The sequence below is a fragment of the Bradyrhizobium sp. UFLA06-24 genome (assembly GCF_054967145.1).
This window is the reverse complement of sequence record NZ_JADFUE010000013.1, coordinates 1-57,671: the sequence shown is the minus strand read 5'-3', so window position 1 is coordinate 57,671 and position 57,671 is coordinate 1. Positions and strand designations below refer to the sequence as shown.

Genomic DNA, 57,671 nt, shown 5'->3' with positions numbered 1-57,671 from the left:
GGCAGGCCAGGTGCCGAATGTGGTGGCGAATGCGGCGCTGCTGCAGAGCCGGCGCAACTACCAGCCGACGGAAGTCTTGCGCCAGCCGATCTTCTGGCTGATGTACTTCATGTTCGTGATCGTCGGTGCCGGCGGCTTGATGGTGACGGCGAATCTGAAGCCGATCGCAGTCGACTGGAAAGTCGACGCCATACCGGTCACGCTCATCGGCATGACCATGACCGCGGTGACGTTCGCTGCGACCATCGACCGCGTGCTCAATGGCCTGACGCGTCCGTTCTTCGGCTGGATCTCCGACATGATCGGCCGCGAGAACACGATGTTCATCGCTTTCGGCATGGAAGGCGTCGGCATCTGGATGCTCTATCTCTGGGGCCACGATCCGATCTGGTTCGTGATCCTGTCGGGCTTCGTGTTCTTCGCCTGGGGCGAGATCTACTCGCTGTTCCCCTCGACCTGCACCGACACGTTCGGCGCGAAGTTCGCAACCACCAATGCCGGCCTGCTCTACACCGCCAAGGGCACCGCCGCACTGCTGGTGCCGCTCGCCAACTACGTGCAGCAGACGTCAGGCCATTGGGACAACGTGTTCATCATGGCGGCCGGCGCCAACATCCTGGCCTCGCTGCTGGCGATCATGGTGCTCAAGCCCTGGCGCAAGACGGTGGTCGCGCAATCGACCATCTGATACGCCTCACCAGCGCCACCTCGCTCACGACGCCCGGCCTCGCGCCGGGCGTTTTCGTTTTGCCGAAAACGCCGCATCGGAAACCCGGAAGGAACCAATCATTTTGCTGCGTCGCGTCAGAAGATAGGACTTGCATTCTGGAATATGGTATACCAAGCTGCCCGCCACGCTTGCGACGATAAGCCACAATATTTGCGACACTCCGTCATATTGGCCGAGCCTGCCGCGACCAGACAAGCGCTTGGGAGGTTGTTGATGATTTCCAGCACGGATGGCGCCGTCACGGCCGCGCCTCTTCGCACAAGTTTCCGTTGGCTCCAGCTCGTGATGGGCATCGTCTGCATGGCGATGATCGCCAACCTGCAATACGGCTGGACGCTGTTCGTCGATCCGATTGATCACGCCCATCATTGGGGTCGCGCCGCGATCCAGCTCGCTTTCACCATCTTCGTCGTCACCGAGACCTGGCTGGTGCCGGTTGAGGCGTGGTTCGTCGACAAATACGGCCCGCGCATCGTCATCATGTTCGGCGCCGTGATGATCACGCTGTCCTGGGTGCTGAATTCCTACGCTGACTCGCTTCCCCTGCTCTACACGGCGGCCGTCCTGGGCGGCATGGGCGCGGGCGCGGTGTACGGCACCTGCGTCGGCAATGCACTGAAATGGTTTCCCGATCGCCGCGGCCTCGCCGCCGGCGCGACGGCCGCGGGCTTCGGCGCGGGCGCAGCCCTCACCGTGGTGCCGATCGCGAAGATGATCGCGACATCAGGCTATCAGAGCGCATTCTTTACGTTCGGAATCGGCCAGGGCCTGATCGTGCTCCTGCTCGCCTTCTTCATCCAGCCGCCGCGGATCTCCATCCCGCCGAAGAAGAAGCGGCTCAATCTGCCGCAGACCCACATCGACTTCACCCCGCCGCAAGTGCTGCGCGCCCCGATCTTCTGGGTGATGTACGTGGTGTTCGTCATGGTCGCCTCCGGCGGCCTGATGACCGCGGCGCAGATCGCCCCGATCGCGCACGACTTCAAGATCGCGGACACGCCGGTCTCTCTCGCCGGCTTCCAGATGGCGGCGCTGACGTTTGCGATCTCGCTCGACCGCATCTTCGACGGCTTCGGACGTCCGTTCTTCGGCTTCGTGTCCGACACGATCGGCCGTGAGAACACCATGTTCATCGCCTTCGGCACCGCGGCGCTCATGCTGTTGACGCTGTCGACCTATGGCCACGTCCCGCTCGTGTTCGTGCTGGCAACCGCGGTTTACTTCGGCGTGTTCGGCGAGATCTACTCGCTGTTCCCCGCGACCTGCGGCGACACCTTCGGCTCGAAGTTCGCGACCACCAACAACGGCATGCTCTACACCGCGAAGGGCACCGCCTCGCTGCTGGTCCCGCTCGCCAGCGTGATCTCGGCCGCCTATGGCTGGAAGGCCGTGTTCGTGGTGGCCGTGGCCCTGAACGCGACGGCCGCGCTGATGGCGCTGTTCGTGATCAAGCCGATGCGCCGCTCCTTCATCCTCGGCAACGAGGCCGAGAGCGCCAGCACCGCACCTGCACCTGCCGAGACCCGCGCCAAGACCGGGACGGCCTGAGCTGCCACAGACCGACAGAACGAACGAAAGGGGCGAGGGGCGCAGCGATGCGCCCCTTTTTCTTTGTCTGCTTTCCTTGCGCGCTTTCCGTGCTTCGCGATGACAAACGTCAGCACTACTGCCGCAAGATTTTTCGGATCAGCCAAATCCAGCGCTTGACGATTGGCATTATGTATACCACACTTGCCTCAACGTTCACCCAGGGAGGTTGCAATGCTGGTCGGAGACATTCTGCGCAAGAAGACGCCGCGCGTTGTCACGGTGCGTATGAACGAAACGGTAGGGATCGCCGCCAAGCTGATGCGGGCCAACAACATCAGCGCGCTGGTGGTCAAGGACGTGGTCCGCTCCGAAGGCAACACGGCCGTCGGCATGTTCACCGAGCGCGACGTGGTGCGCGCGGTCGCCGAGCACGGCGCGGGCGCCGTCAACGTCAAGGTCTCGCAGCTCGTCTCGGTGCAGCAGCTCGTCTCCTGCACCTCCGCCGATACGATCGAGCACGTCCGGCATCTGATGAACCGCAATCACATCCGGCACCTGCCCGTGATCGACGACTACAGCCTCGTCTCCGTCATCAGCATGCGCGACATCGCAGCTGCCGTCGACGAGGCGGCCAACTCGACGCCGCAAGCGGCCTGATCACCTAAAGCGGCAGCTCCTCTTCCCCCCGCGACGACCGGCCCCGGCTCGGACTTGATCCGAGCCGGACCGGATCATTCGTCCCAAATTCCGCTACCCCCCGCGAGGATTTCATGAAGATCTGCATCTACGGCGCCGGCGCGATCGGCGGATATCTCGGTGTGCAGCTGGCGCGCGCAGGCGCTGACGTCAGCCTGGTCGCGCGTGGCGCCCACCTCGCCGCGATGCGCGAGCGCGGCCTGACGCTGCTCGCAGGCGAGGAGACGCACACCGTCCATCCCCGCTGCACCGACGATGCGACCGAGCTCGGCGTGCAGGACTACGTCGTCGTCACGCTGAAGGCGCATTCGATCACCGGCGTGATCGAGAAGATGCAGCCGCTGCTCGGGCCGCATACCCGCATCGTCACCGCCGTCAACGGCATCCCCTATTGGTACTTCTACAAGCACGGCGGCGCGTACGAGAATTCGACGCTGGAGAGCATCGATCCCGGCGGAAGGCAATGGCGCGAGTTAGGCGCCGAACGCGCCATCGGCTGCATCGTCTATCCCGCCACCGAGATCGAGGCGCCCGGCGTGATCCGCCACGTCTACGGCAACAATTTCCCGCTCGGCGAGCCCTCCGGCGAGATCACCGCCGACGTGCAGCGTCTCGCCGACCTGTTCGTCGCGGCCGGGCTGAAGGCGCCCGTGCTCGACCGCATCCGCGACGAAATCTGGCTCAAGCTGTGGGGCAATGTCTGCTTCAACCCGATCAGCGCCCTCACCCATGCCACGCTCGACGTGATCTGCACCGATCCGTCCACGCGGGCGCTGTCGCGCGCGATCATGATGGAGACGCAGGCGATCGCCGAAAGCTTCGGCGTCAAATTCCGCGTCGACGTCGAGCGCCGCATCGAGGGCGCCCGCAAGGTCGGCGCGCACAAGACCTCGATGCTGCAGGATCTGGAGCGTGGCCGCCCGATGGAGATCGACCCGCTCGTCACCGTGGTGCAGGAGATGGGTCGCCTGACCAAGATCCCGACGCCGGCGCTCGACTCGGTGCTGGCGATGGTCACCCAGCGCGCCCGCGTCGCCGGCCTCTATGACGGCGTCTCCACGCCATCGGATCCTCGCGCACTGGCGGTGGCGTGATGGCGAGCGAGATGAAACGGTGGCTCCGCTTCCGCCACGCCGGCACCACGGGCTTCGGCACGCTGGAATCTTCAGGCATCAGTGTGCACGAAGGCGAGATGTTCGGACGCAATGCGGCCAGCGGCAAGACACTGGCGCTGTCGGAGGTCGAGCTGCTCGCGCCCTGTGCGCCCAGCAAGATCGTCGCGCTGTGGAATAATTTTCACGCGCTGGCGGCCAAACTCAATCAGCCCGAGCCGCCGGAGCCGCTTTATCTGCTCAAGGCCACCACCACAATCACGAGGCCGGGCGCCGTGATCCGTCGTCCGTCCTACTACGACGGCAAGACGACCTATGAAGGCGAGCTCGGTATCGTCATCGGCAAGACTTGCGCGCGCGTCTCGCCTGATGAGGCCGACGGCTTCATCTTCGGCTACACCTGCGTCAACGACATCACCGCCAACGACATCCTGACCAGCGATCCCACCTTCCCGCAATGGGCCCGCGCCAAGGGCATCGACGATTACGGCCCGTTCGGCCCCGTCATCGCGACCGGCCTCGACCCGGCCAAGCTCACCGTCCGCACCATTCTCAACGGCGCGGAGCGGCAGAACTATCCGATCTCCGACATGATTTTTTCCGCGCAAGCCCTGGTGAGCAAGATCTCCCACGACATGACGCTGCTCCCCGGCGACCTCATCGCCGTCGGCACCTCGGTCGGCGTCGGCGTCATGAAGGAGCCGGTGAACACCGTGACCGTGGCGATCGACGGTATCGGCGAGCTCACGAACGAGTTTCGACTGTAATTCCAGTCGTTCCAGGGCGCGCGGAGCGCGCCGCGCCGAAATGACGGCCAAGGTGTTGGCGCCACCGCCGGCCGAAGCGCCCAGCTGTGGATCACCAACCCGGCGCGACGCCCGCCGCTTGATCTGGGTTCCGCTCTCCAATAGCAATCATGGCGAAAATGTGCGCCGGCCGAGGACGTCACGATGTGGCTGTTTTTCCTGGTTGCCTGGTTTGTCCTGCTCGCCGCCATCGCGTTTCTCGCTCCGCAGGCGTTTGGTTACGACGTCGTCCATTTGCCCGCCCTGTTCGCGAGTCTGGCGATGCCGCAGCGCATCGCAACCGGCGCGATCCTGGTGCTCGCTCTGGCGCTGATCGGGGGCTCGGCCTGGCGGCTCTCGCGCCAGGACCGACGGCTCGACAGCTTGCGCGACCGCTTGAGGAAGACCCGCGAAGACGTCGTCGTCGCCCACGCCCTGCAAAACCACCTCGACACCACCGTCCAGCACCTGATCGAGAGCGATCCCCGCGAGGCCGTCTCGGCGCTGCACGACAAGCTGGGCGAGACCGAGCAGCGCGCACTCCTGCAGCAGAGCCGCAACCAGTCCACCGACATGCACGACCAGCTCGCCGAGATCCGCCGCCGCCAGCAGGCCTTGCGCGAGATGGTCGGCAAGGTCGCCGATCAGCGCCGCGCGGTCGAACCCGTCTTCACCGAGGTCCGCGACCGCCAGAACCAGCTCGAACGCGCGCTGCTCGACCTCGAAACCGACGACCGCAAGAACAATCTCGCCGACCGGTTGAAGGACATCGGCCGCGACGTGTCGGCGCTGCTCGGCCGGGTGGGCGCGGTGCAGGCCACGTACGCGACGCTCAATCAATACAAGGACGATCTGGCGAAATCCCATGCCGAGCTGGCTCCGCTGCGCTCATCCGATGCCGGCATCAACGCCCTGATCGGCGAGCTCAGCCTCAGCCATAACAGCCTCGCCAAGACCATCGACGAGCTCGAGACCGGCGGCGAAGCCCCGCTCAGCGCACGCGTGGAGACGCTGTCGAAGAACAGGAACGAGATCGAGCAGCGCCTCGCCCGGATCGACGACAGCGCCAACATCCTCAAAAGCATCCGGCTCGATTTCGAGGAGCTCGCCCAGCGCCAGGCCCAGCTCGACCGCTCGCTCGCCGAGGTCGAGAACGATCCCGGCGGCAAGACGCTCACTGAGCGCCAGAACGCGCTGAACGATTTCATTCTCCAGTCGCGCCAGCGCCTCGGCGCCCTGCAGGAAACGCTGGCAACGCTGAACGCCTTCAAGGCGGAGCTGTCGAAATCGCAGGCCGACCTCGTGCCGCTGAAGGCACCGGTGTTCGGCATCGAGGCCATGATCGCCGATGTCAGCGCCACCCGCGATCTTCTCGCCAGGACCGTCGGCGAGATCGAGGCCAGTGGCGACGTCACGCTCGCCTCGCGCGTCGATGCACTGAGCAAGAGCAAGCGCGAGGTCGAAGACCGCCTCGCCCGCATCTTCGACAATTTCAACGCGCTCGACGCCTTGCGTAAGGACATCGGCGGCATTTTCTCGACCATCCGCAACAGCCTGAACCGGATCGGGTAGATTCGAACCGCCGGCCATCTGGGCGCGACCAACAGCCCATGCGCTTCATCCTCGGCTTCCTCTCCGGTCTGCTCGGCGCGCTCGCCGGCTGGGCGGGCCTTGCCGCGCTGATCGTCCTGCTGGCTGGCTCGGACCGCGACGGCGGCATCGCGATGGGCGCCTTCTTCGACATCGGGCCGGTCGGCGGCGTGATCGGCCTGATCGCCGGCGTCTGGCTGTTCGTGCGCTTCGGCCTGGTCCGGGCCGAGCTGCCTGCGGAAACCTCCGATGCCGCGCCTCAACACGCTCCGCGGCTGTCCTTCCCTTTCGCCGCCACCGTTGCGCTCATCGTCGCCATCCTGGGCTGGTGGGGATGGTACGAATTCATCCGCTCGCCCAATCTCAGTCACGGCTTCATGACGCTCCAGGTCGAGTTTCGGCTTCCTGCCGGCATGAGCCTGCCGGACAAGGAAGAGGACGTGCGGATCGAGATCGAGGAAGCGTCGGGCTATGCCAACGCGATGTTGCCTCCCAACTGGCGCGCGCATGACGGCGAGCGCCGGGCGATCATCGCCACGGCCTTGCTGATGTACAAGACACGCCACCGCGCCGTCAGCCTGACGCTGCCTGATGTGCCCACGCAGCGCTGGCTGATCGACCTTCCCTCCGATCCCGATCCCACGCCCGGCTTTTCCCCCTGGCGCGTCGCGAACGAGCCGTCGCAAGCAAAGATCGAGATGCATTTCCGGCTCAGCGCGGACCGCTGAACCGCGCCTGGCACACCCAAGACATTCCGACACAACATCACATCTGCGCGCGCCCATTCAATTGCCGCCAACATGTCCCGCGGGTGCCGCACTGTGGTCGCATTCCGTCGTCCTTTTGGAGGGCGTGTCTGGGGGCACGGCTCGGCCGTGTTTGGACCAAACCTGCTAGGGGTATGACTGTGAAGAAGATTGTCTTTGTTCTGGGTGCGACGCTTGCTCTGGTGACGGCTGCGAACGCCGCGGACCTGCCGCGCCGCCAGCCCGTGCCGGTGTATCCGGCCGAACAGGCCCCCATCGGCAAGATGCCGATCGGCAAGAGCCCGGTTGGCAAGGCTCCGATCGGCAAGGCGCCCGGCCCGGTCGCCGCGCGCTACTGAGGCGCCGGCGGACGCCACGCAAGAATTTGCGTCAACGGCCGACAGTCGAGGGGCACACGTGACGAACAGACCTGATCGATCGGGATCCTGCATCCTTGCAGGGCTCGCGCTTGCGACCATGCTCGCATGCCTGATGTCCTCCGCCTCGGCTTTCGAGTCGAACAAGCGCCTGGCTGACGCCAGTGCGCTTGCCTCCGAAGCAGCACCGCGCTCCGCGCCGCAAGTGATGCGGCGCGGATTAGCGCGGACGGAGAAAGGTCCCTATTACGTCGACTTCCGCGCCCGCACGGCGGCGAGCTGGGGCCATGCCTTCGTCTGGTACGGCAAGACCAGTGAAAAAGCCGTCGAGGTCGCCGGCCTCACGCCCGCCGGCGACACCTGGACCTACGTGCTCGGCTACTTCACCTGGGTGCCGTCCGAGACCGGTGCAAGCTATGGCGATCTCGATCCGGACTATCTGACCGCGAACTATCGCGTCTATCTCAACGAGGCCGACGCCAAGCGCGTGTTCGCCTACATCAAGAAGCTGCAGGCGAGCTCACCGGTCTGGAACGCCGAGACCACCAACTGCACAGGCTTCATCGGCGACATCGCCGAGTACATGGGGCTGAAAGTCCCCAACCGCTGGCAACGCCCGGAAAACTTCGTCAACAGCCTGAAAGAGATGAACGGCGGCCGGCAGGTGGTGCGGCTGTCGGCGGAGTAGCCTCTCCATCCGGGCGACGGAGCCGCCTCGACAACGCCTCGCGAATTATCCGTCGCACGGAATCCCCTCGCCTCCTGCATGATCACCCCGCCCGGCGGCGCAATAGACATTTCCCGCCCCCGGCGGCATCCTCCTGATATCGACGACAACAAAGCCTGCAGGCCGCCAGGGGGAAACATCATGTTGCAGACACGCTTCACCAAACTCGTCGGTGTCGAGCACCCGATCGTCCAGGGCGGCATGCAATGGGTCGGACGGGCCGAGCTGGTCGCGGCCGTCGCCAACGCCGGCGCGCTCGGTTTCATCACGGCGCTGACCCAGCCGACGCCGGAGGACCTCACCAAGGAGATCGCACGCTGCCGCGACCTCACCGACAAGCCGTTCGGCGTCAACCTCACCATCCTGCCGGCGATCAAGCCGCCGCCTTATGCCGAGTACCGCGCCGCCATCATCGAAGCCGGCATCAAGGTGGTCGAGACCGCCGGCAACAAGCCGCAGGAGCATGTCGACGAGTTCAAAAAGCACGGTGTCAAAGTCGTGCACAAATGCACCAGCGTCCGCCACGCGCTCTCCGCCGAGCGGATGGGCGTCGACGCCATCTCCATCGACGGCTTCGAATGCGCCGGCCATCCCGGCGAGGACGACACGCCCGGCCTGATCCTGATCCCGGCCGCCGCCAACAAGGTCAAGATCCCGATGATCGCCTCCGGCGGCTTTGCCGACGCCCGCGGCCTCGTCGCGGCGCTGGCGCTCGGGGCCGAGGGCATCAACATGGGCACCCGCTTCATGGCGACCAAGGAGAGCCCGATCCACCAGCTCATCAAGGAGAAGATCGTCGCCAATGACGAACGCGAGACCGAGCTGATCTTCCGCACCATGCGCAACACCTCCCGCGTCGCCAGGAACGCGGTCTCGACCAAGGTCGTCGCAATGGAGAAGGAGGGCGCCAAGTTCGAGGACATCCGCGAGCTCGTCGCGGGGGCGCGCGGCAAGATGGTCTACGCCACAGGCAACTCCGACGAGGGCATCTGGTCCGCCGGCCAGGTGCAGGGCCTGATCCAGGACATCCCGAGCTGCGGCGAGCTGATCTCGCGAATCGTACGTGAAGCCGAGGCGATCATTCGCAGCCGGCTCGAAGGCATGATCGTTCAACCAACCGCGCAAGCCGCGGAATAGTCACTGCAAGAAGCGAGAGCAATTCATGAAGGCTTACGTCTACGGCCCTGAAGGCGCTCGGATTTCCGACGTCGCTCAACCAAAGCCTAAAGGCACGCAAGTGCTGGTGCGCGTCCGCGCTTGCGGTCTCAATCGCGCCGACACCGGGATGCGCAAAGGCCACGCTCATGGCGCGGCCGGCGGCGTCGGCACCGTGCTCGGGATGGAGTGGGCCGGCGAAGTTGCCGAGCTTGGACCGGATGCGAAGGGGGTCAAAGTTGGCGATCGCATCATGGGCTCGGGCAGCGCGGCCTTCGCCGAGTACACGCTCGCCGACCACGGCCGGCTGTTCCGTGCGCCTTCGAACATGAACTTCGAGGAGGCCGCCACCCTCCCCGTCGCGCTTGCGACCATGCACAATGCCGTCGTTACCATTGGCGGCGTGCAGCCGGGGCAAGCCGTGCTGATCCAGGGCGCGAGCTCCGGCGTCGGCCTGATGGCGATGCAAATTGCAAGGCTCAAGGGCGCCAAGCTCGTGATCGGCTCCTCGACCGATGCCTATCGGCGCGGCCGGCTGAAGGAATATGGCGCGGACCTTGCGGTCGACTCCTCCGATCCCAAATGGGTCGACGAGGTGCTGAAGGCAACGAACGGCGAAGGCGTCGATCTCATCGTCGACCAGGTCTCCGGCAAGGTCGCCAACCAGAACCTCGCCGCCACCAAGGTTTTGGGCCGCATCGTCAATGTCGGCCGGCTCGGCGGCACCCATGCGGACTTCAACTTCGACCTGCATGCTGCCCGCCGCATCAGCTATATCGGCGTCACCTTCCGCACCCGCACGATCGAGGAAGTCCGCGCAATCTTCGAGGAGGTCAGGAAGGACATCTGGGGCGCCGTGGAATCGCGCAAGCTGCAACTGCCGATCGACAAGGTTTATCCGTTCGATCAGATCGACCAGGCGTTCGAGCACATGGAAGCGAACAAGCACCTGGGGAAGATCGTGGTGACGGTGCCGTAACCGCCGTTCCGATCCCGGTCTCGTTGGGTGGGCAAAGCGAAGCGTGCCCACGGTTCGTATCCATCTCGGAACAATGGTGGGCAAGGCGCCCTGCGCGTTTGCCCACCCTACGAAACCGAGCAAGACGTAGACTGCTCCTGCGACTCACTCGCGACTACGCCTGTGGATCGTCGCTTGATGTTCACCGCCGCCCTGCTAAATCCCCGGCCATGAGCGGACAACACGACAAGACATCGGTCGCGGCGATCTCGATCCTGGCCAGCGGCGGCATGGCGGCGGCCAAATTCGTGGTCGGCATCGCGATCGGCTCGCTGGCGCTGATCTCCGAAGCCCTGCACTCCTCGATCGACCTGGTCGCGACCATCATCACCTGGGCCGTGGTGCGGGTCTCGGACAAGCCGGCCGACGACGAGCATCATTACGGCCACGGCAAGCTGGAGAGCATCTCCGCGCTCGGCGTCACCGCGCTGCTTTATGTGCTGGCCGGCGGCATCCTGGTCGAATCCTACAGCCGGCTGCGCGAGGGAACCCCGCCCCCGACCATCTCGGCCGTGCCGTTCGTGGTGCTGGTGCTCGACATCGCCGTCAACCTCTGGCGCGCCCGTGCCCTGCACCGGGCCGCACGCGAGACCCACAGCCAGGCGCTCGCCGCCGACGCGCTGCATTTTGCATCCGACGTCATGGGCTCTTTCGCCGTCATCATCGGACTGATCCTGGCGGCCCTCGGCTTCTGGTGGGGCGATGCCGCAGCGGCCGCTGCGGTCGCCGTGATGATCGCGGCTCTCGGCCTGCGCATGGCGGGCTCGACGGTGCAGACGCTGGTCGACCGCGCCCCGGAAGGCGCACAGGAAAAGGCCAGCGCCGCGATCTGCAGCGTGCCCGGCGTGATCGATGTCGAGCGGCTGCGCGTGCGCATGGTCGGGGCGACCACGTTCATCGACAGCATCGTCAAGGTGCCCAGGACCTACCCGATCGATCGCGTCGAGAGCATCAAGCGGAACGCCGAGGCTGCCGTGATCAAGGCGTTCGGCGATGCCGACCTCTCGTTCACAGCCGTCCCCGTCGCCCGCGACAACGAGACCGTGCGCGACCGCATCATGGTGATCGCGCGCAATTCGGGCCTCGCCATCCACCATGTCACCGTGCATGACCTGGGCCCGGCGCAGAACTCAGGCACGCGGCTGATCGTCAGCATCGACCTCGAGGTCGACGCCCATATGCCGCTCGAGGCGGCTCATGACATCGCCAACACGCTGGAGCGGAACATCAAGGAAGAGTTCGGCGAGGACGTCGAGGTCGACGTCCATATCGAGCCGCTGGAACCGGAACTGCCGTTCGGCGTCGATGCGACACCGGAGCGGGTTCAGACCATCGCGGCGGCGCTGGCGGAATATGCCGACGGCAGCGAGATCCACGACATCCATAACGTGCGTGTCCGCAACACCGATGCAGGCGAGATCGTCAATTTCCATTGCCGCGCCACGCCATCGATGAGCGTGATCAAGGTGCACGATCATGTCGATGCGATCGAGCGGGCGCTGCGCCGCGCGTTCCCCAACGTGAAGCGCGTCATCAGCCACGCCGAGCCGCCGCGCGCGTGACGCGGAATACGTCTGGAGTCCTGCGTTCTCGTTTCGGACTCATTGCACACGTGAGTTTGCGGGATCAGAGCGCGCGAACTCTCCCTTGGATAAGAATTATTTCACGTTAACGTTTCGTTGACTCTCGACAGCCTGCGCAAACTGGATTCAAATCGCTGTGATTCGAAAGCGATGTGGGGCTGCTTTCGAAACGAGTAGCAAGCAGGTTTTCAGGGGGCCGAAGGCATGGCGCGTGCAGACGCCGCGAACGCATGCGTCCAATCCGATTCGATCAAGGGATTGGCGCAATCGATCGCGAAACCTGCCTATCATCGGCTCCTGGTCGCGGAGCCCGCGCTTCGTCGCGCCGTACCGACGCTCATCATCGCCTTCCTCGTCACGATCTGCCTTGGCGCCTTCGTCCAGGTCGTCGACCAGACGCGCCAGAAGCGCCTGGTGATCCAGAACGACATCTCGATGCTGGCCGAACTGCTCGCCGAGCGCATCGACCGCGTCACCTCCGTGCGCGCGGAGCGGCTGAGGAACATCGAAAACCTGTCGACGCTGCTGCCCGACATGATCCCGACCAAGGCCAGGGTCTCGGGCCGCCACGTCGTCGTCACCTCGGCCGGCGTCGACCGCCGCATCCTCGCCCGCATTCCGATCGACAGCGATCCAGCCGGCAACGACCGCCTGCTCGATGCGATCACCACCGCACAGCTGCTTGCCGCGCCTCCGCGCGACAATGACGTCACCAGCATGACTCTTCCTGATGGTAACGCTGCGCTGGCGACGTCACGGCCGATCAAGTCGCTGCCCGGCCTCGTCACCGTGATCCAGGAGCGCAACGAGCCGATCTGGGGCTCGGACGCAGCGCTGTCGGTGACTCTGTCGGCGACCACGGGCTTCGTCGTCCTGATCCTCGGCTTCGCCTTCCACTGGCAGTCGACCCGCGCCCGCGAAGGCGACCTCATCAACGACGCGGTGCGCGGCCGGATCGACACCGCCCTTAACCGCGGCCGCTGCGGCCTGTGGGACTGGGACTTGTCGCGCGGCCGGATCTTCTGGTCGCAATCGATGTTCTCGATGCTGGGCCTCGACGGCCGCAACGAGCTCCTCACCTTCGGCGAGGTCAACGCGCTGGTGAAGTCCGACGACATCGACCTGTTCGCGATCGCCGACCAGCTCATCTCCGAGAAGATCGACCACATCGACCAGACCTTCCGCATGCAGCACGTCGACGGCCATTGGATCTGGCTGCGCGTGCGCTGCGAGCGGACCCGGGGCGCCAGCGATTCAGGCATGCACCTGATCGGGATCGCGGTCGACATCACCGAGCAGAAGAGCCTCGCCGAGCGCACCGTCGAAGCCGACCTTCGGCTGCGCGACGCGATCGAGACCATTCCTGAAGCCTTCGTGCTCTGGGACGCCAGTGACCGCCTGGTGCTCTGCAACTCGCACTTCCAGCGCCTGCACAAGCTGCCCGATACGGCGGTGATCCCCGGCACCTCCTACGAGACCGTGCTGGAAGTCGGCCGCATGCCGGAGGTGCGCACCCGCCACAACGAGACCGCGGCCCAAGGCCCGGGCGCCCGCACCTTCGAGGCCCAGCTCGACGACGGCAGCTGGCTGCACATCAGCGAGCGCCGCACCAAGGACGGCGGCTACGTCTCGGTCGGCACCGACATCACCCGGATCAAGGAACACGAGCAGAAGCTCGTCGACAACGATCTGCGCCTGCGCGCCACCGTCATCGACCTCAAGCGCTCGCAGGCGGCGCTGGAACGCCAGACCATCGAGCTCGCCGACCTCGCCGAGAAGTACCAGCGCGAGAAGACGCGGGCCGAGGAGGCCAACCAGACCAAGTCGAAATTCCTCGCCAATATGAGCCACGAGCTGCGCACGCCGCTCAACGCCATCATCGGCTTCTCCGAGATCATGGGCTCGGGCATGTTCGGCGAGCTCGGCAGCGAGAAGTACCAGGAATATTGCCACGACATCCTGACCAGCGGCCATTATCTGCTCGAGGTCATCAACGACATCCTCGACATGTCCAAGATCGAGGCCGGCCGCATGAAGCTCGACATGGAAGAGCTCGACCTGTCGCGGACGCTCGCCGAATCGCTGCGCGTCGTCTCAGGCCGGGCCCAGGACAAGCACCTGACGCTCGACGCCGACATCGAGAAATCGATCTCCGTCGTCGCCGACCGCCGCGCCACCAAGCAGATCGTCGTCAATTTGCTGTCCAACGCGGTGAAGTTCACGCCGGACGGCGGCCGCATCGTGGTGCGCAGCCGGCAGCTCGAGGACAGGATCGTGCTGATGATCGCCGACACCGGCATCGGCATCGCGCCGCACTCGCTGGCGCGGCTCGGGCGCCCCTTCGAGCAGGTCGAGAGCCAGCTCACCAAGACCTATCACGGCTCCGGCCTCGGCCTTGCGATCGCCCGCTCGCTGGCGCAGCTCCATGGCGGCTCGATGCGGCTGCGCTCCAGGCTCGAAGTCGGCACCGTCGTCCGCGTGACGCTGCCGCGCGACGCCATCAAGGCCGCGTCGGGGATTTCCGCGGCGGCCTAGAGCCGAATGAGCGTTTGCGAGCCGCAGGCGCACCTCTCCCCGATGGGGAGAGGTTATCCGAGCTCGTGGCTCGTACCGACTCAAACGAACAGCTTCGGATCTACGCTTGCAGCGTCGGCGCCACTTCGCGGGCGACATTGACCAGCGCCGCGATCAGCGGCGTCATCGGATCACGCTGCGGGATCACGAGGCCGATGCTGTAATTGACTTCCGGCTCGACGATCGGAATCGAGCGGACCTTGTCGGACGACAGCCCGAGCGTCTCGGCGAGCTTGGCCGGCATCACACTGGCCCAGCGCCCAGTCTTGACGTGGGTGAACAGCACCAGCAGCGAGTTCGATGTGAGTGTCGGCGTCGCCTCGGCGCCGACCGAACGCAGCGCACGGTCGATGATCCGCCGGTTCTGCATGTCGGGAGTCAGCAGGCACAGCGGCACCTGCCCGACTTCCTTCCATGTCACCGTTTCGCGGTCTCCGAACATCCCGTCGGGCGCGGTCAGCAGACGATAGCTCTCGTTGTAGAGCGGAATGGTGCGCACCTTCCCAATCGGCTCGTTCTCGATATAGGTCAGGCCCGCATCGACTTCGAGATTTTCAAGCAAACCCAACACCTCCGACGAGGTCGTCGAGCGGATGCTGAAACGCACCTCGGGATGGCGGGCGCGGAACGGCGTCGTCAGCGAGGCGACCATGCCGAGCGCGGTCGGAATTGCCGCGATGCGAATCTCGCCGGAGAGCTGATGCTTCAGTCCGTTGATCTCGTCGCGCATCGCGCGGGCATCGCCGACGATGCGTCGCGCCCAATCGAGTGCCCGTTCGCCCTCGGGGGTAAAGCCCTGGAATCGCGACCCGCGCTGGACCAGCATCACGCCGAGGATCTCCTCGAGCTGCTTCAGCCCGGTCGACATGGTCGGCTGGGTGACGCCACATGCCTCTGCCGCCCGTCCAAAATGCCGCTCCTTGGCCAGCGCCAGCAATAATTCAAGTTTGTCGATCAACCGGTCGTCCCCTCAACTTCCATCGTGGCATGCAAGCTAGCATGCCGGGCCTGCACCAACACGCAAAAACCGGCAGCCGATACAACTTTCATTAGCGTTTCAGATCGATCGATTGCGGTTGCAAATCGATCCGAATTCGCAATCGCAGCACGGGACAGCTTTATTGATCTTCGAATGATTCCAACTAGTTTGCGCCAAGGAAACGCTTTGGTTGAGAATGAAGAATGACAGCGCATTTTGAGCCTTGTTACGAACCCTGGAACGAGATGCGCGGCGCCGAGATCATCGGCGAACATGCGGGCCAGGAGGGCGCGACGCTCGTCATCCTGCACGCGCTCCAGGAGGCGTTCGGCTACGTGCCGGAGGCCGCGATTCCCATGGTGGCGCAGGCGCTCAATCTGTCGCGCGCCGAGATCCACGGCGTCTTCACCTTCTATCATGACTTCCGCCACAAGCCGGCCGGCCGCCATGTGCTGAAGCTGTGCCGCGCCGAGGCCTGCCAGGCCACAGGCGGCGATGCGCTGGCGGCGCGCGCCGAAGCGAAGCTGGGCGTTTCGCTCGGCAACACCACGGCAGATGAGCGCGTCACGCTGGAGCCGATCTATTGCCTAGGGCTGTGCGCGACCGCGCCGTCCGCGATGCTGGACGGCCGTCTCATTGGCCGGCTCGACGAGAAGCGTATCGATGCGCTGGTTGCGGAGGCGCAGCGATGACCATGCGGATCTTCATTCCCCGCGATGCCGCCGCTGTCGCCGTTGGCGCCGATGAAGTTGCCACAGCGTTCGAGCAGGCCGCGGCCATCAGTGGCTTGCCCGTAGAGATCGTCAGAACCGGCTCGCGCGGACTGTGCTGGCTGGAGCCGATGGTCGAGGTCGCAACCGCCGCGGGCCGCCTTGCGTATGGGCCGGTCAGCGTGGAAGACGTGGCCTCCGTGCTCGAGTCGATGGCGAGCAATGGACCGCACGCCTTGCTCCTCGGCGTCGCCGACGAAATCCCCTGGCTGAGGCGCCAGACCCGCCTCACCTTCGCTCGCTGCGGCGTGATCGATCCGCGCTCGCTCGACGACTACCGCGCCCATGGCGGCTACAAGGGCCTGGAGCGCGCATTGCCGCTCGGCTCGGACGCGATCCTCAACGAAGTGACGGCCTCGGGCCTGCGCGGCCGCGGCGGCGCCGGCTTCCCGACCGGCATCAAGTGGAAGACCGTGGCGCAGGCCAAGGCCGACCGCAAATTCATCGTCTGCAACGCCGACGAGGGCGACAGCGGCACCTTCGCCGACCGCATGATCATGGAAGGCGATCCCTTCCTGGTGATCGAGGGCATGACCATCGCCGGCATCACGGCCGGCGCGACCAAGGGTTACATCTATATCCGCAGCGAATATCCGCATGCGGTCGAGGCGATGAACGCAGCCATCGTGGCGGCGAGGCGCGGCGGCTATCTCGGCGACAAGATCGGCGGCTCGACCTGCAGCTTCGACATGGAAGTCCGCGTCGGCGCCGGCGCTTACGTTTGCGGCGAGGAGACCTCGCTGCTGGAGAGCCTCGAAGGCCGCCGCGGCATCGTGCGCGCAAAACCGCCGCTGCCGGCGCATCATGGACTGTTCGGCAAGCCGACCGTCATCAATAACGTGCTGTCGTTTGCGGCCATCCCCTTCATCCTCGCCGAAGGCGCCAAGGCCTATGCCGATTTCGGCATGGGACGCTCGCGCGGCACCATGCCGATCCAGCTTGCCGGCAATATCCGCCAGGGCGGACTGTTCGAGACGGCCTTCGGCGTCACGCTCGGCGAGCTCGTCGACGACATCGGCGGCGGCACATTCACGGGCCGTCCTGTCCGCGCGGTGCAGGTCGGCGGCCCGCTCGGCGCCTATTTCCCGCGCGCGCTGTTCGACACGCCGTTCGACTACGAGGCCTTCGCCGCCCGCGACGGCCTGATCGGCCATGGCGGCATCGTCGTGTTCGACGACAGCGTGGACATGCGCAAGCAGGCGCGTTTCGCCATGGAGTTCTGCGCCATCGAATCCTGCGGCAAGTGCACGCCGTGCCGCATCGGCTCGACCCGCGGGGTCGAAACCATCGAGAAGATCATGCGCGGCGAGCGGCTAACTGAAAACCTCACGCTGGTCGAAGACCTCTGCAACACCATGAAATTCGGCTCGCTCTGCGCGCTCGGCGGCTTCACGCCCTACCCCGTGCTCAGCGCATTGAAACATTTCCGCGAGGATTTCGCACCCGTGCCGACCACGCTTCAGGCCGCGGAATAGGAGAACGAGAATGTCTCTGATCAAAGAAATCGACTTCGGCACGCCGGCTTCCAAATCGACCACGATGGTCACGCTGACCATCGACGGCAACGAGGTCACGGTGCCCGAGGGCACCTCGATCATGCGGGCCGCGATGGACGCCGGCCACCAGATCCCGAAACTCTGCGCGACCGACATGGTCGACGCCTTCGGCTCCTGCCGGCTCTGCGTCGTCGAGATCGAGGGCCGCGCCGGCACGCCGGCCTCCTGTACCACGCCGGTCATGAACGGTCTCGTCGTGCACACCCAGAGCGAGCGGCTGAAGAAGCTGCGCAAGGGCGTGATGGAGCTGTACATCTCCGACCACCCGCTCGACTGCCTCACCTGCGGCGCCAACGGCGATTGCGAACTGCAGGACATGGCCGGCGCCGTGGGCCTGCGCGAGGTGCGCTACGGCTATGAGGGCGAGAACCACGTCTTCGCGAAGACCAGCGGCGAAATCAACGCCGCCTGGATGCCGAAGGACGAGTCCAACCCCTACTTCACCTACGATCCTTCCAAGTGCATCGTCTGCTCGCGCTGCGTCCGAGCCTGTGAGGAGGTGCAGGGCACCTTCGCGCTGACCATCTCCGGCCGCGGCTTCGACAGCCGTGTCTCGCCCGGCATGAGCGAGAGTTTTCTGGGCTCCGAATGCGTCTCCTGCGGCGCCTGCGTGCAGGCCTGCCCGACCGCGACGCTCACGGAAAAGTCCGTGATCGAGATCGGCCAGCCCGAACACTCCGTCGTCACCACCTGCGCCTATTGCGGCGTCGGCTGCGCCTTCAAGGCGGAGATGCGCGGCGAGGAAGTGGTGCGCATGGTGCCGTACAAGGACGGCAAGGCCAATCGCGGCCATTCCTGCGTCAAGGGCCGCTTCGCCTGGGGCTACACCAACCACAAGGAGCGTATCCTCAACCCGATGATCCGCGAGCGGATCGAGGATCCCTGGCGCGAAGTGTCCTGGGACGAGGCGTTCTCGTTTGCCGCGGCGAAGATGCGCGGCATCCAGAAGAAATACGGGCGCGATGCCATCGGCGGCATCACCTCGTCCCGCTGCACCAACGAGGAAACCTATCTGGTGCAGAAGCTGATCCGCGCCGGCTTCGGCAACAACAATGTCGACACCTGCGCCCGCGTCTGCCATTCCCCGACCGGATACGGTCTCGCCACCACCTTCGGCACCTCCGCCGGCACGCAGGATTTCGACTCGGTGGAGGACACCGACGTCGTCGTCATCATCGGGGCAAATCCCGCTTCAGCGCATCCTGTGTTTGCTTCGCGCTTGAAGAAGCGGCTGCGCCAGGGTGCAAAACTGATCGTGATCGATCCGCGCCGGACCGAGATGGTGGATTCGCCGCACGTGAAGGCGCTGCATCTACCCCTGATGCCGGGCACCAACGTCGCTGTGATGACCGCGCTGGCGCATGTCATCGTCACCGAAGGTCTCGTCAACGAGGCCTTCGTGCGCGAACGCTGCGACTGGAGCGAGTTCGAGGAATGGGCGGCGTTCGTCGCCCGGCCGAACAACAGCCCCGAAGCGACCGCGATCCTCACCGGGGTCGCCCCGAAGGCGCTGCGCGAAGCCGCCCGCCTCTACGCCACCGGCGGCAACGGCGCGATCTACTACGGCCTCGGCGTCACCGAGCACAGCCAGGGTTCGACCACGGTGATCGCGATCGCCAACCTCGCGATGGCCACGGGCAATATCGGCCGTCCCGGCGTCGGCGTGAACCCGCTGCGCGGCCAGAACAACGTGCAGGGCTCCTGCGACATGGGCTCGTTCCCGCACGAGCTGCCCGGCTATCGCCACATCGCGGGCGATGCCGTGCGCGAGCAGTTCGAGGCGATGTGGGACGTCAAGCTCAACCCGGAGCCGGGCCTGCGCATTCCCAACATGTTCGACGCCGCGATCGAAGGCACGTTCATGGGGCTCTATGTGCAGGGCGAGGACATCCTGCAGTCGGACCCCAACACGACGCATGTGGTGGCGGCGCTGTCGGCGATGGAATGCGTCATCGTCCACGACCTTTTCCTGAACGAGACCGCGAACTATGCCCATGTCTTCCTGCCCGGCTCGAGCTTCCTCGAGAAGGACGGCACCTTCACCAATGCCGAGCGCCGCATTCAGCGCGTCCGCAAGGTGATGTCGCCGAAGAACGGCATGGCCGACTGGGAGGTCACGATCGCGCTCGCCAAGGCGATGGGCTTCGAGATGAACTACAGCCATCCCTCCGAGATCATGGACGAGATCGCTGCGCTGACGCCGACCTTCGCCGGCGTCTCCTATGCCAAGCTGGACGAGCTCGGCTCGGTGCAGTGGCCTTGCAACGACAAGGCGCCCGAGGGCACCCCGGTGATGCACATCGACGGCTTCGTCCGCGGCAAGGGCAAGTTCGTCGTCACCGAATATGTCGCGACCGACGAACGCACCGGCCCGCGCTTCCCGCTCCTGCTCACCACGGGCCGCATCCTCAGCCAGTACAATGTCGGCGCGCAAACACGGCGCACCGAGAACGTGGTCTGGCATGCCGAAGACCGCCTCGAGATTCATCCCCACGACGCCGAGCAGCGCGGCGTGCGCGATGGCGACTGGGTGCGGCTGACGAGCCGTGCCGGCGAAACCACCCTCCGCGCGGAGATCACCGACCGCGTATCGCCTGGTGTCGTCTACACCACCTTCCATCATCCGGACACGCAGGCCAACGTGATCACGACCGACTATTCGGACTGGGCGACCAACTGCCCCGAATACAAGGTCACGGCGGTGCAGATCTCGCCGTCGAACGGTCCGTCCGACTGGCAGAAGAGCTACGACGCACAGGCGCGGCAGTCCCGCCGGATCGTGCCGGCCGAGGCCGCGGAGTAACCGCATGCACGTGCCGGTTCAGGCCATCGACCGCGAAATCTGGCGCGACGGTGTCGCGTCGGAGGGAACGCGGTTGATCCCCGAGGAGACGCCGCTGGCGCTGACCTACAATGGCGGCACCTACGCCGTCATGATGGGAACGCCGCAGAACCTGGAGGATTTTGCCATCGGCTTCAGCCTCGACGAAGGCGTCATCAAATCGGTCGACGATATCAAGTCGCTCGATGTGGTTCGCCTCGATGAGGGCATCGAGCTGCGGATGTGGCTGGCGCCCGAGGACGCCGCCCGTATCAGCGGGCGCCGGCGCCACATTGCGGGTCCCACCGGCTGCGGGCTCTGCGGCGTCGATTCCATCGCCGAGGCGGTGCGGCCTGCTTCCATCGTGCCGCAGGGACAGAGCTTCACGCCGCAGCAGGTCATGGCGGCGATGCAGGCGATCGCGCCCCTGCAATCGATCAACATGCAGACCCGAGCGGTCCACGCCGCGGCCTTCTGGTCGCCCTCGAACGGCATCGTCGCCTTGCGCGAGGACGTCGGCCGCCATAACGCGCTCGACAAGCTCGCGGGCGCACTGGCCCGCAGCCGGACGAACGCAAGTGCCGGCATGGTGCTGCTGACGAGCCGCGTCTCGGTCGAGATGGTGCAGAAGACGGCCGCCATCGGCGCGCCCGTGCTGGTCGCGGTCTCCGCACCCACCGCGCTTGCAGTCCGCACCGCCAATGCGGCGGGCATCACGCTGATCGCGATTGCCCGCAGCGACGGGTTTGAAGTGTTCACGCACGAGGGCCGAATCTCGGCTCGTCGTGCTCAGGAGATCATCGATGTCGTCGCCTGACCGCCTCGTCTACATGGCCAACCAGATCGGTACGTTCTTTCGCAGCCAGGGCCACGACAAAGCCGTGCCTGGGATCGCCGACCACATCAAGAAGTTCTGGGATCCCCGGATGAAGCGCGCGATCTTCGCCCATCTGGAGGCCGGTGGCGCGGGGCTGGAGCCGAACGTGCTCGAAGCGCTCACCGCGCTCAAGCAGACGGCTTCCCTTCCAGAAGCGCACTGAACACCCGCCGCACCTCGCTCTGCGTCTCCTTGACCCGCGCCTCCAGCGAGGAAAAGTCCGGCGCATCGCCGGCGCGCGCCATCACGCGCTGAAGATCGGTGCCCGCCGTCTCCGGCTTGAAGCGGTCGCTGACGCAGAGCCTTAGGATCTGCGTGAGGTCGTGATAGAGCCGCGCCGCGGCCCGCAAGATCTCGGTCTCGGATTGGGCGAGCACGCCGAGCCGGCATGCATTTTCGAGCACCTGGATGGTGCCGACGTCGAGAATCTCCGGCTTGTCATGGGCATGCACGAGCTGGAGATATTGCGCGATGAAGTCGATGTCGACCATGCCGCCGGCGGCATATTTGAGATCCCAATAGTCGCTCTCGCCCTTCTCCTGCGCGATCGCGCGCCGCATGTCGGCGACATCGGTGGCGATGATCGCGGCATCGCGGCGTCGGGTCAGGACCTCGCGGATGACGCGCTGAATTCGCTCCCGGAATTGCGGCGACGCCGACACCACGCGCGCACGCGTCAGCGCCATGTGCTCCCAGGTCCAGGCCTCGTTGGCCTGGTAGTCCGCGAAGGAAACGAGGCTCGAAGCGACAGGACCGGCGCGCCCGGAGGGGCGCAGCCGCATGTCGATCTCATAAAGCACGCCATAATTGGTGCGGGTCGTGAAGGCGCTGATCAGGCGCTGGGTGAAGCGGGCGAAATAATGCGCGCCCTGAAGTGATTTCTCGCCGTCGGAATCCGGATGCTCGCTGTCGAAATCGTACAGCAGGATCAGATCGAGATCCGAGGATGCCGTCATCTCACGGCTGCCGAGCCGGCCCATCGCGATGATCGCGGTCTCCTGTTCCTTGATCCGGCCGTACTGGGCCGCAAAGCGATCGGCGACGAGGCCGTGCACGGTGTGAACGATGCCTTCGGCAACGTCGGCGAAGGCCGTGCTCGCCTGCTGCGCCGAGACGGTGCCGGAGAGGATGCGCGTGCCGATCAGGAACAGGCTTTCCTGCCCAAACAGCCGCAGGCGGTCCAGGAACTCCTCGTAGGAGCCGGCATCCTGCACCGTGGCCGCGAGCCGCGCCGACAATTCCTGACGATCGGGCATCGCACCGAAGAAGCGCGGGTCGATCAGGCCGTCCATCAGTTGCGGCTGCCGCGCCAGCATCTCGCCGAGCCGGGGCGCCGCGCCAAGCACGAGCGCCACGAGCGCGACGAGATCGCGGTTCTGGCCGAGCAACGTGATCAGCCGCCCACCGCGCTGGAGCGCCGCGAGGAACTGATCGAATGCCACGACGGCGCGGTCCGGCTCTTCGGCATGGGCGAGGCCGTCGATCAGGGCCGGCACGAACTCGACGAACGCGTTGCGCGTCGCCTCATTGCGGAACACGCGGTAGTCGCCGGTGATCCAGTCGCGAACCGTCTGCGCGACCGCAGCGGGCTTCTTGAAGCCGAGCGTAGCCAGATGCTGCAGCATGCGCGGATCTTCGGGACCTGTACTGTAGTCGAGGGCCGGCAGCTTTGCCGTCCCGGTCGGATCATCGCCCTCGAACAGCTTCTCGTAGTGTCCCTGGACGATCTCGAGCTGGCGCAACAGGTCACGCGCGAAAGTCTCGCGGTTGTCATAGCCGAAGAACCAGGCGAAGCGTTCGACCGCATCCTTATCTTCGGGCAGTGCGTGGGTCTGCTCGTCGCCGATCATCTGGAGACGATGCTCGACCCGGCGCAGGAACTCATAGGCCGCGGTCAGTTCGTCGCGCGCCGCCGACGTGATCCAATTGCTGGATGCCAGAATGTTCAGCGCAGCCAGCGTCGGCCGCACCCGCAATTCCGGGTGGCGGCCGCCGGCGATCAGCTGCTGGGTCTGGGCGAAGAATTCGATCTCGCGGATGCCGCCGCGGCCGACCTTGACGTTGTGACCTTCCACGGCGATCTCGCTCTGACCGCGATAGGTCTGCATCTGCCGCTTCATATCGTGCACGTCGGCCAGCGCTGCGAAATCGAGATGCTTGCGCCAGACGAAGGGCGCGATTTCGGCCAGCAGTGCCTCGCCCGCTTTGACATCGCCGGCGCAGGCGCGCGCCTTGATCATAGCGGCTCGCTCCCAGGTGCGCCCTTCCCGCTCGTAATAGTTCAGCGCGGCATCCCGCGAGATCGCGACCTGCGTCGAGGACGGATCGGGACGCAGCCGCAGATCGACGCGAAAGACGTAGCCGTCATAGGTGCGTTGCTGGAGGATACGCGCCAAGCCCTGCGTTACCCGGACGAAGAACGGCTGCGGCTCGATATCAGGGGCAAGCGTCGTCGCATCGGGATCGAAGAACACGATGAGATCGATGTCGCTGGAATAGTTCAGCTCACCCGCGCCCATCTTGCCCATGGCGAGCACGATCAGGCCGCAGCCGACTTCCGGTGCCTCGGGATCTTCAGGCACGAGCTTGCCGCGTGCGGCTTCCTGTCGCAGCAGATATTGAAGCGCCAGCTGCACCGAAGAGACGGCAAGGTCGGTCAGTGCCGCCGTCACCCGCATCACCGGCCAGACCCCGCCGATGTCACACAGCGCGATCAGCAGCGCCGCCTCGGCCTTCATGCGGCGAAGCAGCCGCATGACCTCAGCCTCGGCGGGGGCGGCGAGCACAGCGCCCCTCGCCTCCGCGATCAACGCAGCAAGATGTGTGTCCGGATCGCATTCGAGCAGCCGGATCAGGCGCGGCACATCGGCGCGCACAAGATCGAACAGATAGGGCGAGAATTCCGCGATGCCGGCCAGGATGTCCCGGGCGAAAGGATGGGCGAGCAGCGCTTCGAGACGGGCCTGATGTGCCGGCTCGATCTCGGCCAACCACGATTCAAGACGTCGTTCGAGGGTTGCGGAAGCGGCAATATGGGGAGCCTCCGCGAAGCGTACGGCCAGGCTCTTCCCAGTCTTGTCCGCGTTTCCCGGCGCGGAGTGGTTCATGCCACCTTCTGTGGCACATCCGGTATTGGCGGAGCAACCCTGTCGCCGGCGTCCGCGCGCGCCGGCAGCACCAGCGTGGCAACGAGGCCGGGCTGGGCGTCGCCCAGCCGCAATTCACCGCCATGGAGTGTCGCAACCGCGGAGGCAAGGCTGAGGCCGAGGCCCGAGCCCGGAAGCGTGCGGCTCGCCTCCAGCCGCACGAATCGTTCGACGGCGTGCTTGCGGTCCGCCTCCGGGATGCCGGGACCGTGATCGGTGACGCTGAGCAGCACCTGATCGCCTTCGCGCTTCGCCTCGATCGTGATCTGCCTGGAGTCCATGCTGACGACGGTTCCACCGGTCTGCGCGACCGGCTTGCCGTACTTGATCGCATTCTCGACGAGATTGGCCAGCGCCTGACTGATCAATTCGCGATTGGCGTGAACCGGCGCCGGCTCGGCTCTCACCTTCAAGGTCATACCGTCATCTTCGGCGAGCGGCTCGTAGAGTTCGTGGATGCCGCCCGCGACCTCGGCGGCGTCGAAATCATCCATGTTGCCGCGCGCCTGGCCGGACTCGGCGCGCGCGATCATCAGAAGTGCGTTGAAGGTGCGGATCAGGCCGTCGGATTCCTCGATGGTCCGCTCCAGCGCGGCGCGGTAATCCGCCTCGCAGCCTGATTTCGCCAGCGCCTCTTCGGCGCGGTTGCGCAGGCGGGTCAGCGGCGTCTTGAGGTCGTGGGCGATGTTGTCGGAGACCTCCTTCAGCCCCGCCATCAGCGCCTCGATCCGCTCCAACATGGCATTGAGGTTTTCGGCGAGACGATCGAGCTCGTCGCCACTGCGCCCCACAGGCAGGCGCTCGCTGAGATCGCCGGTCATGATGCGGTGGGCCGTGCCGCTCATGGCATCGATGCGCGTCAGCACCCTGCGGGCGACGAAGACGCCGCCGCCGAGGCCGAGCACGACCACGATCAGGATCGACCATTGCGCCGCCTTGGCGACGATGCCGAACAGGCGCCGCCGCTCGGCGAGGTCGCGGCCGATCAGGAGGCGGAAACCGTTCTCGAGCTCGGTGACGCGCACCAGCGCGCGATGGTCGCGGTCGTCTGCGTCCTCGAGCCGCCGATAGGCGGTCTCCGACCAGCCGCGCGTCGCCATCACGCCCGGCGCGAGCGAGCCGACATTGCCGGCAACCGCCTGCCCGGTCGGCGTGGTCACGAGGTAGAGGTTGGCGCCCGGCCGGAGCGCGCGGTATTCGATCGTTCGCACCAGGCCGACCAAGCCGCGGCGATCATAGATCACGTTGATCTCCGAGGTCTCGGCATTCACCGTCTGCGTGATTTCCTCGGTGATCAGCCGCCGCGTGTTCCAGGCGAAATAGCCGAGCAGCGAGGCCGCGAACATCGCGAACAGCAGCAGATAGACCAGCGTCAGCCGGAACGCCGTGGTGCGGACGAGTTTACCGAATGCCGTCACGGATCATGTACCCGGCGCCGCGGATCGTGTGCAGCAGCGGCCGCTCGAAGCCCTTGTCGATCTTGGAGCGCAGCCGCGAAATGTGCACGTCGATCACGTTGGTCTGGGGATCGAAATGATAGTCCCAGACGTTCTCCAGCAGCATGGTGCGCGTCACCACCTGGCCGGCATGCTTCATGAGATATTCGAGCAGGCGGAATTCGCGGGGCTGGAGCGTCAGCTCGTCCTTGCCGCGCGCGACGCGGTGAGAGAGCCGGTCGAGCTCGAGATCGCCGACGCGGTAGAGCGTATCCTCGGCAGGTCCCCCGCGGCGGCGCGACAGCACCTCGACGCGGGCGAGCAACTCGGCGAAGGAATAGGGCTTCGGTAGATAGTCGTCGCCACCGGCGCGCAGACCCTTGATGCGGTCGTCGACCTGACCGAGCGCGGAGAGAATCAGCACCGGCGTCGTGTCGCCCTTGTCGCGCAGCGCGCCGATCAGCGACAGGCCGTCCCGCTTGGGCAGCATGCGATCGATCACCAAGACGTCGTAATCGCCGTTCTCGGCCATGGCGAGGCCCTCCTCGCCGTCACCGGCGTGGTCGGCAATATGTCCGACTTCGCGAAACGCCTTCACGAGATAGTCGGCGGATTCGCGGTCGTCTTCGATGATGAGGAGGCGCATCGTGCGTTCGGCGGCGGTCAAGGAGGTCAACCTTCTCTAAACATGGCGCGAGCGGCAATCGCATGCAAGCCAGGTGAACGAGGCTTGGGTAAGCAAAAAGGCGGGCGGTGAAGCTGGGGGGACCTCACCGCCCTAGGCCTTCCGACGGAGGGGGGCGTGTTTCCACCGGAAGGTAGGCGTGGGGAGCGAGCGGGGCTCAACTCCCCGGAAGAGCGTCGGCGGCGGGGGCGACTGATGCCGGCGACACCCTTCATTTCGTAAGCCTCCTGAGGCTCAGCCCTTGATCAGCCCTTGATCAGCCCTTGGCGATGGGCACGGCCACGAAGCGCGACTGGCCGCCGCTCTTCACCCGCATCAGGACGCTGTTCTTGTTGTCGGAGCGCGCCGTGTTGATGGCGTCGCGGACATCGCCGGCGGTGCTCACGCTCTTGCCGCCGACTTCGAGAATCACGTCGCCTTCCTTGAAGCCGCGATCGGCCGCGGCGCTCTTCGGATCGACTTCGGTGACGACGACGCCTTCCTTGCCGGCGCCGGCCACCGAGTTCGCGGGGGCGACCGTCATGCCGAGCTTCGGCACGTCGGTGCCCTTGCTCGCGCCCTTGCCGCTGTCGTTATCGGTGTCGGCCTTGGCCTCCACCGTGTTCGGCAGCTGACCGAGGGTGAGGTTTACGGTCTTGTCCTGGCCCTTGTGCAGCACGTTGAGCTTCACGGAGGCGCCGGGCGCCATGCCGCCGATGGTGCGGGCCAGTTCGCGGGCGTCCTTGACGGATTCGCCGTTGACCGCGGTGATCACGTCGCCGGACTCAATGCCGGCCTTCGCCGCCGGACCGTTCGACTGCGGCTCCGCCACCAGCGCTCCTTCGGCCTTCTTCATGCCGAGACTGTCGGCGATGTCAGACGTCACGGGCTGGATCTGCACGCCGATCCAGCCGCGGCTGACCGAGCCCTTGTCCTTGAGCTGGGCGACCACGCTCTTGACGGTGCTGGCGGGAATCGAGAACGCGATGCCGACGCTGCCGCCCGAGGGCGAATAGATCGCGGTGTTGACGCCCATCACCTCACCATCGGTGTTGAAGGCCGGACCACCGGAATTGCCCTTGTTCACGGGCGCGTCGATCTGGATGAAATCGTCATAGGGGCCGTTGCCGATGTCGCGGCCGCTGGCCGAGACGATGCCGGCGGTCACGGTGCCGCCGAGACCGAAGGGGTTGCCGACCGCGAGCACCCAGTCGCCGATCCGCGGCTTGCCGTCGGCAAGCTTGGCGAACGGGAAGTTGGAGCCGCCCTCGACCTTGATCAGGGCGAGGTCGGTACGCTGGTCGGTGCCGATCACCTTGGCGCTGTAGGTCTTGCCGTCATCGGTGGTCACCTCGACCTTGTCGGCGCCGTCGACCACGTGGTTGTTGGTCACGGCATAACCGTCAGCCGAGATGAAGAAGCCGGAGCCCTGGCCCTGCACGACGCGGCCACGGCCGCCCTTCAGACCCGGGATGCCGTCCGGACCGCCGAAGCGGCGGAAGAAGCGCTCCATCGGCGAGCCCGGCTGGAACGGCGAGGAATCATCACCGTCGTCGTTGCTGGCGGTCTTCTCCTTGATGTTGACCTTGACGGAGATCACCGAGGGCTTCACCCGCTCGACAATGTCGGCAAAGCCGATCGGACGCTCGACCTTCTTGACCTCGTTGTTGACCTGCGCGTGCGCCGGGCTGGAGAACAAATCGGCGGGCGACGTCGACGGGCTGAAGCCATGGACGGCGATGCCGAGACCGGCGACGACCGAGGCCATCAGCGCAATCCTGCGGACGGACAACACCGAGCGGCGGGGCTGCCGGTAGGACGGAAGGTTGGTGAGATCGGGACGGTCGGTCATGCAGAGGTCTCCAGGGCCTTGAAATCCTTTTGGTGCCCGATGGCGGCACCTTACGGACCTGAAGATGGGGACTTCCGCCTTACCGCGCGCTGGCTGCGGGGTTAAACTTTCGTAATGAAGCGGCCGCTCCGATGCGGCAGTTTATCGCAACCCGAAAGTTACGCTTTTACAGGAACTTGATGGGTTTCCCCGGAACGGGCGGGGGCGCGCTCTTTCGGTCCCTCAGCTTGCCCTGACACTGACGATGAATTCGTCGACTTCGCGCTTCAGGGTCTCGGCCTGTTGCGACAGATCGACGGCGGAATCGCGGGCCTCGGCCGCCATCCGGCCGGTCTCGGCCGAGGTCGAGGTGATCTGGACGATGTGATTGGAGACGTCGAGCGTGCCGCGCGCGGCGTCCTGGACGCTGCGGCTGATGTCCTGCGTGGCGTTGCGCTGCTGGGCGGTGTCGACCTCGATGCCGGACATGATCGACGAGATCTCCGACAGCGTCTTCGAGATGGCGTCGATCGCCCCGCGCGTTTCCGCGGTGATGCCCTGGATGCTGGCGACATGGGAGGTGATTTCCTCCGTCGCCTTGCTGGTTTGATGCGCCAGGCTCTTCACCTCGGAGGCGACCACGGCAAAGCCCTTGCCGGCCTCCCCCGCCCGCGCCGCCTCGATGGTGGCGTTGAGCGCAAGAAGATTGGTCTGCGATGCGATCGCCTGCACGAGCTGTACGACCTCGCCGATCTTGTCGGCGGCATCCGAGAGCGTGTGGATGGTGTCGCGGCTCTTCTCGGCCTGCGTGGCCGCACCCTCGGCACGCTGGGTCGCGTCCGTGACACGGCGGCTGATCGTGCCGATCGAATTCGTCATCTCCTCGGCCGAGCCCGCGACCGTCTGCACGCTGGCGCTGGCCTGGCTCGCGGCGCTCGCCACGGCGTTGGCCTTGGTGCTGGTGTCGTTCGCGGTCTGCGACAGCGTCTCGGCGTTGCGCTTCAGATGCTCGGCCGACGACGCCACGCTGTCGACGACGCTGGCGACGAGATCGTTGAAGCTCTTGATCCGGGCATCGAGATATCTTGATCGCTCCGCCTGGTGCTGCGCTTCGTGCAGCTGCTGCTCCGTCAGATGCCGCCGCTCGATGCCGCTGGTCTTGAAGACTTCCAGCGCGGCGGCGAGCAGGCCGATCTCGTTGGTGCCGCCGAGGCCCGGAACCGGCGTCTCGAACTTCTGATCGGCAACCTCGCGCATCGCATGCACGATCGCCGCCAGCGGACTGAGGATGCCGTTTCGTACGGCGAACCAGGTGGTGAGGCAGATCGCGATGGCGACGATTGCGATCCCGCCGCAGGCGACCAGGAACCAGGAGAAGGCAGCCTGGGCCTGCTGGTAGATCTGCATGGCGTGGTCGCGTGCCGGACCGCTCAGCGCGGCGAAGTCGGACGACAGGCTGGTGATTTCGTTGTTGAGATAGAGCACGGCAATGAAGCCGGTGCCGCCGCCGATGCCCAGCAAGAACAATAATGCGGCGACGACCGCGCCGACCAGGAAGCGGATCGTCAGATTGCTGTTCGTGAACATGGGAGAACCCGGAGGCTGGAATCAAATCTTGCGACAAGCTTCCAGACAAAGGTCAAAATAGCATGAAGTCGCCAGCAGGGCTGGCAATCCCGGTAACACTACGTAGACCGGAGCGACTTGGAAACGGCTAGGACTTCGCTTCGTCCGACATCAATGCGGCGAGCCGAGCCTCTTCGTCCGGCGTCAGCGGCGGCGCCGGTACATCTGCACCACTTCGCGAGCGGCGCCGATTCTGCCGCCAGAGTGCAAAGCCGCCACCGGCCAGCAGCAGCGGCGCGAGCAGCCACAACATGATGGTCTGCCGTTCGAAGCGCGGCTTCAGCAGCACGAACTCGCCGTAGCGTGCGACCAGGAAGTCGAGCACCTGCGAATTGCTGTCGCCGGCCGCGATCCGCTCGCGCACGAGGAGCCGCAGATCGCGCGCAAGCGGCGCGTCCGAATCGTCGATCGACTGGTTCTGACAGACCATGCAGCGCAGCTCGCGCGACAATTCCCGCGCGCGCGCCTCCTTCGACGGGTCCGACATGATCTCGTCGGGCTGCACGGCGTGTACCGCAGGCACAGCCAGCAGCAGGAGCGCAACGATCGCGGCCATCATCCGACGCATCGGATCACTCCGCCGGCTGCAGGCGTTGCTTGGCTCGCGCCGGTTTGGGCGCGCCGACCCGCAGGCGCCGGTCGGACAGCGACAGCACGCCGCCGAACGCCATCAGCACCGGCCCCCACCAGATCAGGAGCACGAAGGGCTTGTGATAGATGCGCACGGCGATCGCACCTTCGGCGGTGACGTCGCCGAGCGAAATGTAGAGCTGGCTCGCGCCGCGGGTCAGAAGGGCGGCTTCCGTGGTCGAGGCGCCGCGCGTCGTGAAGCTGCGCTTTGACGGCGTCATGACGCTGAGCGCTTCGCCGCCCCGGCTGACCTGGAACTGGGCGACCATTTCGCGGTAGTTCGGCCCTTGGCGCTCAAGCAGGCCATTGAGCTTCAGATCATATCCGGCGACCTGCGCGACGTCGTTCGGCTTCATGGTCGCGATATATTCGCTGTTCCAGGTGGTCTCGCAGACGATCCCGATCAGCGCGATCCCGAGACCGGCATGGGCAAACGCGGTGCCCCAGGCCGAACGCGGCAGGCCGCGGGCGCGGTGCAGCGTGGTCGCGAACGGCAGGCGAAACAGGCCGGTTCGTTCAGCCACGTCCGTTACGGCACCCGCAATGACGAAGACGCCGAGCCCGATCGCCAACGGCGCCAGCGCGCTGCCGCCCCGCGTCCAGGCCCAGACGATGGCGATCACGACGAGGCCGGCGACGCCGGCGGCAAGCAGACGCTGGGTGACACCAAGCAGATCGCCCCGTTTCCAAGCCAGCATGGGCCCGAACGGCACCGCGAGCAGCAGCAACGTGAATAGAGGGACGAAGGTGAGGTTGTAGAAGGGAGCGCCGACCGACATCTTGAAGTCGGCCAGCACTTCCATGGCCAGCGGATAGAGCGTTCCGAACAGCACGACCGCACAGGCCACCGTGAGCAGCAGATTGTTCAGCACCAGCGCGCCCTCGCGCGAGATCGGCGCGAACAGGCCACCCTGCTTGAGCGAGGTCGCGCGGCCCGCGAACAGCGACAGGCTGCCGCCGATGAACAGGCAGAGGATCAAGAGGATGAACACGCCGCGGGTCGGGTCGTTGGCGAAGGCGTGCACGGAGGTGATGACGCCCGAGCGAACCAGGAAGGTGCCGAGCAGCGACAGCGAGAAGGTCAGGATCGACAACAGAATGGTCCAGACCTTCAGCGCGTTGCGTTTCTCCATCACCAGCGCCGAATGCAACAGCGCGGTGCCTGCAAGCCACGGCATCAGCGAGGCATTCTCGACCGGATCCCAGAACCACCAGCCGCCCCAGCCAAGCTCGTAATAGGCCCAGTAGGAGCCCATCGCGATGCCCAGGGTCAGGAAGATCCAGGCGACCAGCGTCCACGGCCGCACCCAGCGCGCCCAGGCCGCGTCGATCCGCCCCTCGATCAGCGCCGCGATCGCAAAGGAGAACGAGATCGAGAAGCCGACATAGCCGAGATAGAGCATCGGCGGATGCACCGCGAGCCCGATGTCCTGCAGGACCGGATTGAGATCGCGCCCCTCGATCGGGGGGTTGGCGATGCGCAGGAACGGATTCGAGGTGATCAGGATGAAGAGATAGAACGCACTCGCGATCCAGGCTTGCACGCTCAGCACATGCGCACGCAGCGACAGCGGCAGATTGTTGCCGAAGGCAGCGACCAGCCCGCCGAACAGCGCCAGGATCGACACCCACAGCAGCATCGAGCCTTCATGGTTTCCCCACACGCCCGTGATCTTGTAGATCAGCGGCTTCATGGAGTGCGAATTTTCGTAGACGTTCGCGACGGAGAAGTCCGAGTTCACGTGCAGCGTCACCAGCGCAATGAAGGACGCGCCGACGAACAGCAGCTGCGCCAGCGCGGTGGAACGCGCCACGTTCATCAGCGCAGGGTCGCGCAGGCGCGCGCCGATGACAGGCACGAAGGACTGGATCAGCGCCAGCGCGAGCGCCAGCACCAGCGCGTAATGTCCGGCTTCCGCGATCACCGCACCGCTCCCTGCGAATTGCCCTGAGCCGTCGTGGCCGGCTTTGCATCCGCGGAAGGCTTTGCGCCACCAGACGCTTGAGCGCCGTAATCGTCCTTCCAATGCCCCTGCTTCTTGAGGGCGTCAGCAACGTCCTTGGGCATATAGGTCTCGTCATGCTTGGCAAGCACCGTGTCGGCCTTGAACACGCCGTTGGCATCGAGCGCGCCTTCGGCGACCACGCCCTGCCCTTCGCGGAACAGGTCTGGCAGAATGCCCTTGTATGCGACGGGCAGCTTGGCACTGCCGTCGGCAACTTCAAACGTCACGGCGAGATTGTCGCCGCGCTGGAGCGAGCCCGGCTGCACCAGGCCGCCAAGGCGAAAGCGCTTGCCGGGCTGAACGTGCTTCTCGGCCACCATGGACGGAGTGGAGAAGAACACGATGGAGTCGCGCAAGGCATTGAGCACAAGCGCGGCCGCGAGCGCGAGAACGGCGAGCGAGCCGCCGATGATGGTCATCCGTCGCTGCTTGCGCGTCATGGCTTATCCGTTCTCCGCTCGTCCCGTTCTGCGACTGTCATCCGTCGAGCCCGAGAGTCTTGAGGCCTTCGTTGAGCTGGCGCAGCCGCTCGGCGTTGTTCGCGACCGCCTGGCGTGCGTCGGTCGAGGCGCCAACCGCCTTGTCGCGATCGCCCATCACCAGATAGGCACGCACCAGGCGCAGCCAACCGTCGACGTCGTCGCCATTCTGCTTCAGCCGCGTGGCGAGTCGTTCGACCATGCCACGGATCATCGCGTTGCGATCGCCGTCGTTCATTTCCTTGGAGGCCGCGATCGTCTCGTCCGACAGGGCCGGCATCGTGCCGCCACCGCCAACCCGGGCGAGCGAGGTCTGCACCAGTGGCCGCCAAGGCGCGTCCGCCGGAGCCTTCGCCAGCAGCGCGCGCCAGATGTTGGCCGCCTCATCCTTGCGGCCGTCCTGCTCGGCGGCGAGCCCGAGGAAATAGTTCGCCTTGGGATCGTCGGCGTTGAGCGCGTGCGCGCGCTCGAACTCGGTCTTGGCGTCCGCCGTCACCACGCCGCCGGCAGCGGCCGCGATGGCCTCGCCGAGGTCGGAGCGGCGCTCCGCGCTCTCGCCGTTGTAGGTGATCGAATTGCGGTAGGCGCGCACGGCCTCGTCGAAGCGGCCGAGCCGCTCCAGCACCGGTGCAAGCACGTTCCAGCCGCGGCCATCGTTCGGATTTTTCTCCAGGTGCTGCTGAACCTGCGCGACGAGATTCTCGAGCGACTGCGCCATGCCGGGCCGCGCCGCCTCGCGTTCGCGCTGCGCCAGCGGAAAGTCGTGAAGTGCCGGCGAGCCGAGTGGAACATAGATCGCAGCCGCGACCAGCGGCAGGCCGACCAGCGCCAGCACGGCCGCCCCGCGGCGCCATTTCAGATTGGATGTCGGCACGAGCGCGGACTCGCTGCTATCAGCGGCGAGCAGCCTGCGGCTGATCTCGACGCGCGCCGCCTCGGCTTCAGGTCGCGCAATCAGTCCTGTCGCGAGATCATGCTCGATCTCGGCCAGCTGGTCCTTGTAGACCGTGACCTCGCTGCCTTGATTTTGATCGCGCCCGCCACGGCCGAGCGGCCAGAGCACGGCGAATATCGCCGCGACCGTCATCAGCGCGAACACGAACCATAACGTCATCTGGCAAGCTTCCGGCGGCGCGTGAGCCGCGCCCATAGGTGCCTTTACACCACGGCCGGACGATGCGGCAATTGACAATTGTCAAATTGGCGCGAGCGCGCACAATCCCGAAACGGTGAAGATCCAACGGCTTAGCCGATCTCGAAGTCTACGCTTTGCGCGGCATCCTCGCCGCGCCCGTTGAGGGCCCTCAAGAAGTATGTTCCCGGCTCGATGGCCTCGGGCAATCTGATACGCAGGGCCCCGACGGGAACAGGCGATGCAACCCTGGTGACGGTCTCAGACAATTGGCGGCCGCTTGCCTTCTCAACCAGTACGACCTGCGCGCCCACCATCAGCCTTCGATATTTGGCAACAATGACGCGGTTCTCAATTTCAATGGAGTTGATGATGGGTTTCATGCGCCCACAAGTAGAAATTCCAAAAGCTTGCACGGGGACCGTAGAACCCACGACCGGCATGGTCAACTATAAATTGTGATCTCGAAAACTGCGCCCAAATCAGCTCGCGCGCGTCGATTTGCGCTCGCCTGTCGCCGCGTTCTCCGCGGCGCGGCTCATCAGCGACGCATAATCGTCACCGAACAGCACCTGGCAGAAGCGGATCGCGGCCTGCACCTGCTGTTGCCGGTAGGTGCGCACCTTGTGATCGGCGGCCCGCAGCGACTGCACCAGCTGCTCGGTCGAGCGTTCGACATATTGCTGCAGGTCGGAATAGGTGCGCAGCGTCACCTCGTTGATCGCGAGCTCGCTCGCGTAATTGCGGCAGGTTGCGACGAAGTCGATCAGCGCGACGGTTTCCTCGACCTCGGTGCTGTCGATCCGCGCTCCCGGCGGAATATCCTTTTCGGGTCGCTGACGCAGAATGCGGCGGACGCGGCCGGGAACGCTGTCGATCTCCGATTGCAGCGCGTTGGAGATGTCGGCCCGGATCGACGTCAGCTGCTTGCCCCAGGCGGAATCGTTGCGCAGGTCGAGTTCCGTGCGCAGGCCGCGAACACCGTCATGCAGCGCCTTGAGATTGTCGGCGACGGTCTCGAAATGACCGCGCTTGATGTCCATTCGCAAAATGGCGGCAACGCGGGACAGATCGTGCAGGGCTATCGTGACGGCGACGCCGTAAGGTGTGGCTGCGACGCGGATCTCGTCGTCCGACGCGGCGATCTTGATGGCAAGGCGAATGATCTGCCACGGCGCGGTCATCCGCTGGACTACCACCGAGAGCGCAAAGGGCAGCATCTGCGGGGTCTGGAGCACCGGAATATTGAGCGCAGATGTCACGGAGGCGATCTGGGGATCGCCGAACGTGCGCAGGAAGCGCGGCAGCTTTTCATTGAGCGTGGCGAGGGCCTCGCGAACGGCGAGGACAGCGCCGATGGAATAGAGGTCCTCGATCACGTTGGGCGCACCGACGCGGGCGAGCGCGCGCGACTTGTCGCCGCCGCCAGGTCCCGTCAGCTCGGAGATGGCATCGGCGGCCACCGCCTGCAGCTTGAGCGCCAGCGCCTCGACCTGTCCTGCGCTGTCTGATGCCGGCATGCGGGCCAGTGCGGCCTCGAATTCAGCGACCTTGTCCGGAGCACCATCGCGGCCGAGCCATTGCCAGATCGGATGCAGCGAAGAGCGACGGATCTGGCCGACCCGGATCGGGGCGCCCGCCTCGACCAGAAACGGTTCCACGACCTGGAACAGCAGCCGCGATAGATCGTCGGTGCGTGGCGGCGGGGCGTCGTCGGTCTCGCTCTTGCGTACGATCTTGCGCAACTGCTCGAGCACGAGCGTTGCCACGGCCGTATCCTGGCCGCGCTCGAGCGCGCGCTCGAACTCCCGCATCAGCAGCGCCTGCGCCTGCGGCGGGAGCTGCGCGAGATATTCCCTCAGCCGCTCGATCGATGTCTGGCTCATGCGCCCGGGTAATGCATGGTAAAGTGGCGGACGTGGGATGCGTCCGTTCCGATCATAGGTGGGAGCGCCTTAAGAAGCCGTTGAGGACGTTGCGCCGAATTCCCCCGGTTTCACCCGGAAACCCAAATAATCGTGTTGGATCAGAGGATTATATTCCCGGCAACACCAGCTCGGCCCGCAGGCCCCCGATCGGCGCACGGCCAAGCGAGAGATTGCCGCCATAGAGAGCGGCGAGGTCGGTCACGATCGACAGGCCGAGGCCCGAGCCCGGCTTTGATTCGTCGAGCCGCTGGCCGCGCCGGGAAACCTGGGCGCGCTCGGCCTCCGAGAGGCCGCGCCCATCATCATCGACGATAAGCCGCAGCCGGGGGCCCGCGCCCGCCTGCTGCGGGGCCTCTACCAAGACTTCGATAAAGACCCGCGAAGCGGCCCATTTGCAGGCGTTGTCGACCAGATTGCCGACCATCTCCTCCAGATCCTGCCGCTCGCCCCGGAATTTCGCAGAGGGATCGGCCTTGGCTTCGACGGTAATGCCCCGGCCGCGGTGGATCTTCTCCATGGTCCGCCGCAGTCCTTCGATGGCGGGCGCAACCTCCGTCACCGTGCCGACGATCGAGACTCTTGCCGCAATGCGGGCGCGCTCCAGGTGGTGGGCGAGCTGATTGCGCATCACGTCGGCCTGCTCCATCACCTTGGCCGCGAACGGATCGTCGGCATGCGAGCCGGCCTCATTCACGATCACTGACAGCGGCGTCTTGATCGCATGGGCGAGGTTGCCGACATGGGTGCGGGCGCGCTCGACGATCTCCCTGTTGGCATCGATCAGCGCGTTGGTCTCACGCGCCAGCGGCGCGATTTCGACCGGAAACTCGCCCTCGAGCCGCTCCGCCCGCCCGGAGCGGATATCGGCGATGGATTCCGAGATGCGCTTGAGCGGCGCGAGACCGAAGCGGACCTGGAACACGGTCGTCAGCAGCAGCACGATGCCGAGCGCCGTGAACGTGCCGCCGAGATAATAGTCGAAGCTGCGGGTCTCATCGAAAATCTCGGTGTCGTCGCCAGCGACGCTGACCAGGTATTTGCCGTCGGCGCCGAGATCGACCGGACGCTCGACCATGCGCAGATTCTGCCCTTCCGGCCCATCGACATAGGCGAGGCGAATGCCGGCGGCGGTGAGCTCGGCGCCCTGGTCTTCCAGTTTCGGCAGCTTCTTGTCCCAGAGCGAGCGCGAGGAGCGCACCTCCGGCTTCTCGGTGTCGGTACGCGTGATCTGCCAATACCAGCCGGACAGCGGCAGCTCGAAGAGGGGCTCGCCGAGCGACTGGAATTGGCGGTCCGGCGGCTCGTCAGGGGTGGCCACCTCGGCGATCAGGGTGCGGAGATAGAGGTTGAGCCGGCGGTCGAAGGCGCGCTCGGTGGCGTTCTTGTAGACCGAGGACAGCACCACGCCCGTGATGGCCAGGATCACCACGAGCCAGGCGGTCGCCGATAGGAACAGGCGGTTCGCAAGCGAGCTGGCGGGCATCGGAATGATCCCGGGAGCGCGAGGGGGCGGCATGGCATCGGCAGTCATGACCCGACCAAGGCCCGTGTCGCGCCGTGCGTCAAGCCAAGATCCTTGGAGAGACCTCTCAGGCGCCGGCGGCCGGAGGGGTCAGGAGATAGCCGAGCCCGCGGACGGTCTGGATGATATCGACGTCGAGCTTCTTGCGGATGCGGCCGACGAAGACTTCAATCGTGTTGGAGTCGCGGTCAAAGTCCTGGTCGTAGAGATGCTCGACCAGCTCGGTGCGCGAGACGACGCGACCCGAATGGTGCATCAGGTAGGCCAGAAGCCGATATTCGTGCGAGGTCATCTTGACCGGGTTGCCCGAAACGCTGACCCGGCCGGTGCGGGTGTCGAGCGTGACAGGGCCACAGCTGAGTTCGCTCTGGGCATGACCGGTCGAGCGGCGCAGCAGCGCACGGATGCGCGCCAGCACCTCCTCCAGATGGAACGGCTTGGGCACGTAATCGTCGGCGCCGGCATCGAAACCCTGCACCTTGTCACTCCAGCGATCGCGGGCGGTGAGGATCAGCACAGGCATGGTGCGGCCGTTGCGGCGCCAGGCCTCCAGCACCGAGATGCCGTCCTTCTTCGGCAAGCCGATATCGAGCACCACGGCGTCGTAGGGCTCGTTGTCGCCGAGATAGTGTCCTTCTTCTCCGTCGAAGGCGCGGTCGACGACATAGCCTGCGTCGGTCAGCGCCTTGGTGAGCTGGCGATTGAGATCGGGGTCATCCTCAACAACGAGCAGGCGCACGCTTCTCTCCAGACATAGGCCGCATGAACACGGCACCAGATGAGCAATTCCGGCGTGAACTGAATATGAACACCGGGAACCGGGCGCGTTACTTTTTGGTCATATACGATGTGTTCGGGCCCGATGCGACTGCGCCCGCCACACCACCGGACCGGCCGGCAGCGTGACGGGCGCAATGTGCCGCGTTGTGCGGCGAAGAGGAAGGTCCGCCCTTCCCGTCGATTCGGCCGTCAGGTCCGGAAGAACACGAACCAGATGACGGCGAGGATCAAGATCGCAAGCCCGGTCGAGATGGCGAGCAGTGCGGCGACCGACGGTCCCGGTTCGCCCTGGCGCGCCTCGGTCGGAGTTTCGACGACCCGGTTCTGCTCTCGCGTGGTTGCCATAGTGTCCTCAATCTTTGGATGTCGTCTCCGGTGACTGCAACCTCCTTGCAGCCGTCTGTCCCGAGCCAACGCCCCATCCGATACGATGTTCCGGCCTTTTGCCGCGGGATCAGGCAGCGACCACAGGCCCAGCGACCGGTTAACGCAGTTGCCAGATTCAGCGTCCCGCCTCGCTATGATTCGCTGTTCCTCGATGGTATCCTTGTCTGCTGTCCCTGTTGCGTTTGGAGTAACCCATGGCCCCCCGTGCCAATTGGAAGGGTTTTTTGCGCCTCTCGCTCGTGACCTGTCCGGTCGCGCTGTATCCCGCCACATCGGATACCGAGAAGGTCTCGTTCAACCAGATCAACCGCAAGACCGGCCACCGGATCAAGTACCTCAAGGTCGACGCCGAGACCGGTGACGAGGTGACCTCCGAGGACATCGTCAAGGGCTACAAGGTCGACACCGACACCTACATCGAGGTCACCAAGGACGAGCTCGACGATATCGCGCTCGACTCCACCCATACGATCGAGATCGACGAGTTCGTGCCGAAGGCCGACATCGACAACCGCTATCTGATCCGCCCCTATTATCTCGTGCCCGACGGCAAGGTCGGCCACGACGCCTATGCGGTGATCCGCGAGACCATTCGCAGCATGGACAAGGTCGCGATCGGTCGCGTGGTGCTGACCAATCGCGAGCACATCATCGCGCTGGAGCCGCTCGAGAGCGGGCTGATGGGCACGCTGCTGCGCTATCCCTACGAAGTTCGCAGCGAGAAGGAATATTTCGACGACATCCAGGACGTGAAGCTGACGAAGGACATGCTCGACCTCGCCAAGCACATCGTCGAGAAGAAATCCGGCGCCTTCGAGCCCGAGCTGTTCGAGGACCATTACGAGACCGCGTTGATCGATCTCATCAACAAGAAGCGCGCGGGCACACCGATCGCGGCCAAGTCCACGCCGAAGACCGGCGGCAACGTCATCAACCTGATGGACGCGCTGAAGAAGAGCCTCGCGAGCGAGAAGGATGCAGCTCCTGCGGCGAAGGTCGCCAAGGAAGCCATCAAAACCAAGAAGTCCAAGAAGCGCGTCGAGGGCCAGCGCGAGATGCTGCTGCCGATCTCCGGCAAGGGCGGCAAGGAGGCCGCAGCCAAGGAGGCTGCGCCCAAGAAAGCCGACAAGCCGGTGCGCACCACAACGCGAGCCAAGAAAGCCGGCTGACGGCATCGCATCGCTGGTCGCACCGTGACGCCGCTCCTCACCGATCGGGCAGCCTGACATGCCCTGGTCGACGCCGTTCGACGATCCGATCGGCTTGCGCGGCGGGCGCAAGCTGCGCACGTTGCAAGAGGCGGCCGACTTCATCATGCAGCTGCCCGAGGCCGAGCAGCAGGAGGCTCGCTGGCAGACCGCGATCGAGATGCTGATCAACGCAGCGGAGACCGGCGGCGGCTGGCTGATGTTCGCCCGCATCGGCATGCTGCGCGCATTGAGCGCGAATACCCGGCGTCGATGAGCCGCGATCGGCATGCTTGCCGATCGATTGAGGAACAGCCTCAACAATCCCTTAAGCGGCATGGTCACTTTCGCCACCACGACTCCATCCTGCCGCCGCAGGCGCACACCACCACGCGGGGCGCGCTCGCTTCCGTTCATTTGAATTGGATAATGAAACCTTCGCTTAACGGCTGTTACCTTAAGACACATCAGGCCAGCTCGGCCGAGCACGCCCTTATTGATGGGCGCAAGTCTCGTCGATCACTTTACCACTTTGATAACGGCGCCCGCCTATACTGGACCGAATGAAGGAGTTGGCGATGATTTTGCTCAGGTCTTTTCTTGCCGACGAGAGTGCCGCCACCGCAATCGAGTATGGCCTGATCGCCGCCGGCATCGCACTCGCCATCGTGACCGTCGTCACCAACACGGGCAGCGTCCTGCTCAGCAACAAGTTCGTCTCGATCAGCGCGGCCGCGAAGTAACTCCCCCTGGCCCTTGCGAGGCACGCCACCGATCTCGCGCACCATGATCTGAGTCAAGCCTGTCGAACCGGCGGCGGCTAAGCATGACGGACCCAGCTCCTGCGGTCCGCGCCATGCTTCCAGATCCCTCACGCTCCCAGCTCAAGATACGCCGCGTCCATCTCGATACGGGCCGCGAGAACGTGGTCGTCGTCTCCAGGCGCTCGAAGGCGCTGCGTGCGGACATCTTTCGCGGCTTCAGCCGCGTCGAGCTGCGTCTCGACGACAAGACGCTGCTCGCGACGCTCCTGATCACCGACGACGACGCGTTGGCGGCCGAGGACGAGATCGGCCTTTCCGAGCCGGCATTCCACCGCTTCGCAAAGCCCGTCGGCACCCTGGTCACAGTCGCACCGGCCGCGCCTCCGGAAAGCCTCGAAGCGGTCCGCGCCAAGATTCGCGGCCAAACGCTCGACAAGGCCGAGATCGGCGCGATCATCAACGACCTCGCGCATTTTCGCTATTCCGACATGGAGATCGCCGCGTTCCTGATCGGCTCGGCGAGCTTCATCACCAGCGACGAGCTGCTGGCGCTTACCGGCGCCATGGCGCAGGCCGGTACGCAGATGGTTTGGCCGGACCCGATCGTGGTCGACAAGCACTGCATCGGCGGCATTCCCGGCAACCGTACCTCGATGGTCGTGGTGCCGATCGTCGCCGCCCACGGCCTGCCGATCCCGAAGACCTCCTCCCGCGCCATCACCTCGCCGGCCGGAACGGCCGACACGATGGAGGTGCTGGCCCGGGTGAATGTCGGCGTCGAGGAGATGAAATCGATCGTCTCGTCCTGCAGCGGATGCCTGATCTGGGGCGGGCACGTGAACCTGTCGCCGGCCGACGACGTGCTGATCTCGGTCGAACGGCCGCTCAGCCTGGACACTCGCGAGCAGATGGTCGCCTCCATCATGTCCAAGAAGATCGCCGCGGGATCGACCCACCTGCTGATCGACGTTCCGGTGGGGCCGACGGCGAAGGTCACCACCGCGACCGAGGCGATGCGCTTGCGAAAGCTGTTCGAATTCGTCGGCGACCGGTTCGGCCGAGCAGTCGAGGTGATCACGACCGACGGCCGCCAGCCGATCGGCAACGGCATTGGGCCGGTGCTCGAGGCCAACGACGTAATGGCGGTGCTCGGCAACGATAAGGATGCGCCGCGTGATTTGCGCGAGAAATCGCTGCGGCTCGCCGCTCACTTGCTGGAATATGATCCGAAGCTGCGCGGCGGTGCCGGCTATGCACGCGCGCGCGAGCTGCTCGAGAGCGGCGCCGCCCTGAAACAGATGCAGAAGATCATCGACGCTCAGGGGCCGTCGAAATGCAGCACCGAGCTCGGCCCCAGCAGCTTCGAGGTCAAAGCTGCCCATGACGGCGTGGTGTCCGGGATCGACTGCCTGCGCCTCAACCGCCTTGCCCGCACCGCCGGGGCGCCGCTCGACAAGGGCGCCGGCATCCGCCTCTTCAAGAAGATCGGCGATCGCGTCGAGCAAGGCGAGCCACTCTATCGGGTCTACACGTTCGACGGACCCGAACACGATCTCGCCGCCTCTGCCGCCCAGCAGGAGACCGGCTACATCCTCAACGGCCATGAGGCTCTCCAGGGCAGGACGCCGTCGTGAGAACGATCGCGCTTCAAACGCTGCCCTGCGCGACCGGCGCGGCGAAGCGCCTCGCGGGGCGGCTTGAACTTGGCTGCGACGAGATCGCCCTGCACCGCTTTCCCGACGGCGAGCTGCGCGTCACGGTCGCTCCTGCGGCAGAGACGACGATCCTCTATGCGCCGCTCGATCAACCCAACGACAAGCTGATCGCTCTGCTGTTCGCCGCGGAAGCGCTGCGGCGCGGTGGCGCCCGGCGGCTGGTGCTGGTGGCTCCCTATCTCTGCTACATGCGGCAGGACGCCGCGTTTCATCCGGGCGAAGCGATCAGCCAGCGCGCCATGGGCACACTGCTGGCAACGCTCGTGGATCGCATCGTCACGGTGGACGCCCACTTGCACCGCACCCCCAACATCAGGTCCGTCTTTCCAGGCATCGAGGCGCAGAATCTGTCCGCGATGCCGGCGATCGCGGATGCGCTTGGCGCCGATGGTCTCGATCCCGCCACCGTCGTGATCGGTCCCGACGCGGAGTCCGAGCCCTGGGTCAGGGATCTTGCGGCGCGCCTCGGCTTGCAGCACACCGTCGCGCGCAAGACGCGGCAGGGCGATCGCTCCGTGGATATCGATTTTGCCGATCCGGCGCTGCTTTGCGGGCGACCGGCGCTGATGGTCGACGACATCGTCTCGTCGGGAACGACGCTGATGGTCGCAGCGAGGGCACTGCGGGCGATCGGTGCAACGGCCGTCGATGCGGTTGTGACGCATGCGCTGTTTCCGGCCGCGCTGGTGGCCGCATTCGCCGACGCCGGCATCCGCTCGATCCGTTCGACTGACAGCGTGCCGCATCCGACCAACGCGATCACGCTCGATAAGACGCTCGCGGCTGCCCTGTCGTCCGAACTCGGCACGACACATTCCCTGGAGACGACAAGATGAGCATCACCGTTCGCTTCTGCGGGGCCGCCCGCACCGTGACCGGCTCCAGCTATCTGTTCCAGACCGCCGCCGGCACCTTCCTGGTCGATTGCGGCCTGTTCCAGGGGCCGAAAACGCTCAAAGAGCTCAATTACGGCGCCTTCCCTTTTCGTCCCGCGACCGTCCAAGCGGTCCTGCTCACGCACGCCCATATCGACCACAGCGGCTTGTTGCCCAAGCTCGTCCGTGAAGGATTTGCAGGACCGATCCTGGCGACGCGGGGCACGATCGACCTCTGCTCCTACATGCTGCCGGACGCCGGCAGCATCCAGGAGTCGGAGGTCGCGCAGCTCAACCGGCGCAACGCCTCGCGCGGGCGCAAGGAGGTGCAGCCGATCTACACGCAGGCCGACGCGATCGCATCGCTGCAATCGTTTCGCGCCGTCGACTATGAACACTGGACCGACGTGATCCCGGGCGTCCGCGCGCGCTATTGGAACGCCGGCCATCTGCTCGGCTCCGCCTCGATCGAGCTCGAGATCGCCGAACAGGGTTCGCAGCGTCCGTTGCGCGTGCTGCTCTCCGGCGACGTCGGCCCGGAGGCAAAGCTGCTCCAGCCCGATCCCGAAGCGCCAAGCGACCTCGACTATGTGATCTCCGAATCCACCTATGGCGATCGCGTACGCGCCGCCACGACGCCCGCGCTCCGCAGGCAGCACCTCGCCGCCGAGGTGCGCGAGGCGGCGGCGGCCGGAGGCGCGCTGCTGATACCGGCCTTCGCGGTCGAACGAACGCAGGAGCTGATCGTCGATCTCGTCGATCTGATGGAGCACGGCGCGATCCCGACCGCGCCGATCTTCCTCGACTCGCCGCTGGCGATCCGCGCCACCGAAGTGTTCCGCCGGCACGCCGCGAGCCTCGATCCGGCCGTCGACGCCGAACGCCTGCTCAACTCGCCGCACCTCAAATTCACCGAGACCGCCGATGAGAGCAAGGCGATCATGCGCCTCAGCGGATTTCACATCATCATCGCGGCCAGCGGCATGTGCGATGCCGGCCGCATCCGCCATCACCTGAAGCGCTGGCTCTGGAACGAGCGCGCGACCGTGCTGCTCGCCGGCTTCCAGGCCAACGGCACGCTCGGCCGCTTCCTGCAGAACGGCGCCAAGGCCGTGCGGATCCAGGGGGAGGAAATCCGGGTCGCGGCGCGGATCCGCATGATCGACGAATATTCCGGTCACGCCGACGGCGCCGGAATGGCGGGCTGGATCGCGGCGCGCCGTCCCATCGCCCGCGGACTGTTCCTGGTCCACGGCGAGGAAGGCGCCATCTCCGGGCTGGCGGACCGCGTCGCCGAACGCATCATTCCCGCCGCCAAGGTCTACCAGCCGATGCTGGACGACATCTATGAGCTTGCCGCTGCCGAACCGCGCGTGATGGATGCCGATCATCGCCGGCGCCTCGCGCCGGAGGCCGTGACCCATCTCGACTGGCACAACGAGATGTCGGAGCTGATGCTCGACATCAACGACAGGGTTGGGGCCGCTGCCGACGATCGTGCGCGCGGCGTGATCATCCGAAGACTGCGGCGGGCACTGCAGGACAACGGATAGAGCGACATTCGACGCGGTCGGAGCCACAAACTCCTGTTCGATCCGGTCGCGGGCCGCGTCTGAGAATGTTTTCCTCCGAGGCGAGACCCATCAATGCGACGTCCTGAGTTCCCTTGACCCAGGTCAATCCGGTGCCCCTCCTCCCGATGTAGTTTTTCCTGGTCTTCAATGGGCCAGCCGATGCGACGCAATTTCACGCTACCCGAGCTTGAGCAAGAGCTGTTCAATCTGCGTGAAGGCGCGGTCCACCGCATGCTGCGGTGCGACTACGAGCGGCTGTTCGGCGAGAATGATGCAGCTCTGGGGCGCTTGCGCAATTTTGCAAAAAGCCACGACTGCGTGGCAAACTTCGCCGACGACGCCATCTTGTTTCGCAGGCGTCTCCAGCATGACCAGAGCACGACCCCGCCCGGGTAGACGCTGTTTTTCGACGTCGCCCTTCAATTGTGGTAACATGCAGCTTCCTCCCGGGAGTAGCGGCATGAATCAGTTCGTCGCGCGCGCCAATATAGATCATTACCTTGGCCTGCTGGACGGCGGGCTTTTGCCGCAAAACCGTAGCACCATGCTGATCGCCGAAGAGGACAAGCTCAGTCACGATCTCGAGCAACTCGAATTTGCCGAGAACAGGGCCGCAAACGGTCGCCTTCGCCTGAACCATGTCAGGACCCTTCTCGACTCGTTTGCCCTGGACACTCCGGAGCGCGAACAAGCGGGCCGTTTGCTGGTCAATCTCGAAAACCTGCAAACGCTCCTCGAGGATTTTTGTCATCGATTGAGGGCGCAAATCACCTCACGGGGTCCCTGAGGGGCGGCGCCAAACCACCTGACTCAAGCCGGCCCCGAGGTCCGCACCCTGCGGCGCAACGGGTATTTCGAGAGTTCCAGCAGCACCAGGGAGATCAACGCGACCACCGCCGTAGCGGCAAGATCATCCGCGTGCAGGGGACCAAAGCGGAACAGGCCCGCCGCGGCCGGCCACACCAGACTCAGGGCAAGCACCGACGTCACGAACACCACGATGATGGCCAGCGTCCGGTTCGGACGGGTAAAAGCTTCGACCAGCGACGTCGAGAACGACCGGTTGACGAAGATCAAGCTCACGATCACCAACACCAGCGAGAAGAATGTCAGTGCGCGCACCTCGCTCGCCGGCATGCCATATCGGTTTGCCGTCACCATTACCCCCCCGGTCAGGGCCAGCGCCAAGCCTCCCTGCAGCGCCGACCAGATCAGCAGAGGCCTCGGCAGCAAAGGCTCGTCCGGTGAACGCGGCGGCCGCTGCATCACGTCGCTCTCCTCGGTTTCCGCCTCGAAGACCAGAGAACAGACGGGATCGATGATCATCTCGAGAAACGCGATGTGAACCGGGCCGAACAGCAGCGGCATCCCTGTGAGCAGCGGCAACAGCGCAAGTCCGGCGATCGGAACGTGGACGGCAAGGATGAAGCTCATCGCCTTGCGTAGATTGTCGTAGATCCGGCGGCCGAGCCGGATGGCCTTCACGATCGAGCCGAAATCGTCGTCGAGCAGAACGATCGAGGACGCTTCGCGCGCCACGTCGGTGCCCCGCCCACCCATGGCGATGCCGATATGGGCGGACTTCAGCGACGGTGAATCATTGACGCCGTCGCCGGTCATGGCGACGATCTCGCCCGCGCGCTTGAGCGCATCGACGATGCGCAGTTTCTGGGCCGGCGCTATTCGCGCGAAGACGGCTCGTCCCCGTGCCGCGCCGGCGAGTTCGGCATCGGCCATGGCTTCGACATCCGTGCCGGTCAGGACGCGTTCGGGATCGAGGCCCGCCTGCAGCGCGATGGCCGACGCAGTCGCGGGATAGTCGCCCGTGATCATGACGACGTGGATGCCTGCGGAACGGCATTCGGCAATGGCATCCTCGACTTCAGGCCGCAGCGGATCGGCAAAACCGGTCAGGCCGCAAAAGTGAAAGGGAAAGCCGCGTTGAGTCTCGGGACAATCCGCCTCCGCCCAATTCGCCCGCGCCACACCGAGCACCCGGAGCCCTTCACGTGCGAGCGCGTCAACGCGCGCCCGCAATTCAGCCAACTCTTCCTCGCTCATTCCGCAAAGCATGCCAACTGTCTCGGGAGCGCCCTTCGCCGCCACAACGGACTCGTTATCGTTGCGGCGCCACACGTTCGACATGGCCAAGAGGCCGGGACGCAAGCCATAGCTCCGCACCAGCCGCAACTCGCCACCGGCATCCGGGCTGAGCGCGTGCAATGCCTTCTCCATCGGATCGAACGGCTCGCGGGCACAGGCCAGCACGCCGGTTTCGATCAACGGATTGAACGCGGGGGCAACGCGCGTTGCGGCGTCCGGCGTACATTGCGTCCCGTCGGGCAGCATCAGGCGCGCGACCGTCATGCGGTTTTCCGTCAGCGTGCCGGTCTTGTCTGTGCAGAGCACGGTCGCGGCGCCCAGCGATTCAATGGCCGAGGCGCGCCGCGTCAACACCCGCGCCTGCGAGATGCGCCAGGCGCCCATGGCGAGGAACACCGTCAGGACCACCGGAAACTCCTCCGGAAGCATCGACATGCCGAGCGCGATGCCGGCGAGCACGCCCTCCAGCCATCCGCCGCGATAGAGTCCGTACAGGAGAACGGCCAACGCGATTACGAAAGCGCTGACGACGGCGAATATCGCCACCAGCCGCGTCGTCTGCTGCTGCAGGCGGGGTGCTTCGGTCGCGAGCGAATGCAGGGACTGTCCGATCTTGCCGATCTCGCTCAAGACGCCGGTCGAGGTCACTTCGGCCAGACCGCTGCCGCGAACCACTAGCGTGCCGGAGAACACGAACGGCTGGTCGTCACCGCCGGCGCGCGGCGGGATCGATTGTTCGGACGCCGCTCGAGCTTGTTTTCGAACCGGAACCGATTCCCCCGTCAGCAGGGATTCATCCAGCAGGAGATCGACAGATCGCAGGACCACGGCGTCCGCGGCCACGCGATCCCCCTCGGAGAGGACGATCAGGTCGCCGCGAACGACCTCGCGACCGGGAATTCGGATGCGCTCGCCGCCACGGATCACCAGCGCGCGCGGGCTGGTCAGATCGCGTAAGGAATCGAGCACACGCTCGGTGCGCGCCTCCTGCACAATCGTGATGACGATAGAGAGCGTTGCGAACGCCAGAAGCAGCAGCGCCTCGCCGAGATCCCCCAGAACGAAATAGATCAGGCCGCCCGCCAGCAACAGCAGCAGCATGGGCTCGCGCAGCACCTCGATGACGAGGCGCATGATCGTCCGCCGGCCCGCGGGAGGCAGCTCGTTGAAGCCTTCGGCCTGCAGCCGGGCCTGTGCTTCGGATGCGGTCAGCCCCTGCATCGCCTGTGATTTCATGAAGTTTCCCAAGATTCCTTGGACGATGAGAGCGCGCCATCTCATCGTCGCCGTCATCATGCCATGCTGCAAGAGGCTGCCAGCTTGACCTGGGTCAAACGCCAACGCGACATGGCGCCATCCCGCTCGGCTCAATGCTATTTCCGTGGACTTCGACGGCCCTGTCAGTGATATCTTCCTGGCCGGGCTCGATGAGCCTTGCGGTCAACCAGCGAACCAAGGCTCCCGAAGTATGCCGATGAAACGCGCCACGCTGCTTGCGCTCGGCCTGCTGCTTGTCGGCGCATCGACCCAGGACAGCACGAGAGCACAGAATTCGGCCGCGCCGCCGGTTTCGCTCACTCCGCCCAACGCCTCTCCACCGCATACGGGCGCCAAAGCCGTCAAGCCCAGGAGGGAGCCGGCCTTGGTGACGAACGATCCTCGCGCCCCAGCGACGTCGGGCCGAGACCCGTCGCCGCCTGTGATCGGCGCGCCTCCGGCATCGCCGAACCCGGCGACCGATTACGACGGCTTCAGTGCCGGCACCGACGACAATGACGCACCCAGCCAGGTGACGCCGCCCGTGAGGTTACGCGCAGCGAAGGGCTCCGGTCGGAATGCAAACGGCCTCGACGCGCAGTCATCGATTGATCAGGAAGACGACGCGCTGAAGCGCAAGCTGACGATTTGCAGGAACTGCAAGTAGAGGCCGGCATCTCGCTGCATGGCTGACCTACCGCAGCGCGTGCCACCGCGGCTTTACCCTCCCCCAATTTCCTGATCCTCTCTCCCCAACAGCCGGATCAACCGGCTTTGCCAGGGAGAGAGAGACGCCATGAAGCTCGGCACCGCCATTGCGGAAATCATGCGGCGTGAGGGAATCGAGATCCTCTGCGGTTATCCCGTCAATCATCTGATCGAGCACGCGGCGAAGGCCGAGATCCGGCCCGTGATGGTGCGGCAGGAGCGCGTCGGCGTGCACATGGCGGATGCGATCTCGCGGGTGACGTCAGGGCGCACGATCGGCGCATTCTGTATGCAGCATGGGCCAGGCGCGGAGAACGCGATGGGCGGCGTCGCGCAATGCTTTGGCGAATCCGTTCCAGTGCTGGTGTTGCCGATGGGCTATCAGCGGCGGCTGGCGCATATCGGGCCGAACTTCAACTCCAGCGAGGCGATGAAGCCGTTTTCGAAATCCTCCGAACCGATCATCTTGGCGGCCGAGGTTACCAACATCTTCCGTCGCGCCTTCACCAAGCTGAAGAACGGACGCGGCGGGCCCGTGATCGTCGAAATCCCCGCCGACATGTGGAACGAGGAGGTGCCGGAACCGCTGAACTACACGCCGGTGCTGCGCACCCGCTACGGCGCCGATCCCGTGCATGTGAAGGAAGCAGCAAGCTTGCTTGTCAACGCCAAGCGCCCCGTGATCTATGCCGGCCAGGGCGTCCATTACGCGCAGGCATGGCCGCAGCTGAAACGGCTTGCGGAACGGCTGGCCATTCCTGTCACCACCAGCCTCGGCGGCAAATCGTCGTTTCCGGAGACGCATCCGCTCTCGCTCGGCTCCGGCGGCCTCGCCGTGCCGCGCGCGGTGCCGAAATTCCTCGGCGAAGCCGACGTCATCTTCGGCATCGGCTGCTCCTTCACCGAGACGAGTTTCGGCATTGCGATGCCGAAAGGCAAGGCCATCATCCACTCCACGCTCGATCCGAACCATCTCAATAAGGATGTCGAGGCAAAGATCGGCCTCGTCGGCGATGCCGGGCTCGTGCTTGATGCTCTGCTGGAGGAGGTCAATAAGACGGTCAGCACGGATCGAGATGCATCGGCCGTGGCGGCCGAGATCGCGGCCTCGCACGAGGAGTGGCTGGCGAAGTGGATGCCCAAGCTCACCAGCAACGATGCGCCGCTCAGCCCCTATCGCGTGCTGTGGGACCTGCAACACACCGTCGACATCGACAACACCATCATCACCCACGATGCCGGCAGCCCGCGCGATCAGCTCTCGCCGTTCTGGAAAGCTGTGACTCCCCTCTCCTATCTCGGCTGGGGCAAGACGACGCAGCTCGGCTACGGCCTTGGCCTTGCGATGGGCGCCAAGCTGGCAAAGCCCGACAAGCTCTGCATCAATGTCTGGGGCGATGCGGCGATCGGCTTTACCGGCATGGATTTCGAGACCGCAGTGCGCGAGCGCATCCCCATCATGTCGATCCTCTTGAATAATTTCTCGATGGCGATCGAGTTGAAGGTGATGCCGATCTCGACCGAGAAATATCGCTCGACCGACATTTCCGGCGACTACGCAGCGATGGCGCGCGCCTTCGGCGGCCATGGCGAGCGGGTGACGAGGCCAGAGGATATCATCCCGGCGATCAAACGCGGCATCCAGAAAACAAGGGAAGGCGTGCCGGTGCTGCTCGAGTTCATCACCACCAAGGAGACCGAGGTCTCGCGGCCGGGGACGTGAGGCGACCGCAGCGCCGAGGGCGCTGGCTCCAGCTGCAGGAGATGTGATAATCCGGCCCTCGTGCCGCGCGCGCCGCGGCACCAAGCCGGATTGCGAATGACAACCCCGTCCAAGGAACTCGAACAGCAATTGCGGATGGCGGCAGCCGAGACAGCGCGACTGCGCGATCGGCAAAGTGCCAGCGCCGAAATCCTGCGCACCATCGCGGCCTCCCCGTCTGATGCCCGGCCGGTCTTCGAGGCAATCGCATCGAGCTCAAAGCGTCTACTCGGCGGCTTCTCCGCGACCGTGCTGCAATTCATCGGCGACGAGCTGCATCTGGTAGCGTTTACGCCGACCAGTCCGGATGGCGACGAAGGGCTGAAGGCGTCGTTCCCGCGGCGGATCGAGGATTTTCCAACCTTCGCCCTGGTTCGCGGCGGGGAGACGATCCAGTTTCCGGATGCCGAGGCTGAGGACGTCCCGGAGCTGAACCGGGACCTTGCGCGGCTGCGCGGCTTTCGCAGCGTGCTGTTCATGCCGCTGATGAACCGCGGCACGGCGGTCGGCATGATCAGCGTCACGCGCATCGAACCCGGTGCGTTCACGCCCGACCTTGTGGAATTGCTTCAGACTTTTGCCGATCAGGCCGTGATCGCGATCGAGAACGCCCGGCTTTTCAACGAGACGCGCGAGACGCTGGAACGGCAGACTGCGACCGCCGACATTTTGAAGGTGATGGCGGCCTCGCCCTCCGACGTGCAGCCGGTGTTCGATGCCATCGCCACCAATGCCAACCGGCTGATCGGCGGCTTCTCCACTGCGGTGCTGCGCTATATCGATGGCGAAGCGCATCTGGCGGCCTTCACGCCGGGCGATCCCGAGGGCGACCGCGTGCTGCAAGCGTCGTTCCCGGTGCCGTTCGCGCAATTCCCGGCCTACCAGCTCACGGCCAATGGTCGTCAGGCGCAACTGCCCGATACCGAGCTCGAGCCGGCCGCACGCGACATCGCGCGCGCCCGTGGCTTTCGCAGCATGCTGTTCACGCCGCTGATGAGCGAAGGCGAGGCCAAAGGCGTCATCATCGCCACGCGGCGCACGGCCGGTGCGTTCGCCGAGCATCACGTGCGGCTGTTGCAAACCTTCGCCGACCAGGCGGTGATCGCGGTCAAGAATGTCAGCCTGTTCAACCAGGTTCAGGCCCGCACCATCGAGCTCGCCAGATCTCTCGACGACTTGCGAGCGGCGCAGGACCGGCTGATCCAGACCGAGAAGCTGGCCTCGCTCGGCCAGCTCACCGCCGGCATCGCACACGAGATCAAGAACCCGCTCAACTTCGTCAACAATTTCGCCGCGCTGTCGACTGAGCTGGCGGACGAACTGAACGAGGTGCTTGCGCCGGTTTCACTCGCCGCCGAGGTTCGCAGCGAGGTCGACGAACTGACGGGCATGCTGAAGGACAATCTGCAAAAGATCGTACAGCACGGCAAACGTGCCGATTCCATCGTCAAGAACATGCTGCTGCATTCCCGCGAGGGCGGCGGCGAGTATCGGTTGAGCGACATCAATGCGTTGGTCGAGGAGAGCCTCAACCTTGCCTATCACGGCGCGCGCGCCGAGCAGCCGCAGTTCGAAGTCACCTTGAAACGCGCGTTCGATCCGGCGGCAGGCTCCGCCGAACTGTTCCCGCAGGAGATCACGCGGGTGCTGCTGAACCTTGTCTCGAACGCGTTCTATGCGGCGGTAAAACGCAAGGTGGAAAGTGGCGCCGGCACGTTCGAGCCGACCATAACCGCCACGACGCGCGACCGGGGCGATGCCATCGAGATCCGCATCCGCGACAACGGCACCGGCATTCCGAACGATGTGAAAGCGAAGATATTCAACCCGTTCTTCACCACCAAGCCGGCCGGCGAAGGCACTGGCCTCGGGCTGTCGATGAGCCACGACATCGTCGTGAAGCAGCACGGCGGCACGATCGAGGTCGCGACGGAGCCCGGCAAGTTCACGGAATTTACGATTGTGCTGCCGCGAAAGAACAGCTTTGTGGACGGCAGCGGCTAACCGTCCCTACTCCGCCATCTCGACGGCCTGCGTGGTGGAGGGACCGGCCAGCGGCCGCTCCTCCATCATGATCAGGCAGAGCGAGGCGGTGGTCATCAGCGCGGTCGCGGCTGCGAAGACATAGCGGAAGGCATGCCGCATGTCCTCGACGGGGATCGCGGGGATGCCGCCGGCGGCATGATGTTCGCCCGCCAGCGGAATGTCGGCGCCCAGCGCGATCAGCAAGATGGCGGCGAACGCGGCGACTGTGAATGAGGACATCAGCGCGCGGAAGAAATTCATCGCGCCCGTGATGGTGCCGACTTGCGGACGGGCCACCGAGTTCTGCAGCGAGACCACACAGACTGGGAAGGTCGTGCCGAGCCCGAGCGCGAACGCGGCCATCAGCGTCAAGAGGCCCCAGAGCGGCAGCGTCGTGACGGTGAGCCCGAGGCCGCAGATCGCTGCCCACGAGGTGCCGATGATGGCGACCCGCTTGTAGTGCTTGGCACGTGCCATGGTGCGGCCGGCGATCGCGGCACCGCAGGTCGAGACCGCCGCGAGCGGAATCAACGCAAGCCCCGCCTCGCTGGCGCTGAGGTGGTAGACTGACTCGTAATAGAGCGGCAGCTGCACGGTGAGGCCGGTGATGGCGCCGAGGCCGCAGCCGCCGGCGGTGAGAGCAAAGGGCGCGACCGATCCGCCGAGCAGCGGCAACGGCAGGAACGGTTCATCAGCGCGGCGCGCGTGCCAGACGAACGTGAGCGCAAGCGCGACCGCGCCACCCACCATCGACAGCACGGTCGGCGAGAGCCAGGGATAGCGCGTGCCGCCCCAGGTCAGAACCAGCATGAAAACGACGGCGGAGGCCATCAGCAGCACGCCGCCGAGCCAGTCGACCTTGCGCTTGCGGTGGAACACCGGGATCTTCTTCATCTTCGGCAGCAGCAGCCCCAGCGCCGCTGCGGCGAGCGGCAGGTTGATCCAGAAGATCATCGACCAGTGCAGATGCTCGGCGAATACGCCACCGATGACGGGGCCGAGAATTCCGCCGACCATCCAGACGCTGGAGAAGTAGGCCTGATACTGGCCGCGCTCGCGCGGAGAGACGACGTCGGAGATCACGGTCTGCACGACCGGCATGATGCCGCCGCCGCCGAGACCCTGGAGGCCGCGCGCCAGGATCAGCATCGGCATGCTCGGCGCGATCGCGCACAGGATCGAGCCGGCAATGAAAAGGCTGAGCGAGGTGATGAGCATGGCCTTGCGGCCGTAGATGTCGCTCAGCGTCCCGAACACCGGCGCAACGGCGGTCGAGGCGAGCAGATAGGCGGTGATGACCCAGGACAGGTTTGAGACGTCCTGGAACTGGCGGCCGATCGTCGGCAGCGCGGTGGCGACGATGGTCTGGTCGAGGGCGGCCAGGAACATCGTGAGCATCAGGCTCATGACGATGGTGCGGACCTCGTCCTGTGACAGCGGCGCCGGCGGCGAGATTGACGGCGAGTCGCTGACGCTCATGACCTCGCCCGGAAGGCGGGTCAGTTCCTCGGCGATGTCGTCGGGCAATGTCTGGATGTCGGCAGACTGGCTGCTCTGCCGTGTGAACTGGTTCATCTCGGGCTGTCGGATCGAGCGTGTTGCGGTGCAAAGCCGCGAAGGATTCGTGCTATGAAGTCAATGTAGACAGCAAAGTCCTTCTCGGGCAGGCACCCCGGCGCATGGGTGCATCCCGCACTGCGGTCATCCCGAACAAGTGATCTGAAACGGCAGGCGGAGCAGGCCTTGATCAATCCTTGGGGCGTCGCTTCAGGCGTGCCCGTTTGGGGAGCTGCCCCGGCCATTGCACGAGGTTGTTCTCAAGTTCGTCGTCCGGGATCTCGTCTTCCGTACCGGCAACCCGGCCGCGCACGGAGACGCCGGCCTCATGCACCGTATTGGGATCGCCGGAGATCAGCGGGTGCCACCAATAGAGATCGCGCCCTTCCGCAACCAGCTTGTAGCCGCAGCTCGGCGGCAGCCATTTCAGGACGCGGACACTCTCGGGCGTCATGACAACGCAGTCCGGTACGTAGTCGAAGCGATTCGTGTAGTCCTTGCAGCCGGCCGTACAGGAATCGAGCATTTTGCAGCTGACATCGGTGAAATAGATCTCGCCGGTATCTTCATCTTCGAGCTTGCTCAGGCAGCAACGGCCGCAGCCGTCGCACAGGCTCTCCCATTCGGCCGTCGACATATCCTCCATCTTCTTGGTTTTCCAGAAGAATCCATCCTGGTCTGAAGGTCGTTTAGGAGCTGCGGTCATGCGTCTGATACTGATCCAAAGAGCTGCGGCCAGCGCCATCTAGGGGGCGCGGCGGCAAAGCTGCAAGCAACGGTCCCAAAAGACCCGTAATGAACCGGGGTTCAATTAGGCCTGTTGTTCAAAATTGCGAGCGTGACCATTGGTTTATAGGCACTGCTCGGCTAGAAGAACAGCAAGTCCCCTGAGGTCCGCGACACGGGCGCCTTGGGTTTGCCGCAACAATCCCGCAAGACGTCTCGATGCCGCCCCGGCCGGGTGCTTGAACGCTTTCGAACCGAGCCTCAAGGGTTCTAGGTGGTCCAGAACACGCCATCCAACTGGAAGACCCGCGTCAGGAACTTCTTCCTGGACCTCGATGCACGCATCGACTCCTCATTGTTCTCCTCGGCCAAGGGCATCCGCGAGCTCTACGAGCGCTACTCGACCTTCATGGACCGTTTCTATGTCGGGCGGTGGAAGCGCTGGGTGTTCATCGAGCCGCTGTCGGAAGCCGCGACCATCGGCCTCGGCGGCATGGTCCTGATGCTGATCCTCGCCATCCCCGCCTTCCGCGAGACCGCGGACGAGGACTGGCTGAAGAAATCCGACCTCGCGGTGACGTTTCTCGACCGCTACGGCAATCCGATCGGAAGCCGTGGTATCAAGCACAACGACTCGATCCCGCTGGAAGATTTCCCCGATGTCCTGATCAAGGCGACGCTCGCGACCGAAGACCGCCGCTTCTACGACCATTTCGGCATCGACATCGCCGGCACCGCCCGCGCGCTCGTCACCAACGCCCAGGCCGGCGGCGTGCGCCAGGGCGGCTCCTCGATCACCCAGCAGCTCGCCAAGAACCTGTTCCTGAGCAACGAACGCACCATCGAGCGCAAGATCAACGAGGCCTTCCTCGCGGTCTGGCTGGAATGGCGCCTGACCAAGAACGAGATCCTCAAGCTCTATCTCGACCGCGCCTATATGGGCGGCGGCACCTTCGGCGTCGACGGCGCGGCGCATTTCTACTTCAACAAGTCGGCGCGCGACGTGAATCTCGCAGAAGCCGCGATGCTTGCCGGCCTGTTCAAGGCGCCGACGAAATACGCCCCGCACATCAACCTGCCCGCCGCGCGCGCCCGCGCCAACGTCGTGCTCGACAATCTCGTCGATGCCGGCTTCATGACCGAGGGCCAGGTGTTCGGCGCCCGTCGCAACCCGGCCTTCGCGGTCGACCGCCGCGACGAGGCCTCGCCGAACTATTATCTCGATTATGCCTTCGACGAGATGCGCAAGCTGGTCGACACCTTCCCGAAATCCTACACCGAGCGCGTCTTCGTCGTGCGCCTCGCGATCGACACCAATGTGCAGAAGGCGGCCGAAGACGCCATCGAGAACCAGCTGCGACAGTTCGGCCGCGACTATCACGCGACGCAGGCCGCAACCGTCGTCGCCGATCTCGACGGCGGCATCCGCGCCATGGTCGGCGGCCGCGATTACGGCGCGAGCCAGTTCAACCGCGCCACCGACGCCTATCGGCAGCCCGGCTCCTCGTTCAAGCCTTACGTCTACACCACGGCGCTCCTGAACGGCTTCACGCCGAACTCGGTCGTCGTCGACGGCCCGGTCTGCATCGGCAATTGGTGCCCGCAGAACTATGGCCATTCCTATTCCGGCGCGGTCACGCTGACGCAGGCGATCACGCGCTCGATCAACGTCGTGCCGGTGAAGCTGTCGATCGCGATCGGCCAGAAGGAGCAGCCGAAGGCGCCGAACCCGGCCAAGATCGGCCGCGCCAAGATCGTCGAGGTCGCGCGCCGCTTCGGCATCAAAGCCCCGCTGCCCGACACGCCATCGCTGCCGATCGGCTCGGATGAAGTCACCGTGCTCGAGCACGCGGTCGCCTATGCGACCTTCCCGAATCGCGGCAAGGCGGTGACGCCGCATGCGGTGCTCGAAGTGCGCACCGGCGCGGGCGATCTGGTCTGGCGCTGGGACCGCGACGGCGCGAAGCCGAGGCAGGCGATTCCGCCGAATATCGCCGCCGACATGGCCGGCATGATGAGCCACGTCGTCAGCGAGGGCACTGCTCGCCGCGCTGCGCTCGACGGCATTCCGACCGCGGGCAAGACCGGTACCACCAATGCATATCGCGACGCCTGGTTCGTCGGCTACACCGGCAATTTCACCTGCGCGGTCTGGTACGGCAACGACGACTACTCGCCGACCAACCGGATGACCGGTGGCTCGCTGCCGGCGCAGACCTGGCACG

The 57,671-nt window shown here is 65.2% G+C and carries 48 protein-coding genes (1 of these 48 running past the window's edge); 29 read left to right on the top strand and 19 right to left on the bottom strand.

The genetic code is table 11. The features are described 5' to 3' along the window. The 13 genes from oxlT (IF809_RS13475) to IF809_RS13415 form a co-directional block, all read left to right on the top strand. A protein-coding gene (oxlT, locus tag IF809_RS13475) for an oxalate/formate MFS antiporter (RefSeq protein ID WP_453979609.1) crosses the window boundary here: on the top strand, window positions 1–688 show its 3' portion. It extends 602 nt beyond the left edge of the window; 688 of the gene's 1,290 nt are visible here — the last part of the coding sequence; the start codon falls outside the window, past its left edge; it ends in the stop codon at window positions 686–688. A 255-nt stretch (window positions 689–943) separates the two neighbouring features. Beyond that, window positions 944–2,278: an oxalate/formate MFS antiporter gene (gene oxlT / locus IF809_RS13470; protein WP_453979610.1), complete on the top strand. Its 1,335-nt coding sequence runs from the start codon at window positions 944–946 to the stop codon at window positions 2,276–2,278. Between the two features lie 213 nt (window positions 2,279–2,491). Further along, on the top strand, window positions 2,492–2,917 hold the full coding sequence (locus tag IF809_RS13465; protein WP_128967252.1) for a CBS domain-containing protein: 426 nt from the start codon (window positions 2,492–2,494) through the stop codon (window positions 2,915–2,917). Window positions 2,918–3,030: 113 nt separating this feature from the next. Next, on the top strand, window positions 3,031–4,050 hold the full coding sequence (locus IF809_RS13460; protein WP_462837797.1) for a 2-dehydropantoate 2-reductase: 1,020 nt from the start codon (window positions 3,031–3,033) through the stop codon (window positions 4,048–4,050). 11 nt (window positions 4,051–4,061) lie between these two features. Then, a complete protein-coding gene (locus IF809_RS13455; protein ID WP_244659285.1) occupies window positions 4,062–4,835 on the top strand; it encodes a fumarylacetoacetate hydrolase family protein in 774 nt (257 codons plus the stop codon). A 183-nt stretch (window positions 4,836–5,018) separates the two neighbouring features. Beyond that, a complete protein-coding gene (locus IF809_RS13450; RefSeq protein WP_462837796.1) occupies window positions 5,019–6,425 on the top strand; it encodes a hypothetical protein in 1,407 nt (468 codons plus the stop codon). Between the two features lie 38 nt (window positions 6,426–6,463). Continuing rightward, window positions 6,464–7,171, top strand: a complete 708-nt coding sequence (locus IF809_RS13445; protein ID WP_462837795.1) for a hypothetical protein — start codon at window positions 6,464–6,466, stop codon at window positions 7,169–7,171. 173 nt (window positions 7,172–7,344) lie between these two features. Next, window positions 7,345–7,548, top strand: coding sequence for a hypothetical protein (locus IF809_RS13440; protein WP_018647766.1), 204 nt, complete (start codon window positions 7,345–7,347; stop codon window positions 7,546–7,548). Between the two features lie 58 nt (window positions 7,549–7,606). Continuing rightward, entirely contained in the window at window positions 7,607–8,254 is a 648-nt protein-coding gene (locus tag IF809_RS13435) for a hypothetical protein (protein WP_462837794.1), read from the top strand. Window positions 8,255–8,434: 180 nt separating this feature from the next. Then, window positions 8,435–9,430: an NAD(P)H-dependent flavin oxidoreductase gene (locus IF809_RS13430; RefSeq protein WP_128967258.1), complete on the top strand. Its 996-nt coding sequence runs from the start codon at window positions 8,435–8,437 to the stop codon at window positions 9,428–9,430. 25 nt (window positions 9,431–9,455) lie between these two features. Further along, window positions 9,456–10,427, top strand: a complete 972-nt coding sequence (locus tag IF809_RS13425; protein WP_462837793.1) for a zinc-binding dehydrogenase — start codon at window positions 9,456–9,458, stop codon at window positions 10,425–10,427. A gap of 209 nt (window positions 10,428–10,636) precedes the next feature. Further along, the gene (locus tag IF809_RS13420; protein ID WP_462837792.1) at window positions 10,637–12,028 is read left to right on the top strand and encodes a cation diffusion facilitator family transporter; all 1,392 of its coding nucleotides are present in this window, start codon (window positions 10,637–10,639) and stop codon (window positions 12,026–12,028) included. A gap of 225 nt (window positions 12,029–12,253) precedes the next feature. Then, entirely contained in the window at window positions 12,254–14,584 is a 2,331-nt protein-coding gene (locus IF809_RS13415; RefSeq protein WP_128967261.1) for a PAS domain-containing sensor histidine kinase, read from the top strand. A 100-nt stretch (window positions 14,585–14,684) separates the two neighbouring features. Here IF809_RS13415 and IF809_RS13410 read toward each other — a convergent pair whose 3' ends face one another. Further along, a complete protein-coding gene (locus tag IF809_RS13410; RefSeq protein ID WP_453979623.1) occupies window positions 14,685–15,581 on the bottom strand; it encodes a LysR family transcriptional regulator in 897 nt (298 codons plus the stop codon). A gap of 224 nt (window positions 15,582–15,805) precedes the next feature. Here IF809_RS13410 and IF809_RS13405 point away from each other — a divergent pair, with 224 nt between their 5' ends. The 5 genes from IF809_RS13405 to IF809_RS13385 are packed head-to-tail and all read left to right on the top strand — an operon-like array spanning window position 15,806 to window position 21,789. Next, a complete protein-coding gene (locus IF809_RS13405) occupies window positions 15,806–16,294 on the top strand; it encodes a formate dehydrogenase subunit gamma (RefSeq protein ID WP_462837791.1) in 489 nt (162 codons plus the stop codon). Continuing rightward, window positions 16,291–17,847 carry a formate dehydrogenase beta subunit gene (locus IF809_RS13400; protein ID WP_462837790.1) on the top strand — a complete coding sequence of 519 codons (1,557 nt, stop codon included), beginning with the start codon at window positions 16,291–16,293 and terminating at the stop codon, window positions 17,845–17,847. The genes IF809_RS13405 and IF809_RS13400 overlap by 4 nt, the downstream gene beginning before the upstream one ends. Before the next feature lie 10 nt (window positions 17,848–17,857). Further along, window positions 17,858–20,731, top strand: coding sequence for a formate dehydrogenase subunit alpha (gene fdhF, locus IF809_RS13395; RefSeq protein ID WP_462837789.1), 2,874 nt, complete (start codon window positions 17,858–17,860; stop codon window positions 20,729–20,731). A 4-nt stretch (window positions 20,732–20,735) separates the two neighbouring features. Then, window positions 20,736–21,566, top strand: a complete 831-nt coding sequence (gene fdhD, locus IF809_RS13390) for a formate dehydrogenase accessory sulfurtransferase FdhD (RefSeq protein ID WP_128967266.1) — start codon at window positions 20,736–20,738, stop codon at window positions 21,564–21,566. Then, window positions 21,553–21,789 (top strand): formate dehydrogenase subunit delta, encoded by a 237-nt coding sequence (locus IF809_RS13385; protein WP_128967267.1) that lies wholly within the window; start codon window positions 21,553–21,555, stop codon window positions 21,787–21,789. The genes fdhD and IF809_RS13385 overlap by 14 nt, the downstream gene beginning before the upstream one ends. Here the strand turns inward: IF809_RS13385 and IF809_RS13380 are convergent. From IF809_RS13380 to IF809_RS13315, 14 genes are all read right to left on the bottom strand, one after another. Beyond that, on the bottom strand, window positions 21,755–24,733 hold the full coding sequence (locus tag IF809_RS13380) for a bifunctional [glutamine synthetase] adenylyltransferase/[glutamine synthetase]-adenylyl-L-tyrosine phosphorylase (RefSeq protein WP_128967268.1): 2,979 nt from the start codon (window positions 24,731–24,733) through the stop codon (window positions 21,755–21,757). The genes IF809_RS13385 and IF809_RS13380 overlap by 35 nt on opposite strands. After that, entirely contained in the window at window positions 24,730–26,190 is a 1,461-nt protein-coding gene (locus IF809_RS13375; protein ID WP_128967269.1) for a sensor histidine kinase, read from the bottom strand. Before IF809_RS13375 ends, IF809_RS13380 begins: the two co-directional genes overlap by 4 nt. After that, window positions 26,174–26,854: a response regulator transcription factor gene (locus IF809_RS13370; protein ID WP_128967270.1), complete on the bottom strand. Its 681-nt coding sequence runs from the start codon at window positions 26,852–26,854 to the stop codon at window positions 26,174–26,176. The genes IF809_RS13375 and IF809_RS13370 overlap by 17 nt, the downstream gene beginning before the upstream one ends. A gap of 295 nt (window positions 26,855–27,149) precedes the next feature. Continuing rightward, complete coding sequence (locus tag IF809_RS13365) at window positions 27,150–28,724, bottom strand: Do family serine endopeptidase (protein WP_128967271.1); 1,575 nt, start codon at window positions 28,722–28,724, stop codon at window positions 27,150–27,152. A gap of 222 nt (window positions 28,725–28,946) precedes the next feature. Then, on the bottom strand, window positions 28,947–30,290 hold the full coding sequence (locus tag IF809_RS13360; RefSeq protein ID WP_462837788.1) for a methyl-accepting chemotaxis protein: 1,344 nt from the start codon (window positions 30,288–30,290) through the stop codon (window positions 28,947–28,949). 127 nt (window positions 30,291–30,417) lie between these two features. Further along, complete coding sequence (locus tag IF809_RS13355) at window positions 30,418–30,897, bottom strand: cytochrome c-type biogenesis protein (protein WP_462837787.1); 480 nt, start codon at window positions 30,895–30,897, stop codon at window positions 30,418–30,420. A gap of 4 nt (window positions 30,898–30,901) precedes the next feature. Then, window positions 30,902–32,884, bottom strand: a complete 1,983-nt coding sequence (locus tag IF809_RS13350) for a heme lyase CcmF/NrfE family subunit (protein WP_128967274.1) — start codon at window positions 32,882–32,884, stop codon at window positions 30,902–30,904. Then, complete coding sequence (gene ccmE / locus IF809_RS13345) at window positions 32,881–33,405, bottom strand: cytochrome c maturation protein CcmE (RefSeq protein ID WP_128967275.1); 525 nt, start codon at window positions 33,403–33,405, stop codon at window positions 32,881–32,883. Before ccmE ends, IF809_RS13350 begins: the two co-directional genes overlap by 4 nt. Window positions 33,406–33,442: 37 nt before the next feature. After that, window positions 33,443–34,558, bottom strand: a complete 1,116-nt coding sequence (gene ccmI / locus IF809_RS13340; protein WP_462837786.1) for a c-type cytochrome biogenesis protein CcmI — start codon at window positions 34,556–34,558, stop codon at window positions 33,443–33,445. A gap of 131 nt (window positions 34,559–34,689) precedes the next feature. Further along, on the bottom strand, window positions 34,690–34,959 hold the full coding sequence (locus tag IF809_RS13335) for a hypothetical protein (RefSeq protein ID WP_128967277.1): 270 nt from the start codon (window positions 34,957–34,959) through the stop codon (window positions 34,690–34,692). A gap of 99 nt (window positions 34,960–35,058) precedes the next feature. After that, window positions 35,059–36,462 (bottom strand): hypothetical protein, encoded by a 1,404-nt coding sequence (locus IF809_RS13330; RefSeq protein ID WP_462837785.1) that lies wholly within the window; start codon window positions 36,460–36,462, stop codon window positions 35,059–35,061. A gap of 148 nt (window positions 36,463–36,610) precedes the next feature. Next, complete coding sequence (locus tag IF809_RS13325; protein ID WP_128967279.1) at window positions 36,611–37,987, bottom strand: sensor histidine kinase; 1,377 nt, start codon at window positions 37,985–37,987, stop codon at window positions 36,611–36,613. A 106-nt stretch (window positions 37,988–38,093) separates the two neighbouring features. Then, complete coding sequence (locus IF809_RS13320; RefSeq protein ID WP_128967280.1) at window positions 38,094–38,765, bottom strand: response regulator transcription factor; 672 nt, start codon at window positions 38,763–38,765, stop codon at window positions 38,094–38,096. 230 nt (window positions 38,766–38,995) lie between these two features. Continuing rightward, window positions 38,996–39,151, bottom strand: a complete 156-nt coding sequence (locus IF809_RS13315) for a hypothetical protein (protein WP_164938784.1) — start codon at window positions 39,149–39,151, stop codon at window positions 38,996–38,998. A 236-nt stretch (window positions 39,152–39,387) separates the two neighbouring features. Here IF809_RS13315 and ku point away from each other — a divergent pair, with 236 nt between their 5' ends. The 6 genes from ku (at window position 39,388) to IF809_RS13285 (ending at window position 45,287) form a co-directional block, all read left to right on the top strand. After that, window positions 39,388–40,362, top strand: coding sequence for a non-homologous end joining protein Ku (ku, locus tag IF809_RS13310; protein ID WP_128967281.1), 975 nt, complete (start codon window positions 39,388–39,390; stop codon window positions 40,360–40,362). Between the two features lie 58 nt (window positions 40,363–40,420). Continuing rightward, window positions 40,421–40,657: a hypothetical protein gene (locus IF809_RS13305; RefSeq protein ID WP_128967282.1), complete on the top strand. Its 237-nt coding sequence runs from the start codon at window positions 40,421–40,423 to the stop codon at window positions 40,655–40,657. A gap of 301 nt (window positions 40,658–40,958) precedes the next feature. Continuing rightward, on the top strand, window positions 40,959–41,123 hold the full coding sequence (locus IF809_RS13300; protein WP_128967283.1) for a Flp family type IVb pilin: 165 nt from the start codon (window positions 40,959–40,961) through the stop codon (window positions 41,121–41,123). A gap of 113 nt (window positions 41,124–41,236) precedes the next feature. Continuing rightward, the gene (locus IF809_RS13295; protein ID WP_462837846.1) at window positions 41,237–42,778 is read left to right on the top strand and encodes a thymidine phosphorylase family protein; all 1,542 of its coding nucleotides are present in this window, start codon (window positions 41,237–41,239) and stop codon (window positions 42,776–42,778) included. After that, window positions 42,775–43,695 carry a ribose-phosphate pyrophosphokinase gene (locus tag IF809_RS13290; protein WP_128967284.1) on the top strand — a complete coding sequence of 307 codons (921 nt, stop codon included), beginning with the start codon at window positions 42,775–42,777 and terminating at the stop codon, window positions 43,693–43,695. Before IF809_RS13295 ends, IF809_RS13290 begins: the two co-directional genes overlap by 4 nt. Further along, a complete protein-coding gene (locus IF809_RS13285; protein ID WP_128967285.1) occupies window positions 43,692–45,287 on the top strand; it encodes an MBL fold metallo-hydrolase in 1,596 nt (531 codons plus the stop codon). The genes IF809_RS13290 and IF809_RS13285 overlap by 4 nt, the downstream gene beginning before the upstream one ends. A 198-nt stretch (window positions 45,288–45,485) precedes the next feature. On the opposite strand, the gene IF809_RS13280 is transcribed toward IF809_RS13285, so the two are convergent. Further along, a complete protein-coding gene (locus IF809_RS13280; protein ID WP_128967286.1) occupies window positions 45,486–45,743 on the bottom strand; it encodes a hypothetical protein in 258 nt (85 codons plus the stop codon). A gap of 25 nt (window positions 45,744–45,768) precedes the next feature. On the opposite strand from IF809_RS13280, the gene IF809_RS13275 reads away from it, so the two are divergent. Beyond that, window positions 45,769–46,095: a hypothetical protein gene (locus tag IF809_RS13275; RefSeq protein ID WP_462837784.1), complete on the top strand. Its 327-nt coding sequence runs from the start codon at window positions 45,769–45,771 to the stop codon at window positions 46,093–46,095. A 23-nt stretch (window positions 46,096–46,118) separates the two neighbouring features. On the opposite strand, the gene IF809_RS13270 is transcribed toward IF809_RS13275, so the two are convergent. Then, entirely contained in the window at window positions 46,119–48,647 is a 2,529-nt protein-coding gene (locus IF809_RS13270; RefSeq protein ID WP_462837783.1) for a cation-translocating P-type ATPase, read from the bottom strand. 238 nt (window positions 48,648–48,885) lie between these two features. Between IF809_RS13270 and IF809_RS13265 the strand changes: the two genes are divergently transcribed. From IF809_RS13265 to IF809_RS13255, 3 genes are all read left to right on the top strand, one after another. Beyond that, window positions 48,886–49,335: a hypothetical protein gene (locus IF809_RS13265; protein ID WP_462837782.1), complete on the top strand. Its 450-nt coding sequence runs from the start codon at window positions 48,886–48,888 to the stop codon at window positions 49,333–49,335. 96 nt (window positions 49,336–49,431) lie between these two features. After that, entirely contained in the window at window positions 49,432–51,099 is a 1,668-nt protein-coding gene (locus tag IF809_RS13260; protein ID WP_283814983.1) for a thiamine pyrophosphate-requiring protein, read from the top strand. A 96-nt stretch (window positions 51,100–51,195) separates the two neighbouring features. Further along, window positions 51,196–53,142 (top strand): GAF domain-containing sensor histidine kinase, encoded by a 1,947-nt coding sequence (locus tag IF809_RS13255; protein ID WP_164938785.1) that lies wholly within the window; start codon window positions 51,196–51,198, stop codon window positions 53,140–53,142. A gap of 6 nt (window positions 53,143–53,148) precedes the next feature. On the opposite strand, the gene IF809_RS13250 is transcribed toward IF809_RS13255, so the two are convergent. Both IF809_RS13250 and IF809_RS13245 read right to left on the bottom strand, forming a co-directional pair. Beyond that, a complete protein-coding gene (locus tag IF809_RS13250) occupies window positions 53,149–54,738 on the bottom strand; it encodes an MDR family MFS transporter (protein ID WP_128967292.1) in 1,590 nt (529 codons plus the stop codon). Between the two features lie 172 nt (window positions 54,739–54,910). Beyond that, a complete protein-coding gene (locus IF809_RS13245; RefSeq protein WP_128969399.1) occupies window positions 54,911–55,426 on the bottom strand; it encodes a YcgN family cysteine cluster protein in 516 nt (171 codons plus the stop codon). A 294-nt stretch (window positions 55,427–55,720) separates the two neighbouring features. Between IF809_RS13245 and IF809_RS13240 the strand changes: the two genes are divergently transcribed. After that, window positions 55,721–57,671: transglycosylase domain-containing protein (locus IF809_RS13240; RefSeq protein WP_462837781.1), on the top strand; the 1,951-nt coding region annotated here is incomplete at its 3' end.

Excerpts from the sequence above, each read along its gene's own strand:
- oxlT (WP_453979610.1), top strand. The coding sequence starts at position 944 with ATGATTTCCAGCACGGATGGCGCCGTCACGGCCGCGCCTCTTCGCACA.
- IF809_RS13465 (WP_128967252.1), top strand. The coding sequence starts at position 2,492 with ATGCTGGTCGGAGACATTCTGCGCAAGAAGACGCCGCGCGTTGTCACG.
- IF809_RS13460 (WP_462837797.1), top strand. The coding sequence starts at position 3,031 with ATGAAGATCTGCATCTACGGCGCCGGCGCGATCGGCGGATATCTCGGT.
- IF809_RS13455 (WP_244659285.1), top strand. The coding sequence starts at position 4,062 with ATGAAACGGTGGCTCCGCTTCCGCCACGCCGGCACCACGGGCTTCGGC.
- IF809_RS13450 (WP_462837796.1), top strand. The coding sequence starts at position 5,019 with ATGTGGCTGTTTTTCCTGGTTGCCTGGTTTGTCCTGCTCGCCGCCATC.
- IF809_RS13445 (WP_462837795.1), top strand. The coding sequence starts at position 6,464 with ATGCGCTTCATCCTCGGCTTCCTCTCCGGTCTGCTCGGCGCGCTCGCC.
- IF809_RS13440 (WP_018647766.1), top strand. The coding sequence starts at position 7,345 with ATGACTGTGAAGAAGATTGTCTTTGTTCTGGGTGCGACGCTTGCTCTG.
- IF809_RS13430 (WP_128967258.1), top strand. The coding sequence starts at position 8,435 with ATGTTGCAGACACGCTTCACCAAACTCGTCGGTGTCGAGCACCCGATC.
- IF809_RS13425 (WP_462837793.1), top strand. The coding sequence starts at position 9,456 with ATGAAGGCTTACGTCTACGGCCCTGAAGGCGCTCGGATTTCCGACGTC.
- IF809_RS13420 (WP_462837792.1), top strand. The coding sequence starts at position 10,637 with ATGAGCGGACAACACGACAAGACATCGGTCGCGGCGATCTCGATCCTG.
- IF809_RS13415 (WP_128967261.1), top strand. The coding sequence starts at position 12,254 with ATGGCGCGTGCAGACGCCGCGAACGCATGCGTCCAATCCGATTCGATC.
- IF809_RS13405 (WP_462837791.1), top strand. The coding sequence starts at position 15,806 with ATGACAGCGCATTTTGAGCCTTGTTACGAACCCTGGAACGAGATGCGC.
- IF809_RS13400 (WP_462837790.1), top strand. The coding sequence starts at position 16,291 with ATGACCATGCGGATCTTCATTCCCCGCGATGCCGCCGCTGTCGCCGTT.
- fdhF (WP_462837789.1), top strand. The coding sequence starts at position 17,858 with ATGTCTCTGATCAAAGAAATCGACTTCGGCACGCCGGCTTCCAAATCG.
- fdhD (WP_128967266.1), top strand. The coding sequence starts at position 20,736 with ATGCACGTGCCGGTTCAGGCCATCGACCGCGAAATCTGGCGCGACGGT.
- IF809_RS13385 (WP_128967267.1), top strand. The coding sequence starts at position 21,553 with ATGTCGTCGCCTGACCGCCTCGTCTACATGGCCAACCAGATCGGTACG.
- IF809_RS13380 (WP_128967268.1), bottom strand. The coding sequence starts at position 24,733 with ATGAACCACTCCGCGCCGGGAAACGCGGACAAGACTGGGAAGAGCCTG.
- IF809_RS13370 (WP_128967270.1), bottom strand. The coding sequence starts at position 26,854 with ATGCGCCTCCTCATCATCGAAGACGACCGCGAATCCGCCGACTATCTC.
- IF809_RS13365 (WP_128967271.1), bottom strand. The coding sequence starts at position 28,724 with ATGACCGACCGTCCCGATCTCACCAACCTTCCGTCCTACCGGCAGCCC.
- IF809_RS13360 (WP_462837788.1), bottom strand. The coding sequence starts at position 30,290 with ATGTTCACGAACAGCAATCTGACGATCCGCTTCCTGGTCGGCGCGGTC.
- IF809_RS13355 (WP_462837787.1), bottom strand. The coding sequence starts at position 30,897 with ATGCGTCGGATGATGGCCGCGATCGTTGCGCTCCTGCTGCTGGCTGTG.
- ccmE (WP_128967275.1), bottom strand. The coding sequence starts at position 33,405 with ATGACGCGCAAGCAGCGACGGATGACCATCATCGGCGGCTCGCTCGCC.
- ccmI (WP_462837786.1), bottom strand. The coding sequence starts at position 34,558 with ATGACGTTATGGTTCGTGTTCGCGCTGATGACGGTCGCGGCGATATTC.
- IF809_RS13335 (WP_128967277.1), bottom strand. The coding sequence starts at position 34,959 with ATGAAACCCATCATCAACTCCATTGAAATTGAGAACCGCGTCATTGTT.
- IF809_RS13330 (WP_462837785.1), bottom strand. The coding sequence starts at position 36,462 with ATGAGCCAGACATCGATCGAGCGGCTGAGGGAATATCTCGCGCAGCTC.
- IF809_RS13325 (WP_128967279.1), bottom strand. The coding sequence starts at position 37,987 with ATGCCCGCCAGCTCGCTTGCGAACCGCCTGTTCCTATCGGCGACCGCC.
- IF809_RS13315 (WP_164938784.1), bottom strand. The coding sequence starts at position 39,151 with ATGGCAACCACGCGAGAGCAGAACCGGGTCGTCGAAACTCCGACCGAG.
- ku (WP_128967281.1), top strand. The coding sequence starts at position 39,388 with ATGGCCCCCCGTGCCAATTGGAAGGGTTTTTTGCGCCTCTCGCTCGTG.
- IF809_RS13305 (WP_128967282.1), top strand. The coding sequence starts at position 40,421 with ATGCCCTGGTCGACGCCGTTCGACGATCCGATCGGCTTGCGCGGCGGG.
- IF809_RS13300 (WP_128967283.1), top strand. The coding sequence starts at position 40,959 with ATGATTTTGCTCAGGTCTTTTCTTGCCGACGAGAGTGCCGCCACCGCA.
- IF809_RS13295 (WP_462837846.1), top strand. The coding sequence starts at position 41,237 with ATGCTTCCAGATCCCTCACGCTCCCAGCTCAAGATACGCCGCGTCCAT.
- IF809_RS13285 (WP_128967285.1), top strand. The coding sequence starts at position 43,692 with ATGAGCATCACCGTTCGCTTCTGCGGGGCCGCCCGCACCGTGACCGGC.
- IF809_RS13280 (WP_128967286.1), bottom strand. The coding sequence starts at position 45,743 with ATGTTACCACAATTGAAGGGCGACGTCGAAAAACAGCGTCTACCCGGG.
- IF809_RS13275 (WP_462837784.1), top strand. The coding sequence starts at position 45,769 with ATGAATCAGTTCGTCGCGCGCGCCAATATAGATCATTACCTTGGCCTG.
- IF809_RS13270 (WP_462837783.1), bottom strand. The coding sequence starts at position 48,647 with ATGAAATCACAGGCGATGCAGGGGCTGACCGCATCCGAAGCACAGGCC.
- IF809_RS13265 (WP_462837782.1), top strand. The coding sequence starts at position 48,886 with ATGAAACGCGCCACGCTGCTTGCGCTCGGCCTGCTGCTTGTCGGCGCA.
- IF809_RS13255 (WP_164938785.1), top strand. The coding sequence starts at position 51,196 with ATGACAACCCCGTCCAAGGAACTCGAACAGCAATTGCGGATGGCGGCA.
- IF809_RS13250 (WP_128967292.1), bottom strand. The coding sequence starts at position 54,738 with ATGAACCAGTTCACACGGCAGAGCAGCCAGTCTGCCGACATCCAGACA.
- IF809_RS13245 (WP_128969399.1), bottom strand. The coding sequence starts at position 55,426 with ATGACCGCAGCTCCTAAACGACCTTCAGACCAGGATGGATTCTTCTGG.